This is a genomic window from Lysinibacillus sp. NPDC096382 (assembly GCF_044762845.1).
Classification (GTDB): domain Bacteria; phylum Bacillota; class Bacilli; order Bacillales_A; family Planococcaceae; genus Lysinibacillus.
The window spans coordinates 57,672-104,902 of the sequence record NZ_JBIWFC010000020.1; the positions used below are offsets into that span (position 1 = coordinate 57,672).

Genomic DNA, 47,231 nt, shown 5'->3' on the forward strand with positions numbered 1-47,231 from the left:
TAATCGCACTGAAGAACTCTCAGAAGAAGCATTGTGTCAAAAATTAGATGTGAAAACATTGAACCACATGAAGAAGTGGGAGAAATCTTCTGAGTATCTGATGTTGACTAATTTGTATCTTGAATCACGCATGGCGAATGATTTAGAGCAAATTTATCAAGTCACAGCAGAAAGAGCCACTGAAGGTGATGAAAAGGCTATTAAGCTTTTATTAGACCTTCAAAAGCAGGTCAGAGCATTTAATAAAGAGTTTAAGGCTACTCAGGTCTATGTGCCACAAGAAAGCAATGCTTATGATGAATTGGTGATGTAGCACATGGCAACTAAATCAAATAAACTTGAAAAAGTTCTTAGTGAGTTCCCACTTTTTGCTAAGAACTTTATTTTTATTACAGACAACGAAAATCAGGTCATTAAATTTGAAATCAATGAAGCACAGCAAGAAATTGAAAATCTTATGCTAGGGAATCGCTTTGTTGTGATTGGTAAAGCAAGGCAAGCAGGTATTTCAACATTTGTGCTAGCTAGGGCATTATGGAGAGCATTAACCAAGCCTAACGAAAATATCTTAATTGTGAGTTATAAGGGTGATTCAGCAAAAGCGCTTTTTGAAAAGTTGAAGCAAATGAATGACGCTGTTCCAAGAGAAAAATTCCCTAATGTATTCCCGAAGGTTCGCAGGGATAACAGAAGCGAGCTATTGTTCACTAATGGTTCAAGAATATCAAGTGTTACAGCGGGGAACAAAGATATTGGGCGTGGTTCAACATACACCTATGTTCATTTATCTGAGTTTGCTTTTTATGCGTCACAGGAAACTCAACTACTCTCGGTTGAACAATCCCTTGCAAAAGGGGCTGAGAGCCAATTAACAATTGAAACAACCTCCAATGGTACAAGCAACCATTTCTACCGCCTGTATATGCAAGCCCTCAAAGGTAAGTCTAAGTATGTTCCTTATTTCATTCCTTTTTACCACAAGCTATACAAAAAGCAATTTGCCCATGACTATGATGAAGCCGAGCGTTGGTATAAAGCGACCAATTGTGGCAAGCGTCTTGCTTCTGATGGCTTAGAAGAAGATGAAGTAGCCCTATATACAGCGGGGGCAACCTTAAGGCAATTAATGTGGAGAAGATGGAAGGTTCAGGACATGGAAAATGAACAGCAGTTTATGCAAGAGTACCCCTCAAATCCCTTTGATTCTTTTGTTTCTACAGGTAGAAGTGTATTTGATCAACATAAGGTATTAACTAGGCTTTCTTATGCAATTGAGCCGTTACCTAAAAATGAGGTGCTGTCAGAAATACCTGAGAGCGTTCGAAAATACATTGGTAAAGGCTTAGACCTTTTCAAATATCCTGAGCGCAATATGAAATATTATTTTGGAGTCGATACAGCGAGTGGCTCAGGAAATGACTACTCAACAATTACTGCATTTGATTCAGAAGGACATCAAGTCATAAGTTTCTACCATAATAAGATTGCAGTCTATGAATTTGCTCAGGTTATCTATGACTTGGGGATTTTTTATAACTATGCCTTTTTGACAGTGGAACGTAATTCATATGGTTTACCTGTTATTGAACGCCTACGCAAAGAGCGTGGCTATCTTAATATGTATAAGATGAAAACCTTTGATGAACGAGGAAAGAAGAAGTTGCAAATAGGCTTTATCACTTCTGAAAAAACAAAGGCGATAATGATAAGTGATATGAAAGAGCAATTTGAGCTTGGGCTTATCAATATCGAATGTAAGACAACCTTACAGCAAATGCAGATGTTCGTTGAAACAAATGGTCGCTTAGGAAATAAGCGAGGAAATAGTGAATTGCACCACGATGATAGCGTTATTTCAACAGCATTGGCTATTCAAGGCATGAAAATAAATAAATGGTATGTATAGGAGAATCGCAAAATGGAAGCATTTAAAAAGTATCGTGATAGTTTAAACAAGCATAATTGAGCAACGGTTGTCCAATGAAAAGAATAAGTTAGGTTTTGAGAATGAATCTCATAGAAGGCGATTAAAAGAGTGTTAGAAGGAGATTGCTTTTTCTTTAAGAGCAATGTACCTAAAAGGGATTCCTTTTGTTCCTGTTGAAACTATTGAATATAAGCGGAAGCAATTGGCTCAACTAGAGAAAGCTATTCGATAGTATTCAAATCCTTTTGATTTAAATTATTCTATACCATTTGCTATTAAGGTAAAGAGAAAATGATATATGAAACAAATTTTGGTTAGAAGGATTCACAATAAAAATATAATTGTATTAGGTACTGATAAGATGAACAACAATAAAGAATTAGTTTTAGATTGCATTAAGATATTTCTTTCAATAGTGAGGATATAATTAAGTACCAATTGGTAAATGTATAATTTAGATGAAGATGTTTGAGAAGTAATATTATACGCTAAGCATATAAGAGCGCAGACAGAACAGGGATTTTTATCAAACTTAAAGTGTATCAAGACAGAGATTGGTACGAGAGACAGTAGTTTCAGTCATACTCATTCAGGGTGTGGCATTTTATTTTTAATAAGAAAGGAAAAAGAAGATGGACTTATATAGATTTTTACAATTAAAGCACAAAGGTAATCCCACTTGGTTCTTAGAGGAAATAAACTCTTATGACAACCAAGTGCGTTTGCAGGATGTGTTTAGTAAGAAAAAATATTTAGATGGTCAGCACAAGATACTACAACGTGATTCATTTAAGTACAATGGTCAGTTAATTGAGCCACGCAAGATTGTGATTCAGTTGGCTAAGACTATTTTGAACTTCCAAACGCAATACCTGTTGAAGAACAGTGTTAATATCATTGGAGTTGAGAAAATGGTTGAGCAATTTTTGAAAGTAAATAAGCTAGGTCGCTTTGATGATAAGAATGTTATTATCCTAAACAAATTAATCAAGTTTGGTCAGGTAGCTGAATACCTTTTCATTAATGCTAAAGGGAGAATTGATTCAAAAATTATTGACGCAGAGGATGGTACACCTGTGTTCAATCATCATGGGGAAATGATTGCCTTTGTTGAGCATTATGTCTTTGATGGTATTGCTTATTATACAATTTATACTGATAAGTTAGTCCAAGAATGGTCAAATGAAGGTGGAGAATTAAAGCTAGTTGCTCAGTATGCTAATCTAAGTGGCTTACCTGTCCTATACAAGACTAACAATGAATTTAGTGATACAGAAGGTCGCTCAGAGTTAGATGATTATATGGGGATATTGGATAACATGGAGGATGTATTATCTAAGTATGTTGACAGCATGTATAAGTTTATGAATCCTATTCCTGTTGTGGTTGGTCAGCAACTTAAAGACTCGTTGCCTACTAATATTGTTGGTGGAGGCTTAAACCTTGATGATGGTGCTGACTTCAAAATGGTAACTAACCAATTAGATTCAAAGTCTTTTGAATTAGTCTACAAGACGCTACAACAGGCTTTATTAGATGTAAGTTCAACGCCTGCTGTTTCCATGAACAAAACTGATGTAAGCAATCTATCCGAGGTGAGTATTAAGTTGCTGTTCTCATTAGCAGATACGAAAGCAGGATTAAATGAAACATACTTAAAGCAGGGCTTTTATGAGCGTTGGGAAAAGGTTTGTAAGCTGTTGAGTTACAAAGGGGTTCATATTTCAGAAGATGATTTTATGACGCTTGAGTTTAACTTCCAATACAACACTCCATCTAACCATGCTGAGATTATTGATAATATGAGTAAGCAACATGCAATGGGCGCTTTAAGCGCTGAAACAGTTCTTGAGCAGTCACCTTACGTGAATGATGTTGCACTTGAGATGAATCGAATACAAGATGTGAAACCATTTGAACAGGTAGAACACAGTAATCATGATGGCTCAAGTCACCTTGCTGAAAAGGTATCATAAAGATGGATAAAACAGGTGTCTATATTTAAAGGAAATCATAAAGATTTTTATTGTATGTAGGCGTTTTTATTTTGGTGAAAAATAGTGTTTTTTCGGGTGTGGAGAGTTGGAGAGAGTATGTCCAAATTTTCACGCCTGTTACAACAATTGTATTGGAGGTGAATGAACAATGGAGAAAATGAGTTTATTCACTATCCTAGCATTGACAGTAACATCATTATCCTTCCTTATTGGTGGGTGGCATGTATCATTGACTGTTCTTGTTGCGTTTATGGTCATTGATATTGTTACAGGCGTAATGGTGTCATTTGTGCAAAAACGTCTATCCTCAAAGGTTGCTTTTGTCGGCTTCTTGAAGAAAGCCACTATTATGATTGTAATAGTCTTAGCGAACCTATTAGACGTACTTACAGCGTCAGGTGTGCCAGTCTTTAGAACAATGGCTATTTACTTCTATATCGGCATGGAAGGGTTGTCTATAACTGAGAATCTAGTTAGGATAGGTGTACCGTTGCCTAAAGGGATAAAGGAACGGCTGATGCAGTTAGCGAATGAGGAAAATGAACAAAAATATTAATATATTAAATCGTTGTTTTTTATGCAAGATTTTCAATAGCCTTACAGATATGTAGATGGAAGAAACCTTGATGTATCAATGTCGAATAAATAGCATTTCTGTAAAATTTAAAGAATGTTGTTGTATCAGTGTTTATTACTTATTCCAGTTTACATAACTAAGGTTATTGGAAGTTGAAATTGAATATAAAATGAATTAATTGGAGTGATTATCGAAAATGAACAATTTACAGCGCTTACAGTTGGAAACAAAAGGTATAGACCTTGAGCAGAATGAGTTGATGATGTATCTTGCTGAAAACGGTCTTGATGCTTATTCAGAGTACAATTCGCAGTCTATGACAGACAAGAAGGCAATCTATTCTACTGCTCTCGGTATGCTTGAATCAGTAGCTAACAATCCAACACTGATGAAAGCCGTAAAAATAGATGATATGACAGTCAGTGAGTTCCACGAGAACCTAATGAAGCGTATTGACCAATTAAATTATAAGGTTAGAACCATGAGAACTGAAAATAATAACTCAGATGTGTTCATGCTGTATGTGTAGGTGGTGGGTAAGATGAAACTATTTGATGCTGAGACACTCACAGAAACGTTTTCAAGGCTTGTTCAACCATACATGAAGAATGAGTTGACTGTTACTCCAAGCACAATAGAGGGCTTTATGTCAAATGCTACGCTGTCAACTAACAGCACGTTTTACTTTCATTCCTTGAACGAATTCAAGCGTGGCGATTACTTTACTATTAACGATAGTTACTATCTTGTGACAGGTGATGTAGTAGTTCAGAGAGGGTTCAAATATAAAGCCCTAGTGGAATATTGCAACTATGTCATTGAGCCAACTACTACTGTAAAAATCAAAGTAGGAACTGACGCTATGGGTAGACCAATCTACAAAACAGAAACAGTTATAGATCGCTCTGAGCCTGCTGTGATTAGCTATAAGGAAATGACAGTGGATGAAGATTCCATTGTAATGGCTACTAAAACGCTTGTTATCAATGTGCAAGATAACGCTAAGAACCGAGAGGGATTCCAAGTGAATAGTACACTAGCAATTCATGGGCGAATATATAAAGTAATTAACGCTGAGATTGTAAAGGTTGGGCTGATAGAGTTAAAGGTTCAGTCAGAAGATGTATTGCTTCCACTTTTAGATGGTAAATAACGATACCCTTATTTGAGTTTCTTCTATATATCCCTTACCAATTTTTACACGCATATAAAAAAATATGAAATATTATTCTGTAATTATGTATATTATGGTAATATATAGTTCTATAATATATTTAGGAGTGGTAGTTTTGGAAGAAAAAGAAATAGTTCAGAAGTCACTAGAGGAAAGATTCAATGAACAGAATAAGAATAAACAATCAAAAGCACCATATACGCTTTTTAGTGTTATAGGTTTTATTGGCGCTATCGTATCAATTAGCATGGGCTTTTATAAATTGTGTATTTATGAAAACAATGATAGTTTTAGAAGCTCTAGTAAAAATGTCTACGTTGGCGGTGATGCCTATAACTACATTATCAACGGTACATATGCAACAAGTTATTTTGTGTTAGCGGTAGTATGTATGGTATTTGCTTGTTCAATGTTAATCTTAAAGAGTATTAATCAGAATAAATAGGAGTTTAACTTTAATGAAGAAAATTACTGTAGGTTTTTTATTAGTGATTACAGCTATTTTTATTAGCGCCTGTGGAAATAAAAGCAATGCACCTGAAAATGTACGTGAGGATGTATGGAATAATGGAATACAATTTGCTATCTTTATGAAAGATACGATTAATGAAGAAAAAAATATCGAAGGATTCCATGAAGCTTTCGAAGATTACTTTACAACTTATAAAGAAGATGCAACAGAAGAAGAAAAAAAAATATTAGATGCTTTGAAAGCTACACAGCTTATTTATGGTGTGACTAAGGCGATTCAAAGTGGAGGTGGTTTTGCCACTGATGAAGGATTTAATGAAATGTATAAACATGTAGAAGAAGCGATAGGGGTTTCAAATTTAGAACATAAGAATTATGATAAAGAAGCAATGAAAAAGACGCTTTCAAAATACGAATAGATATTTAATTAAGAACATTAAAAAGGTAGGGCAATTGCTCTGCTTTTTTTTGGAGAATTTTATCTTAAGGGTAGTAATTAATTTGGTAGGAGTAGTGGTATTAAAATTTATATAGAAGATAGTATATAATGTGAAACTATTTAACTACCAATAAATAAATGAAACTTTAGTTAAATAAAGTGTTCGAAAACCTAGATATATCAACATTTCAATTTTAAATTTGTATTATCCCTTAAGACAAATAGTGAATTCATCGCCATGATTGCAGACAAGATTCGCATCGACATGATGGCGAGTTAAGGTTAGAGCTACAAGGGATTATAGGACTTATTTAGAGAGAATTCATTGGATTTATACCGACTAATTACTGAGATCATATAACTTAATGTTAATTAATTGAATTAAACTATGAAACACATTCATTTATGGGGAATTCCCATTCATGGAAGTGTTTTTTTGGAGTTCTATATTATTTTTGGGGGTATTCATACAATTACACGCATAAAAAAAGCACAGATTCACTGATTTATATATACTTGAATTGTCGAGAAACAAGAATAGGAAGGTGAACTGTGCAAATGAATTTTAACATGAATATCCCACGATTAAAAAGAATGTAGAGATTACCAAAAGTGACGAAACGGAATGCATATGGCTTTCGACGCTGCGATCACTTTTTAAATTTGAAGTATAAAAAAATCGGAGTTCATTTGGGTTAGTGTGCTAAAAGATGACACCCCGACATTTGACTAAGAACCAATTTAATTTGCGAAGAGGAGCGATAATTTATGGATTATTTTTTAGGAATAGTAAAGGAATTTGATATACCTACAATTACAAATGAAACTTTATTGACTAATGGAAAAACAGCTTCAACCTTTTTATTGCATACAAAAACTTCGGAAAAATATATTTTGAAATCCGTTGATACGAAAGAGCAGGCTTATTTTGAATATAAACTTATACAACATATTAGAACAAAAAATAAAAACATTGTGAGTGAGATTTTAACTTCAAAGTTTGATGAGCCATTTACTCAAATAGATAAAATTTTATTTCAAATACAGATTTACGTACCTTCAGTAAACGAAAAAGCTCCTTTGCAAAAGGTTTTAAATACTTATCAGATGTTACAAGAATATTTAAGGGATTTTCATTATGAACCAGCGCGTCATAATCGTTTTGCATTAGATAGGTTATGGATAGATACAAAAGAACTTTTACATGAAAACTTACCAAAAATTTATGATGAACTATGCCCATCAATTGAAAAATTAATGGTGTTGGATCATAATCAGACGAATTGGATTCATGGAGATTTAGGTACGTGGAATATTTTATTAACTGCTGAACGTAATGTTTGCTTCATCGATTTTAGTGAGGCACGGAAAGGACCTAGATATTTTGATTTAGTAGCAATTTTTGCGTCATATTTACCTCAGAATTTAGAGGAAATTGATACATACACTCAAGTATTTTTAGCAGAATATGAAGTTTCGGTTAATTTGAATGAGTTCTACCAAACGTTAGAACTTTGGTATGTTAAAGGAATTTTAAGTTTATTGAAAGTCGATACTCAATCAACTAAAGAGCACATCCTTTATTTTTATAAAATTATTAAATATATAAGAAGCTTATAGCAGTTCTGACTACAGCGGATTAGATTCTGTGTCATATACCGGTTACTCAGCGCTTTTCCGCAAAGGCGAACGCGTTTTAACTGCGCGTGAGAATCGGGAATACTCGGAGGGGAAAGGTGGAAACGGCTTTGGCAGAGGAATAGTTATCTCCGGCAATCAGTTCACCGTCCGTGAAGAAGTTGACATCGAAAAGATTGCGTATCAACTAGCGAAATTAATCGAAAGGCAGGCGACACAAGTTGGATAAAAACCGTATTGAGTTTTGGTTAAAGGATTGCAATGAGTTTTGGTAGATGAAACCATATTTTTTCGATTTCATGTATAATTAAACATAAGATATTTTAAGTAAATAAGGAAAGTAAAGGTGATTAGGGGTGATCTAGATGGTTAGTTTGTTTGCGTTTATTTGTATTGTTGTAATGCCGTTCTTAGGGATTGTTTTTTGTTTAAATCTTGTAAATATAATTAGAAAAATTAAGAATGATAAAGAAACTAAAGTAAACACTTTTTTTCTTACCCTCTCATTCGTTCTTATCATATGGTCTATATCAGTAATGATTATTGTGTAATATAACGGGCAGGTATTTGCTTTTATAGCGGTGCTTGCCCTCTTTTTAAAGAAGGTGATTAGGTGATACTCGGAAAATGATTCTAGAAACCGTATGTGGTATCAGTAACGTAGCGAAAATTTTAACGCCTTTTTTAGACAGTTTGCGCCGACTGTTTAAGAGGGCGTATTTTTAATGTCTAAAAATCAAAATTGAACGTATATGTGGGATTGTTCTGTAAAAATCTAAATGTACTTACTTTTTTAAGCTGCCTAACCTGACGTTTTATGCTAATACACGTAGGTAAAGGTTAACTGCAGCAGATTTACATTGAATTTATGGAAAAATAATCTCATATTTTAAATGAAGAATGGACATTTGGAGGAGGAATTAAAATGGGTTTATTTGATGGGATAATAGGTAATGCAAGTGAAGTAAATCTAGAAAAATTACGGGAAGAAGTTAAAGATTTATTAACACCTCACGAAACAATTAAACATGCCTATAAAATTATAAGAGACACTTTTATTTTTACGGATAAAAGACTTATCTTAATCGATAAACAAGGAGTAACTGGGAAGAAAACGCAATATCATTCAATTCCATATAAGAGTATTCTTCATTTTTCAGTCGAAACTGCGGGAACGTTTGATTTAGATGCAGAGTTGAAAATTTGGGTTTCAGGTAGTGAATTACCGATTCAGAAAAACTTTAATAAATCAACTAACATCTATAAAATTCAAAGTGTGTTAGCGGAATATGTATTAGGAAAGTGATAAATATAACTTCTTTCAGCAAAAGTCTCACATCTATTGGTGGTGAGATGAATGTTTAGTTACTTTTCAGCGGGTATCCACCTGTACCTGTCGCTACCAAAACACTTGCTGAAAGAAGTAAAGCCTCCGGCGGATGCCATGGAATCGGAAAGTAGTTCTTGGTGAAGCATCGATTCCAGACGCAATTATGCCGAAGCATAATTGATCGGTCAACAATACTGTGGATCGTTTATCTTTGCTTGAACGTATATAATTATATTGGGTGATAACATATGAAAAGTGTAAACTTACAGCTTGACGAAAATAACTCGTTAGAAATAACGCAGATAGAAGAAAATTTATTTGAGATGCGACTTGGAATTAATGGAAGCATTAGTGTGTACTATATGACACGTGAACAGCTCCTGAATTTCGATCAACTTGGCGCTCATATTCGCATTGAGGCTTTTCTAGAGAATGACTCGTAGCTATATTTTAACTCAATTCGAAGCCTATATGAGTAGTTGATAAATGGTTTTCAAGACATATTCATTTAGTATTGAAGGCCTAATGTAGGTTTATGAAAATTAAGACAGATACATTAGTATTATTTCAATTTATTAAAGATTTTGTGAATTTCCTGATTATTAACGGTGGGATTTATTCAATTTGTGAAAGGGAATTTTTGAATTTGAGTAAAAACATACCTTTTTATAGTATAAACCGACTAATTTTGATATAAAAATTAAAGGTATATATAAATACATTGCTTACAAAGTATGGGTAAAATCTTTCTTGGTAGTGACAATTGTCTCTAAACAAATGTAATTAGATTGTATATACTTACTGTTAGAGGGAAGGAGGAGGTAACTTGATACTAGTTCGAAATGATAAATTCGAAATATCCGAGGAAAATGGTAAGGTCTATATGATTACTTACAGTGCTGGCTATCCATTAAAAGAATTTGATAGTATTTTACGTAGTCATCCCCGACTTAAATTATCAAATTTTTCAATATTAAAAAATGTCTTAGCAACAGAAAACACTAGCCCTGTTGAAATTGGACGCTGGCTTCCTAATGTTGAAGCAGAAATTGCACGAGATAAAATGTCTGCCTCAATATTTGTATATGAAACACATGATTATATACAAGAGAATAAAGAGAAATTAACTCAACAAATTCTGGAAACAATTGAGAGCGAAGGAATTGTTTATGGAATATTAGATTTTGATATTTCTAAAATTGATCCAGGAAAAGCATTTTTAATTGCACAAGGCACACCACCTGTAGCAGGAACAGATGCACAAATTACATACTTACCTAAACCAGAGAGAAAGCCAGTAATTCGCGAAGATGGGAAAGCTGATTATTATGACATGAACTTTATTTCTGAAATTTCAGAAGGTTCTTGGCTAGGTGAAAAAATCCCTGCAACATTAGGTAAACCAGGGAAAAATGTACTAGGAGAAATTATGGCTGCTGTACCAGGTCGTGATTTTCCTATACGATACGATAAAAAATCGGCTTATGAAGTAGAAGAGGATGGGAAAACTGTCATCCGTTCTAAAATAGCTGGTGTATTAGATGATGTCAAAGGTATGATCGGCGTTAATAGACATTTGCCGATTAATGGAGACGTTGGCGTTGAAACAGGGAATATCGAATTTAATGGCTCTTTAAGTATAAAAGGAACAGTTACATCAGGCTATACAGTCATTGCTACTGGAGATATTTCCATCGAGGGTGCTGAAAGTGTAAGCGGTGCCAAAGTTATTAAATCCATTGAAGGAGACGTTTATATTCGTGGAGGGATTTTTGGTTTAGGCTCAACTATTGTAGAGGCAGGCGGAAATATTTTCGTTAAGCATGTCAATGAAGCAAATCTCGTTGCAGCTGACAGCATTCATATAGGATTTTACGCATTAGGATCACAACTCACTGCGCATTCAATTTTTGTGGACGAACGGAAAGGGAAAATTATTGGGGGCCGTGCGGTAGCTAAGAATACAATCGTCACTGCCATCTCAGGAAATCGTTTAGAGCGTCGGACGGACTTAATCATTGAAAGCGTTAATAAACAAGAAAGATACTCTATTATGCAAGAGAGGGCTACACAGCTTAAGTCGCTACAATCAGAAATCTCTGAGCGCGAGGGGAAAATTAAAAGCTTACTGCCTTTCCTTGATAAAATGTCTAAGGAACAAATAGCTACATTTGAAGAAACAAAACAAAGCTTAACAAAATTGAAAGCGGATGCAGTAACAATCGATCATGAGGTTAAGCTCATAATGGATGAGATGCGTCATGCTGGAAAAGAAGAAATTATTGTGACGAAGGAAGCTCATCCTGGTACCTATATTCAAATTGGCAAAAAATCATCCTTATTAAGTAAGGTGACAAATGGTAAATTTCTTCTTGAATATGGTGAGTTAAATGTCTAGGGAATCATTCATTCCTGTATTTGCACATCGAGGGGCTTCAGCGTATACACTTGAAAATACTTTGAAGGCTTTTGAAAAGGCTTTAGAGCTTGGTGCAGATGGAATTGAATTAGATATCCAGCTTTCAAAAGAAGGTATTCCAGTTGTGTATCATGATCCACAGCTGTCAAGATTGGTTGGCATCAATAAGCATGTGAACGAATGTACGATAGAAGAGCTAGTAAGCTTTAAACTTGGGAAGCCTTGGAGGCGGTTGTTTTCAACGTTTAAAATCCCGACGTTTGATGTAGTTTTAGCTTGGGCAAATTCACAACAGCTACCCCTTAATATCGAATTAAAATCTACAATTCTTAATAATAAAAGCGCACTTATTCAAATGCTTCATGGGCTTACTTTGCCAGTTGGCAGTCATTTTTCATCGTTTCACTATGAGCTACTGGAGATTGTGAAACAATATAAGCCAAACTATGAAACAGCACTTATAGCAACAAAAAAATTAAAGTGGGATTTGCTTAGTGATTACAAAGCTATTGACAGTGTTCATATGCATAAAAGGTACTATAAGCCAAGATATTTGGAGGCTTGTGTAGCGAGTAATAAAGCATGTCGTTATTATGCAATCGATGGGGATGAAACATTTTTATTGAATCCGCATCCTTCTGTGATTGGTTGGATTACTGATTTTCCTGATAAAGTAATTGCGAAACAGCAACGTTAATCATTCTGATGAATGAAGATAAAAATAGCTATCCAATAAGTCTTTTGAACTTAAAAGGATAGCTATTTTTATTTTTTTTGGAAGCGCGGAGCCACTTTTCCATTTTTTCGATCGCGGTGGAGTAAGAATCCTGCGAAAAAGCCAAAGCCTATAACAAAGAGAATAATGCCAACGACGAATTGTAGCCATAAAAATGGGAAAGGTGAAATGAGCTTACCAAATAATGTATCACGCATAAATTTAATGCCACCTGCAGCCATAAGACCTGGAATAAGCATTACAATAAATGCAGCTAAACGAGCCATGCATGTCCCCCCTTATTCCTAATTTTAATTGTACCTGTGGATATTGGAATGTCAAGGAAGCTATGTTACTGATATACCCAAAAACTAGTAAAGACATAATAGAATAGCTGTAACTGAATGTTTAGAAAATTCTTACTTAAACAAGAAAATGTAATAATAGTTGATAAATTGCGAAATTGTGAGTATTGTAAAAATAAATGGAGCATTATTATCCATTGTTAAACAATTTTAAATTCTTTCAGCTGGTGTTCAAATACTAGCTGAAAGAATTTAAAGCCTCCGGCGGATGTCATGGAATCGGAAAGAAATTCTTTGTACAGGCACAAAGCCGTTTCCGGACGCAATTATGCCGAGGCATAATTGATACACTTATTATACTGAATTGGAATGGGCATTTGGGGATGCACTTTCAAAAGCAAAGGGGCGAGTTTTCATGGAAATCTTCAAGTATATGGAAAAGTATGATTATGAACAATTGGTATTTTGCCAAGATGAAGCATCAGGGTTAAAAGCGATTATCGCTATCCATGACACAACACTTGGGCCAGCACTAGGCGGGGCACGTATGTGGACATATGCATCAGAAGAAAATGCGATCGAGGATGCATTACGTTTAGCACGAGGGATGACCTATAAAAATGCTGCAGCTGGTTTAAACCTTGGCGGAGGAAAAACGGTTATTATCGGTGACCCATTTAAAGATAAAAATGAAGAAATGTTCCGTGCACTAGGACGTTTCATCCAAGGGCTTAATGGTCGCTATATTACGGCAGAAGACGTTGGTACAACAGTGACAGATATGGATTTAATGCATGAGGAAACAAATTATGTAACGGGAATTTCCCCTGCTTTTGGTTCATCAGGAAACCCATCTCCAGTAACTGCTTACGGAGTATACCGTGGTATAAAAGCAGCGGCAAAAGAAGCATTTGGATCTGATTCACTAGAGGAGCGTACTATTTCTGTACAAGGTTTAGGCAATGTAGCCTACAAGCTTTGCGAATATTTACATAATGAAGGTGCAAAACTTGTTGTTACAGATATTAATCAAGCGGCAATTGATCGAGTTGTGAATGATTTTGGTGCGACTGCTGTGGCACCAGAGGAAATCTATTCACAGGAAGTTGATATTTTCTCACCTTGTGCATTAGGAGCGATTTTAAATGATGAAACGATTCCGCAACTAAAAGCAAAGGTTATCGCAGGTTCTGCCAATAATCAGCTACAAGATTCTCGCCATGGTGATTATTTACATGAATTAGGGATAGTGTACGCACCTGATTATGTGATTAATGCGGGTGGAGTAATAAATGTAGCTGATGAATTATATGGATATAACCGTGAGCGTGCGATGAAGCGTGTTGAAGGTATTTATGATAGTATCGAAAAAATCTTCGAGATTTCTAAACGTGATGGCATTCCGACATATGTTGCGGCTAATCGTTTAGCAGAAGAACGTATCGCTCGAGTATCGAAGTCTCGTAGCCAATTTTTAAAAAATGAAAAAAATATTTTACACGGTCGTTAAAAACCGTTTATTCGTTTAAAGAAGTCGCATTGTCGACTTCTTCTAACTTTATAGTAGCTTAGTAGATTTAATCGTTTAAATGAATTTAAACTGCAAGGTCAGATCATTTTTCTTAGTACCAAAGGAACAAGAGTTTTCTCAAAAGGGGGATTCCATATGGCTCAAAATTATGATGTTGTCATTTTAGGCGGAGGTACAGGTGGCTATGTTGCAGCAATTCGAGCTGCACAGCTGGGCTTAAAAACAGCTATTGTTGAACGTGAGCGCCTAGGCGGAACATGCTTGCACAAAGGCTGTATACCGAGTAAGGCCTTACTTCGAAGTGCAGAAGTGTATCGTATGGCAAATAAAACAGCTGCTGAATATGGTGTTGATATTGAAGGCGTTACATTGCAATTTGACAAAGTGCAGGTAAGAAAGCAAACGATTGTTGAGCAATTGAGCCAAGGTGTGAATACACTTATGAAAAAAGGCAAAATAGACGTTTATCAGGGAACAGGTCGAATTTTAGGACCTTCCATTTTTTCACCAATGCCTGGCACTATTTCAGTTGAAATGAATAATGGCGATGAAAATGAAATGCTAGTTCCAACAAATGTGGTCATTGCCACCGGATCAAAGCCAAGAGGAATGGCAGGACTAACAATTGACGGTCAATATGTGATGAACTCTGATCATGCACTGGAAATGGAAAATTTGCCAAAGTCATTATTAATTGTTGGCGGAGGCGTTATTGGAATTGAATGGGCCTCTATGCTTTGTGATTTTGGGGTTTACGTAACGGTCATTGAATATGGGCCATCCATTTTACCTGCAGAGGATACGGATATTGTAAAAGAGGTAACTAAGCAGCTTGAAAAAAGAGGCGTCCGAATTGTGACTAACGCTCGCCTAGATACAGGGACCTTTAAAATTGAAAATGATAACGTTTTCATTTCTGCGAAAGTCGATGATAAGGATGAATTATTTGAGGCAGATAAAGTATTGCTTTGTGTTGGGCGTGAAGCAAATACACAAGATATTGGATTAGAAAATACAGAAATAGAAGTTGAAAATGGGTTTATCAAAGTTAATAATTCGTATCAAACGCAGGAATCACATATGTATGCCATTGGGGATGTTATCGGTGGCTTACAATTAGCTCATGTTGCTTCGCATGAAGGGGTATCTGCGATTGAGCATATTGCAACGGGGGAAACAGAGGCGCTAAATGTTCTAAATGTACCAAAATGCGTTTATTCTTACCCTGAAGTTGCGAGTATTGGCTTAACTGAGAGGGCTGCTCGAGAGCAAGGTTATTCATTGAAAGTCGGTAAGTTTCCTTTCAAGGCGATTGGAAAAGCGCTAGTTAATGGAGAGACAGATGGCTTTGTGAAAATGATTGCCGATGAAGAAACGAATGATATTTTAGGTATTCATATGGTAGGACCACATGTGACAGATTTAATTGGAGAAGCATCACTTGCTAAATTATTGGACGCAACGCCTTGGGAAATTAGTCAGGCTATTCATCCACATCCGTCACTAAATGAGGTACTAGCGGAATCAGCATTAGCAGTGGATAATCGCGCCATTCATTTTTAATTTCTTTTTTTGTAGCGAAAGTGAAACGTCGGGAAGGGGTGTTCGTATGCAAAGTGTTCAAATTAAGCACGAGGATTTAGGTTTATCAAAAGAAGATGTACTTGCAATGTTCGAAACGATGTTAATGGCGAGAAGACTAGATGAACGCATGTGGTTATTAAACCGTTCTGGTAAAATTCCATTTGTTGTTTCTTGTCAGGGACAGGAGGCAGCACAAGTAGGGGCAGCCTTTGCTCTTGATAATAATAGAGATTATATTGCACCCTACTATCGAGATATGGGCGTTGTTTTACATTTTGGCATGACACCAAGAGATTTGATGTTATCCGCATTTGCTAAAGCAGAGGATCCAAACTCGGGTGGGCGTCAAATGCCAGGTCACTTCGGGCATAAGAAAAATCGTATTCTAACAGGCTCTTCTCCAGTTACTACACAAGTTCCGCACGCGGTGGGAGTTGCTCTAGCAGGCCGTCTACAAAAAGAAGATTTTATTGCTTTTGTTACGCTAGGTGAAGGCTCTTCAAACCAAGGTGATTTCCATGAAGGTGCGAATTTCGCAGGAGTCCATAAGCTGCCAGTAATTATAATGGTAGAAAATAATCAATACGCAATTTCTGTGCCTGTAGAACGTCAATTAGGCTGTGCAAAAGTATCAGATCGCGGTATTGGCTATGGTATGCCAGGTGTTACTGTTGACGGGAAAAATCCGTTACAAGTTTATAAGGTTGTGAAAGAAGCAGCTGATCGCGCGCGTAGTGGTGATGGACCGAGTTTAATAGAAACAGTGACTTATCGCTTAACGGCTCATTCTTCGGATGATGATGATCGTCAATATCGAACAGCCGAGGATATAGCAGAAGGAAAGGCAAATGATCCAATTCTGTTGTTTGAAAAGTACCTAACGGATGCAGGAGTTATGACAGAAACACTACGTGCTGAAATAGAAGAACGTGTCATGGCAGAGGTGAATGAAGCAACAGATTATGCAGAAGCTGCTCCGTATGCAACACCAGAGCATGCTTTGAAATATGTATATGCACCAGCGGACGGAGGTGATGTGTAATGGCAGTGATGTCTTATATTGATGCGATTACATTAGCGATGAAGGAAGAGATGGAACGTGATGAGCGTGTTTTTATTTTAGGAGAAGACGTTGGCCGCAAAGGCGGAGTTTTCAAAGCAACAGCAGGTCTTTACGAGCAATTTGGTGAACATCGTGTACTTGACACGCCTCTTGCCGAGAGTGCAATTGCAGGGGTTGGTATCGGTGCTGCGATGTATGGGATGCGCCCGATTGCCGAGATGCAATTCGCTGATTTCATCATGCCTGCCGTTAATCAAATTGTTTCTGAAGCAGCAAAAATCCGCTATCGTTCAAATAATGATTGGTCTTGCCCAATGGTTATACGTGCACCATTTGGCGGCGGGATTCATGGAGCGCTCTATCATTCGCAGTCTGTAGAGGCACTTTTTGCAGGAACACCAGGCTTGAAAATTGTTATACCATCAACACCGTATGATGCAAAAGGCTTGTTAAAAGCAGCAATCCGCGATGAGGATCCAGTACTGTTTTTTGAGCATAAGCGTGCATATCGACTCATTAAAGGTGAAGTACCTGTCGACGATTATACATTGCCCATTGGTAAGGCAGATGTTAAGCGGGAAGGGGAAGACGTTACTGTCATTACGTATGGTTTAGCTGTCCATTTTGCATTACAAGCGGCAGAGCGCCTAGCAGCAGATGGTATTTCAGCGCATATTCTTGACCTACGCACGGTATATCCACTTGATAAAGAAGCGATCATTGAGGCGGCAAGTAAAACAGGTAAAGTTTTACTTGTTACTGAAGATAATAAAGAAGGTAGCATTATGAGTGAGGTTGCAGCAATTATTGCAGAGCATTGTTTATTTGAGCTCGATGCACCAATTCAGCGCCTTGCAGGACCAGATGTTCCAGCTATGCCTTATGCACCAACGATGGAAAAATATTTTATGATCAATCCTGATAAAGTAGAGCGTGCGATGCGAGAACTTGCAGCATTCTAATATAAAAAGGTCTATTTCTGATATCCACTCATGTGGTAAATAGAAGCTTTAAAAAGCTAAAATAAATGTGATTGTTTATCTGTGCGGCCATAGATAATGTCACAGGTATTTTAAGGCACTTCATCAAAAGTTCGGGATGACATTTCTTAATTCGTTATGTCATGTATATAAGTTGATTGAAGCGGCTCATCGGACGCCCCCAGGAAGCTCTGCTCTGCGCGAAAGCGAAGCGTCAGCGGCAAAGCGCCCAGTCGGAACGGAAATCAACCCCCACTTTATGGTGATGAGTATTTTATAAATATGATAGTAATTTGATAGATTCAATTACACCTAGGCATAATATTGATGGGAGGAATAGATGATGGCTATTCAAAATATTACAATGCCACAGCTCGGCGAAAGTGTAACAGAAGGTACGATTGAAAAATGGCTTGTTAAGCCAGGTGATACGGTAAAAAAATATGATCCATTAGCAGAAGTTGTAACAGATAAAGTAAATGCAGAAATCCCGTCTTCTTTTGAAGGAGTCATTACAGAGCTACTTGTAGAGGAAGGGCAAACGTTACCAGTTGGTGCAGTCGTTTGTTCCATTGAAATAGCAGGTGACAGTGAGTTACCTCCTCCTCCTCCGAAAAAATCAGCGGTAAGTACGGCAATTTTAAATGCAGGTGTACAAAAGAAACAGGAGACACAGCAGCCAACTACAGCTACAAGAGCATCGCAAAAAACAGTTCGACAGGATAAAGTGCGTTATTCACCAGCTGTTCTTCGACTTGCACAAGAGTATGAAATTGCCCTTGATAAAATCACAGGTACTGGTGAAGGGGGACGTATAACAAGAAAAGACCTAATGCAACTGATTGAGGCAGGAAATGTGCCAACTTCTCTAGTGGAAACACCTCCTGCAATCGATTCGGCCGTACCACAGTCAGTACCTTTTGAAGCACCAGCATCACAGGAGAATAAGAAACCAGCCACATCTGTACAACCAATTCAAGTGGGCGATATTGAAATTCCGGTAACAAAGGTGCGCCGTGCGATCGCCAATAATATGGTACGGAGCGTTCATGAAGTGCCACATGCATGGATGATGATGGAAGTAGATGTTACGGATTTAGTAGCATATCGTGATAACATCAAGACAGAGTTTAAGCAAAAAGAAGGCTTTAATATTACGTATTTTGCTTTCTTCGTAAAAGCAGTTGCTCAAGCTCTAAAGGAATTCCCAATGATGAATTCCATGTGGGCAGAAGACAAAATCATCCAAAAACATGACATAAATATTTCCATTGCAGTCGCAACAGATGATGCATTATTTGTTCCTGTTATAAAACACGCTGATGAAAAATCAATTAAAGGTATTGCTAAAGAAATTAATGAGCTTGCAGTGAAAGTTCGTGCAGGAAAACTGACGATGGATGATATACAAGGTGGTACATTTACGGTCAATAATACGGGTGCATTCGGCTCTGTACAGTCGATGGGCATCATTAATTATCCACAAGCGGCTATTTTGCAAGTGGAAAGTATTGTAAAAAAACCGGTTGTTTTACCTGGTGGAATGTTCGCTGCACGAGATATTGTGAATTTATGTTTATCTTTAGATCATCGCGTTCTTGATGGACTTGTCTGTGGTAAATTCCTAAATAGAGTAAAAGAAATACTCGAAAATACAAATAAATCTTCAATATCAGTCTACTGATGACTTCTCGGAAACCTGTTATATAACGGTTTCCGATTTTTTTTTGCTTTCCGAGTCGCAATTTGTCATGTAGAATAACAAATAGAAACTACTAAGGGGGGAAGCTGATTAAGCGTCCGCATGTCAAACAACATGAAAAATATTGAATTTGAAAAGCCGTCCTATTCAGAATGGCAAGATGCAGCAATCAAGGCTTTAAAAGGGAAACCATTCGAGTCTCTTTTAACGAAAACGAGTGAAGGTATTACATTAGAACCTCTTTACACCCAAGAAAGTTTAGTAGCAAAACTTGGTGAAGAACTTGATAAACAAGTTGCTACAATCCGTTCCCTACAAAATAACGAAGCATTTCAAGTGGCACAACAAATATATGCTGATACTAGTGAAGCATTTTTTGCACAGCTTGATGATAGCTTAGCTCGAGGCAATGAAGTAGTAACAATTGATAGCCGTGTAAATTTCGAATGGACTGAAGAAGTATTGGTACAATTAGGGACTTATTTCTCAGAATATTCGTTTAAAATTGTGGTTGAAAATTCAAATGATCCATTATTAGCAGTGTTCGACAAAATAGCAGTTAATCAGCGAGAAACTGTCAAAGGTTTCATCGTATCTAAAAATCCTATCTCTTTAAATAATTTCCCGAGCGTGCGCTCAATCGGTGCGGATACGACGATTTATCATAATAAAGGAGCAAATGCTGTGCAAGAGTTAGCATATGCACTTGCATTAGCCGCAAAATACGCAAAACAAGAAGAAAGCTTTGAAGCGTTCGCGAAGAAATTTTATGTATCTTTTGCAGTGGATACACCGTTCTTTACAGAGATTGCAAAACTCCGTGCTTTTAAAGTACTTTGGAAAGCGTTCTCATCCGCTTATGGAGTATCTAATAGCGTAAAAGTTCCAACTATTGCTGAAACATCATTAAGAAGCTTCTCTAAGCTGGATGTTTATGTAAACTTATTACGTTCAGCGAATGAAGCTCTTTCTGGCTTAATTGGCGGTGCGGATGTCTTTACAGTTCACCCTCATGATGCATTAACGAAGCCAACCGATCAATCGGTTCGTATTGCACGGAATGTATCGTTAATCTTAAAAGAAGAAACAAATGTTTTAAAAGTTATAGACCCAGCTGGTGGCTCTTACTTTATTGAGTCATTAACAGCAGATTTTGTGAAAGAAGCTTGGGCATTATTCTTAGAAATTGAAGCAGCTGAAGGTATTGACGCTTACATTGCATCTGGAAAGCTTACGGAGGAACTAGAAAAATCCTATCAAGCTCGTATAAAAGCGGTACAAACGCGTAAGCAATCATTAATAGGTACAAATATTTATGCTAATCCAGCAGATGTACTTGAAAGCGCAACAAACCCAATGTTTGCAGAAATTAAGCGAATTGCTATACCTTTTGAGCAATTACGTGCGGTAATGACTACGTCAAATGTGAAAACTGGAATCTTATCATTAGGCACACTTAAAAGTTCAAAACCACGTGCTGATTTCGTGTCAGGTTTCTTAAACACTGTAGGTCTAGTACCAGAAAAAAGCGAACCAGTTGCTACAGCTGAAGAAGCATTAGCTTGGTTAAACGCTACAGAAGCAACATATGTGGTAATTGCAGGTAATGATGACGATACAAAAGAATTAGTACCAGCAATTTTAGCAGGCAAACCAGCTAACGTAATTGTTGACGTTACCGGCAAATTTAAAGACGAAGAAGAAGCTTGGTTAGCAAATGGCTTAAACGGCTTTATTTTCGCAGGACAGAACATCATCGAAAAATTAGACTCAGTGTTCGCTAGCATGAAGGAGGTCCAACGATGAGCAAGCCAAATTTTAGTGCAGTTGAAATCGAAAAAATTTTAGCAGTCGAAGCTCCTCAAGCGTCAGAAGAAAAATTTATGACTAATGAAGGTATCGAGATTAAAGATGTATACACAAAAGAAGATATTAAAGAGGCAAAACATTTAAACGATGTAGCGGGTATAGCGCCAAATACGCGCGGTCCATACCCTACTATGTATGTTGCTCGTCCTTGGACTGTTCGCCAATATGCTGGTTTCTCAACAGCTGAAGAATCAAATGCATTCTACAAACGTAATCTAGCAATGGGTCAAAAAGGTCTTTCTGTTGCCTTTGACTTAGCAACTCACCGTGGCTATGACTCAGATCATCCTCGTGTAACAGGGGATGTTGGTAAAGCTGGTGTTGCGATTGACTCTGTAGAAGATATGAAGATTTTATTTGATCAAATTCCTTTGGATCAAATGTCAGTTTCTATGACAATGAATGGTGCTGTATTACCAGTTCTTGCATTCTATATCGTTGCTGCTGAAGAGCAAGGCGTTACACCAGACCAATTAGCGGGTACAATCCAAAACGACATTTTAAAAGAATACATGGTTCGTAACACATATATTTATCCACCAGCGATGTCTATAAAAATTATTGCAGATATTTTTGAATATACAGCGAAATTTATGCCGAAATTTAACTCAATTTCAATCTCTGGTTACCATATTCAAGAAGCGGGGGCAACAAATGACATCGAACTTGCTTATACACTAGCAGATGGTCTTGAATATGTTCGTACAGGGCTAAAAGCTGGAATCGATATTGATGCCTTTGCTCCTCGTCTATCATTCTTCTGGGCAATTGGTATGAACTATTATATGGAGGTTGCAAAAATGCGTGCTGCACGTCGAATTTGGGCACAAATGATGTCAACGTTTAATCCGAAAAACCCTAAGACATTAGCACTTCGTACACACTCACAAACATCTGGTTGGTCTTTAACAGAGCAAGATCCATTTAATAATGTGGCACGTACACTAATTGAAGCGAATGCGTCTTCAATGGGGCATACGCAATCTCTTCACACAAATGCACTTGATGAAGCGATTGCTCTACCAACTGATTTCTCTGCACGTATTGCACGTAATACCCAGCTGTTCCTACAAGAAGAAACGGCAATGACAAAGGTTATTGATCCTTGGGGCGGTTCATACTATGTGGAAAAATTAACAGACGAAATTACAAAATCTGCGTGGACATTAATTGAAGAAATCGAAGAACTAGGCGGTATGGCGAAAGCGATTGAAACAGGTCTTCCAAAAATGAAAGTCGAAGAGGCTGCGGCAAAACGTCAAGCGAAAATCGACTCTAAAACAGAAACAATCGTAGGTGTAAATAAATATCGTCTAGAAAAAGAAGAACCTATCGAAATTCTTGACATTGATAATACATTAGTTCGTCAAAAGCAAATTGAACGTTTAGAAGCAATGAAGGCAGCTCGTGATGAAGCAGAAGTACAAAAGCATCTAGCTCGATTAACGAAAGCTGCGCAAGATGGTGAAGAAAACTTATTAGCGATAGCTGTAGATGCAGCGCGTGCTCGTGCTTCTTTAGGTGAAATTTCTGATGCAATCGAAGTTGTTTCAGGTCGCCATAAAGCAGTAATTCGTTCAATCTCTGGCGTTTACTCTGCAAACTTCTCAGATGAGGAGCAAATTGCTGAAATGAAGCAAATGACAGAGGAGTTCCTTGAAAACGAAGGTCGTCGCCCACGTATTTTAGTAGCGAAAATGGGACAAGATGGACATGACCGTGGTGCGAAGGTTGTGGCAACAGGGTATGCTGACTTAGGCTTTGATGTAGATATTTCACCACTATTTATGACACCTGCTGAAGCAGCTCAAATGGCTGTAGAAAACGATGTTCATGTCATTGGTGTATCTTCATTAGCAGCTGGTCATAAAACGCTTGTTCCTGAATTAGTAGCAGAGTTAGAAAAACTGGGCCGCGAAGATATCATTATTATTGTTGGAGGTGTTATTCCAGCACAAGATTATGAATTCCTTTATGAAGCTGGCGCGGTAGCGATATTTGGACCTGGTACAGTTATTCCTGTATCGGCACAAAAGATTATTGAAGAGATTTATAAACGTTTAGGCTATGAGGAAGTGTCTGAATAATGGACAAAAATAAAGGAATGCCTGAAAGTGCGCTATTTGTTATGGACGGAGTAGAGGCAACTCACGACGGAATGCAATATGGTACACCGAAAAAATTCCGAAAGAAAAAAGCAGACAATTTAAACATTCAGGAGCTTGCACAAGAAGTACGTGCAAGCTCTCGTACACACTTGTCAAAAGCTATTACTCTCATTGAAAGTTCAAATGCTACACATAAAGTGCAAGCACAAGAACTTCTTCAAGAGCTTCTACCACATACAGGAAACAGTGTCCGTATTGGGATCACAGGCGTTCCTGGTGCTGGAAAGAGTTCGTTTATTGAGGCTTTCGGAACGATGCTTTGTGAGATGGAGAAAAAAGTGGCAGTTCTTGCGATTGATCCAAGCTCTTCTTTATCGGGAGGAAGTATATTAGGCGATAAGACTCGAATGGAGGAGCTCGTGAAAAAGCCTAATGCATTTGTTCGTCCCTCTCCATCAGCTGGTACCCTAGGGGGTGTTCATAAGAAGACACGTGAAACGATGCTTGTTTGTGAAGCGGCTGGCTACGATGTCATTTTAATAGAAACAGTCGGTGTTGGACAAAGTGAAACATATGTCCGCGGTATGGTTGATTTCTTCTTGCTGTTAGTTTTAACAGGTGCCGGGGACGAGCTACAAGGCATGAAAAAGGGCATTATGGAGTTAGCGGATGCCATTGTTGTTCATAAGGCTGATGGTGATAATGTTCGTCTTGCTAAAAAAACGGTATCTGAGTATAAGCAAATTTTACATTTCTTACAGCCTGCAACCCCAGGGTGGATGTCCACAGCAATGCCGGTAAGCTCGTGGGAAAAACGTGGTCTCGACAAAGTCTGGAGTACAATAGGGGAGTTCAGACAAATTGTTGAGGCAAATAATTACTGGTCAATTAGACGCCAAAATCAGACGAGAGATTGGTTCCAATCGATGATTACCGACCATTTAATCGATATGTTTTATGGTAATCCAGAACGTAAAGCACAGGTACAACTTTTAGAACGTCAAATTTTAAATGGACAGTTGACAGTCACACAAGGTGTAGATCGTTTGTTTAGCGATGAACAATCACAGAAATAATATTACCTTTGTTATGAGCAACTAGGTGCACAAATTCGTCGCTAACTGCTATGATAGGAGATGAAATGTGCGTCCAATATCTAAAGCTATTAGTTTAAGATGGCGCGAACTTGAAAGGAGCTTATCGCTATATGAATATGGATTACGATTTATTTATGCAAGAAATTTTAAAAACAGCACGTGCAGAAATTGAGGGTGCTGGTTATGAGCAGCTTCGCACGCCAGAAGCTGTTGAAGAGGCATTTGCCCGTCCAGGTACAACTTTAGTCATGGTAAACTCTGTATGTGGCTGTGCAGGAGGTATCGCACGTCCAGCAGCAGCACAAAGCGTACATTACGATAAACGTCCAGACCATCTTGTAACAGTATTTGCTGGTCAAGATAAAGAAGCAACTGCAGCTGCTCGTTATCACTTCGGTGAAGATCATTTACCATCTTCCCCATCATTTGTGTTATTAAAGGATGGACAAGTAGTAGCAGAAGTTGGACGCTATGAAATTGAGGGACATGACCCAATGTCAGTAGTAACAAACTTACAAGCAAACTTTGAGGAATATTGCGACGAACTTTAATTTTATTCTTAGAAGTTAAAAGAGAAGCTATTCTATAAGTATGTTGCCCCGCAGCTACAAAATATCTGCGGTGGCTTACTACTTGGCCATGCTAATTGATCCTCGATTAGCATGGTGTTATAGCTTCCTTTTATTTTTCAATATACCTGGCCAATTGACGTTCGAAATATTTGTAATATTGGCTAAATGAATAATCTGAAATTCGAAATCAATAAAATTAACAGGTGTGTTGATAAGCAATATTGGGCATTATTTGTGGTGAAATCCTTTATTTTTCTTGGACTACTTCAATTGTCGCTCGTCGCCAAAAGTTATTGATGACATTTGTAAAACGTATTCAATGAATATTGTTGATTGTAGTGGAGGATGGGCGACTCCTTGGGGATCAGCGTCACAGATGAGACCCTGGAGCGAGCAACGCGAGTGAAGCGGCTCATCGGACGCCCCTAGGAAAGCGCCCAGCCGGAACGGAAATCAACCACACATTATGGTTTGAGCCTATGTTTGTGAAATAAGGCTAATCAACACGTATGTAAAATTAGAGTACTAAAAGATAGGAGGCAGTCGACTTGAAGAAGTTTTCAATCGGCTATCGTACATTAAAAACGGCCTTTGGTGCAGCAATCGCTATTGCCATTGCCCAATACTTTGAATTAGCTTCTTATGCATCTGCTGGTATTCTAACAATATTATGTGTACAGCCAACGAAGAAAAAATCTCTTCATGCTGCTTATACACGATTCGTCGCAAGTATTATCGGTATGCTTTATGCATTTTTGAGCTTTGAGCTATTTTCCTATCATCCGCTTACATTTGCAGGTATGCTGATCGTATTCATACCAACAATTGTATCTTTGAAGGTTGCAGATGGTTTTGTCTCTAGTGCAGTAATTATCATGCATATTTATGCAGCTAAAAGCTTTTCATTGGCACTAGTTTCTAATGAATTCGCATTAATGGCAATTGGATATGGTACGGGAATAGCTATAAATATGTATATGCCAGACATTCAAAAGGAATTAAATTACTATAGAGTTAAAATTGAGGAACTTTACAGTAAGATTTTTTTAGAAATCGCCAACTATTTAAGAGAAGGCGATACATTGTGGGATGGGCAGGAAATTATTGACGCCATTAAAACATTAAATAGTGCGAAATCCCTAGCATTTAAAGATGTTGAAAATCATTTTACGAGACGTGAAAATGACTACTACGTATATTTTGATATGCGTGAACAGCAACTAGAAATTATCGATAGGGTTCTTCCGAAAATAACGGCACTTCCTGTTATAGTACAAGAGGCGGTGATCGTCGCTGACTTTTTACAAGACCTCGGTGAGCATGTTCATTCAGGAAATACGGCTAGTCATTTTAGGGGGAAGTTAGAGCAGGTAAAGTTAGATTTCGCCCAATTACCTTTACCAAAAAATCATGAGCAATTTTTAGCACAAGCGGCTCTCTATCAATTTATTGAGGAAATGGATCGATATTTAGAAATTAAGCAGTCTTTTAAGGGCTTAAAGGTAAAGAAAAAGCGCCCGCAGTAATGCGGACGCCTAGCTTTCCATTACACTAGCATTGATAAGCCGAATGCTAGAGATGAAATTACCATGATTGCTATCATCGTATAAACGACAATTTTTTGAAATTTTTTATTACTCATATGCTCGTTCGCTCCTTCTTTTCATATAAATAGTTTAGCAAATCTGAAAAATTTCTCAAGTAGTAGAGTTTTGACGAAAAAGTCTGTAAAATAGATTATGTACCATAACAGAAGGAGATGTCACCATGGAGAGAGTAGATCATATTGGGATTGCAGTCCGCGATCTTAATGAACGCATTACATATTATACAGAAACTTTAGGCCTAAAGCTGCTGAAAGTGGAAGAAGTAGAATCTCAACAGGTTCGTGTTGCATTCATTGATGCGGGTAATGTAAAAATTGAGTTATTAGAACCGATGAGTGAAAAAAGTACTATTCACGGATACATCGAAAAACGTGGAGAAGGTATCCATCATGTAGCTTTCGGTGTAACAGGTATTCGTGAGCGTATGGCTGAGCTTCGTGAAAAAGGCGTCCGTCTTTTATCTGAAGAGCCAGGACCAGGTGCTGGTGGTGCAGAAGTTGCTTTTATGCATCCGAAATCATCTTTCGGTGTGTTATATGAATTATGCGATAAAAGTGGAAAAGGGGATAAGTGATCAGTATGGATATGTTCGATAAAATTAATGACTTGTATGACCGTAAGACAGTAATTGAACTTGGTGGCGGCTATGAGCGCATCGAGAAGCAGCATGATAAAGGCAAATTAACTGCTCGTGAGCGTATTGAATTATTACTAGACGAAGGTACATTTTTCGAGATCAACCCATTCATTACACACCGTACAGTAGACTTTGGCATGGACAAGATGGAAGGTCCTGGGGATGGTGTAGTAACTGGTTTCGGTAAAATTAATGGACGTTCAGTATACTTATTCTCTCAAGATTTCACAGTATTTGGGGGAGCACTTGGTGAAATGCACGCAAAAAAAATGGCAACAGTAATGGATTTAGCTGCAAAAAATGGTACACCATTTATCGGTATTAATGATTCAGGTGGCGCTCGTATTCAAGAGGGTGTACTTTCACTTGATGGTTATGGTCATATTTTCTATCGTAATGCAATCTACTCTGGGGTAATTCCTCAAATCTCAGTTATCATGGGACCATGTGCTGGTGGGGCGGTATATTCTCCAGCAATTACAGACTTCATTCTAATGGTTGATAAGACATCTCAAATGTTTATTACAGGACCGAAAGTTATTGAAACAGTAACAGGTGAAAAAATTTCTGCTGAAGATTTAGGTGGTTCAAAAGTAAACAACGCTGTAAGTGGTAATGCACACTTCCGCGCACCATCTGAAGAAGAAGCTATTGATCAAATTAAGAAGCTATTAAGCTACTTACCACAAAATAATAAAGAAAAAGCTCCTCGTCAGGCACGTCCAGAGGGTGATGACTATCGTCCGGAAATCGTGGATACTGTACCGATCGAAACAACTCGTCCTTATGATGTACGAAAAGTAGTCGAGCAAATAGTGGACGAAGGCTCGTTTATGGAAGTTCATGCAGAATTTGCGAAAAACGTTGTAGTTGGTTTTGCGCGTATTGCTGGTGAATCAGTTGGTCTTGTATGTAACCAACCTAAAGTATTAGCTGGTGGATTAGATATTGACTCTTCAGACAAGGCTGCTCGTTTTATTCGTACTTGTGATGCTTATAATATACCAATCATCACATTTGAAGACGTTTCTGGTTTCTTCCCAGGCGTTAAACAAGAGCATGGCGGTATCATTCGTCACGGAGCGAAAATCCTTTATGCATACTCAGAAGCAACTGTACCAAAAATTACAGTGATTCTGCGTAAAGCATATGGTGGTGCGTATGTTGCCCTTAACTCTAAATCAATTGGGGCAGACTTAGTATTTGCTTGGCCTAACGCAGAAATTGCGGTTATGGGTGCGGCAGGTGCAGCTAACATTATCTTCGCGCGTGAAATTGCAAAATCGGAAGATCCAGAAGCAACGCGTGCAGCGAAAATTGAAGAATATAAGGATAAATTTGCAAATCCATACGTGGCGGCATCTCGCGGTATGGTAGACGATGTTATCGACCCACGTGATACACGTATTAAGCTAATTCAAGGGCTAGATATGTTATCAAACAAACATGAAACACGTCCAGAGAAAAAGCACGGAAACATTCCTCTATAAAAATTGTACAAGCCTAGTATCCTTTGGGGTTACTAGGCTTTCTTTTTACGAACATTTGATAATAAAAGATCTATTGGAAATAACAGATAATTGAAACATTCCCTATTTTCATTCGTACATATATATGAGGAGTTGAGATGGATGGAATGGAAACAATTACAAAAAGAGCAAGAAATGATTCATGCACAATTAAGAACTGCTAGTAGGTTAAGTGAACAAAAGGATTTAATTGAAAGGCAAATCGAGCGTGCACAACAGGAAATTTACAAACATTCTAAAGCACTCAATCAAATTCGTTTGAAACTCGATAAGTTAGAAGGTTTTTCTTTTATGAATACGATTCGTACGTGGGCAGGGCAACAAGATGAGCTACGTGCAGAAAAAATTGATGAAGCAGCTATTCTTGAATTAAAAATAAATGAAGCAAAGAAGATGGAACTTGATTTGACAGATGATTTACGGCAAATAAACACTAAACTTACTCAAATTAACGAACATGAGTTGCATGAAGTTTTAAAGCAATTAAATGCTAAAAAGAAAGGCTATTTACAAATACATGAGCCTGAACAGGCAAAAAGGCTTGAACAATTAGCGCACGAAGAAATGTTAACGAAACAACTTATTATAGAGATAGGGGAAGCAGAAGAAGCTGGTGAAGCAGCACTTACTAAGCTTGGACAAGCTGCAGAGTCCTTGCATTCTGCAAGTGGTTACTCAGCATGGGATACGTTTTTTGGTGGGGGTCTCATTGCTACACATTTAAAGCATGATGCACTTGATGAGTCCGAAAATTATCTTCATAATGCTCAAATTGCATTACAGCGCTTCCAAAACGAACTACTGGATGTACAAGATATGTCAACGAAATCGTTAGCAGTTGAAACAGATGGATTTGTAAAATTTGCGGACTATTTCTTTGATGATATTTTTTCAGCTTGGTCTGTCCATTCTAAAATATCTACCGCAAGAGAGCAGGTTTCTCGTGTACAAGATGATGTACATAATACGATCTTACGTCTACAGGATAAACATAATAAGGCAGATGGCTATTTGCAGTCTCTACATAAAGAAAAAGAAGCGATCTTTCAAAAGTAATCTGTAAAAAGACTTTCCCTTTAACGGTAAATTAGTAATAACATAAAAAGCAGAAAAAAACGCTCAATAATCTGAGCGTTTTTTTGTGTAAAGCCCCTGTTTGACTGACGAAGGTTATTAAGTATCACCGTAGTATTCTGCAAAATGCAAAAATCCAAATTTCCTCACAAGAAAGTTTCTTAATTCGCCATGAGTAGCTTTTTCTATTGGAGGATTTGTTAGGGTGTATGCTTTGGCATTTAATTCAGCAAATTTATCTTTATCTACTGCATTATGTTCTTTATCTTCAATAATCCCTGAAGAAATTGCGGCTTTTGGATAACCCATTAAAAATATATGTGTTCTTAATGCCATACTTGGTGTTGAATGCAACAATATAATTACAACCAACAAAGAAACAATAATTATAACTTTTTTCTTCAAGTCACCGCACCCCCAAAATTGACGTGAATAATCTATAAAATATTAATTTTAACATAAATTTCCATTTATCTTCAAAAAAGTAGTCCGCTAAAAAAGCACTTTTACCCGTCTATAATTTGCGAATTAAATTGAAGAGGATAATTATAGCCATCAATTGAAAAACAATGTAATCGTTTTATTTTACCAAACGCAGCAGTATGCTAAAATATAGAAGATAACTATGACGTGGATAACACGTAAACTAAGGGAGTCCTACAACATGACAAGTCGTTTAGTAGAAGAGTTTTTTGAGCTCGTACAAATCGATTCAGAAACAAAACATGAAGAAGTGATTGCGCCGATTTTAATCGACAAATTAACAGCACTTGGTTTTACAGTAGAACAAGATGATGCACATACTCGTAACGGGCATGGAGCAGGTAATATACTTGCTACGCTAAAGGGTTCATTAGATATTGACCCAATTTATTTTACTTCTCATATGGATACAGTTGTCCCAGGTAAAGGGATTAAACCATCTCTTCGTGAAGATGGCTATATCGTTTCAGATGGTACAACTATTTTAGGTGCTGATGACAAAGCAGGTCTTGCCGCATTATTTGAAATGGCTAAACGCTTAAAAGAGCAAAATATTGAACATGGTGATATTGAATTTATTATTACAGCTGGCGAGGAAAGTGGGCTCGTTGGCGCTAAAGAGTTAGATCCATCTAAAATTAAAGCGAAATACGGCTTTGCTGTAGACAGTGATGGCAAAGTAGGAGGAATTGTAACAGCGGCTCCATTCCAAGCAAAAATTTCTGTTAAAATAATTGGGAAAACAGCACACGCTGGTGTCGCTCCAGAAAAAGGAGTGTCTGCGATTACGGTTGCTTCCAAATGTATTGCACAAATGAAGCTAGGTCGATTAGATGAAGAAACAACAGCTAATATTGGTCGCTTTGAGGGTGGGCAGGCAACAAATATTGTATGTGACGAAGTAACAATTCTCGCGGAGGCTCGTTCGATAGACAAAGCGAAGCTAGATGCCCAAACGAAGCATATGCAGGAGACGTTTGAGCAAGTAGCGGCTTCCTTAGGTGCGAAGGCTGAAGTTGAAGTGAAGCTAATGTATCCTGGATTCCGTGTAACAGAATCAGATAAAGTTGTGCAAGTGGCAATGGCAGCTGTACACAACATCGATCGTACACCAAAGCTTGGTATTTCAGGCGGAGGTTCCGATGCTAATGTTATTGCGGGCTTTGGCATCCCTACAGTAAATCTTTCTGTTGGATACGAGGATATTCATACAACAAATGAAAAAATCCCAGTCGAAGAATTAGAAAAATTAGCGGATTTACTTGTTGAAATCATCAAAGAGTCTGCGAAAAAATAACTACAAAAATCGAGGATGTGACCGCATGGAAAGTGTAAAGGCAGTAGTTTTTGCTTGTGGTACAGAGGAATATGCCGTACCTGTAGAACAAGCGATTTCGATTGAAAAGTTAGAGCAAGTAACACCGATTCCTCACTTGCCTAATTATCTTCTAGGCTTCACAAGAATTCGTGGCGAGCTTGTCCCTGTGCTTGATTTTGAGCGTATTCTTTATAATCGTTCTTCTAATGCTGTAACAGCACGGATTATAGTATTGAACACGGATGTTGTGAATTATGGATTACTTGTAACAGAAGCTCGTGAAATTCTTGATTTTGATGAGTCGGTATTAAAGCAGATGGGACTTGTTAATTATTCAAAAACACGCTATTTTACAGCTGTGGCTAATCTTGAAAATCGTATGATCACATACGTTGACCCGAAGATACTTGTGAATTCATTAGAAGGTATACGTGAAATAATAAATTATTTACACAAAATGCTTGAAAATGAAAAAGAAAACGCAGAGGCATAAGTTTTTGTATGATTAAATCATTCAATACAATATTTCATAGATAATATTTGAGACAGAATTACAAATGTGTGATTCTGTCTTTCTTTTTAAGTAGCTTTATTAAAAGGAAACTGAATACCTATGTCGAATATTAAGCTTATCACCAAAACGTGTCGTTGATTTTCGTTCCGACTAGTCGCTTTCATTGGGACGTCCGATGGGCTGCGAAACAAATAAGTAAATAATTCTTTTTTGAGGAGGTATTTGTCATATGGATACAGAGAAAAAGCAAACACCTGAAGAAAAAAGAGAACACTTAAGGCAAAGTGAAATAAAAAACAATCCTACTGGCTCTTTAAACGATGGAATAAATAGGGGAACTAGCGGAAATTTAAATGGTATGGGTTGGAAAGAGACGTTAATATTAGTTTTAGTGTTATTCATAGGCTACATTATATACAAATTATTTTTCAATTAAAGATATGAAAGGAATCGATATATCTCCATAATCTTCTATCCGCGATTTTTCAATCGCTACAAGTTATCAACATAATTACTTATTTCTAACATAGTAAAAATAACCTGTGTTCATATGCACATATTTGAAAGTTATCAATAAAATTATGCGATTTACCTACTGACATATCCATACTAACATCGTATTATGTATGGTAAGAAAACTACTGTAAAAGGCAAACTTCACCGAAAGGGAAGGACGCAAAGCCATGAGTCTAAACACTATTTTAGTGCATGATTGTCAGGTTGCCAGGTTCTATTCTATGAGCCTCGGCCAATAGAATGGAGATGTAATATATGGGAAGTCGTTCACTATCAAAAGCGATCATTGTTTTTATAGTAGCAATTGTAAGTACGCTAGGATTAACAATGGGAAAGGTAGACGCAATGGCCATGCAGGATAGGGCTACTTGGTTATGGGACACGACAAAGATTGTTGAAGATGAATCAGGAGTACTTTCATTTTTAGAAAGCAAACAAGTTAATAAATTATATTTACAAATTAATAGTGATATAGCAAGTAATTTTTACAAAAGTTTTATCGATAAAGCAACGGCAAAAGGGATAAAAGTATATGCGTTAGATGGTTCTACAAGTTGGGTTTCAACAGAAGGCTATAAAATGCAGGATCAGCTATTTGATTGGTTACAAACATATAATGGGAATGCAGCAGCAACAGAGCAATTTTCTGGCGTTCATCTTGATGTAGAGCCCTATTTAAATAGTGGCTGGAGCTCGAACCAAGCGAAAACGATTGAATCCTATCAAGCGCTTCTTACTAGAGCGAAAGGGGATACCGACCGATTACTATTGCCATTGGAAGTTGATATGCCATTTTGGTTTGACGAAATTACATACAAAAACCAATTCGGTAAAGGTTTATTAGCTGACTGGGTAATTGACCAAGTGGAAAGTGTTTCAATAATGGCTTATCGAGATGTTGCTAAAGACATTATTAATATCGTTGAACATGAAATAAATTATGCAAAAAAAGTAAAAAAGTCAATTGTTATTGGTGTGGAAACAGGAGCCACTGATGAAGGAAATACTATTACCTTCTATGATGATGGAGAAGCCTATATGAACAAACAGTTAGCACAAGTTCATCAATATTATGCCAATAAAAAAAGTTATAATGGTTTTGCCATTCATCATGTTGATAGTTGGATGAATATGCAGCCGTAAAAAATCCTCTCCAGCATTAAGTTGGAGAGGATTTTCTTTGCCTTATGAAAGTCGGCCGCTATAGTCTTCGAATTTAAATTCACGAATGACTTTAATGCCTTCTTCATCGTTATAAGAAACGATTGATGGAAGATTTACGCCATTAAACATATGATTTTTCACCATTGAGTAATGTGCCATATCTGTAAATACTAGACGATCGCCTGATTGTAAAGGTTGTTCAAATGAATAATCACCAATTACATCACCAGCCAGACAAGTAAGCCCGCCTAGACGATACGTGTAAGCTAGCTCATTTGGTTGACCAGAACCAATAATCATTGGGCGGTATGGCATTTCTAGAACATCTGGCATATGGCAAGTTGCCGATGTATCTAAAATTGCTAGGTCCATACCGTTTTTCTGTACATCGAGAACAGTTGCTACTAAATAACCTGTATTAAGTGCAACAGCTTCACCTGGCTCTAAATAGACGAGAAGGTTATACTTGTCTTGAATGTAATTAATGATATTCACAAGCTTTTCTACATCATAATCCTCACGAGTGATATGGTGACCTCCACCAAAGTTTAACCATTTCATTTGATGTAAGACATCACCAAATTTTTCTTCGACAACTTGTATAATACGCTCTAACGTATCGGAGTTTTGCTCACACATTGCATGGAAGTGTAAGCCATCGATACCGTCAAGCTGTGACTTGTCGAAGTTGGCTAATGTTGTGCCAAGACGAGAATTCGTGTAGCAAGGGTCGTAAAGTGCTGTTTCAATTTCAGAGTACTCAGGATTGATACGAATACCACATTCAATTGTTTTACCAGCGGATTTTACTTTGTCCTTATATTGATTCCATTGGTTAAATGAATTAAATACAATATGATCAACGTAGCCAAGAAGCTCGTCCATTTCATGTTCGACGTAAGCTGGTGCATAGACATGAACTTCTTTGCCCATTTTTTCATAGCCGAGTTGAGCTTCAAATAATGAGCTGGACGTAATTCCTGCTAAATATTCACCCACTAATGGGAACGTGGAATGCATTGAAAACCCTTTTAAGGCAAGTAAAATACGGCAGCCTGTGCGATCTTGAATCGATTTTAAAAGTTCTAGATTTTTTGTTAATAATCGTTTATCCACTACGTAAGAAGGGGATGGAACTTTTGAGAAATCAATTGGCTTCATCGACTTAATTCCTTCGCATCTAACTCAAGGTCAAGTAATTCTGGATTATGGCTTTCTTGCCATGGTAGACCCCATTTATTTAGTGCATCCATGAATGGATCTGGATTGAAATCTTCGACATTCCAAACGCCAGGTTTACGCCATTGACCGTTCATCACAAGCATTGCACCAATCATTGCTGGTACACCTGTTGTGTAGGAAATTGCCTGTGAACCAACTTCGTTATAGCATTCCTCGTGGTCACACACATTGTAGACATAATAAGTTTTTTCCTTACCATCTTTTAGACCGCGAATGATACAACCGATATTAGTTTTTCCTTTTGTACGTGGTCCAAGTGATGCTGGATCAGGCAGTACAGCTTTAAGGAAGTGAATTGGTTGAATCATTTGTCCTTCAAATTCAATCGGCTCAATAGAAGTCATACCAACATTCTCTAATACTTTTAAATGTGTTAAGTATTTTTCAGAGAATGTCATCCAGAAGCGGATTTGCTTTAAACCTTTAATGTTTTTAGCAAGTGATTCTAGTTCTTCATGGTATAAAAGGTAAATATCTTTTGGTCCGATTTCTGGTAAGTTATAAATCTCTTTTTTCTCAAGTGGTGCAGTTTCAACCCACTGACCTTCTTTCCAGTAACGACCATTCGCAGTAATTTCACGAATGTTGATTTCTGGGTTGAAGTTTGTAGCGAAATGGTAACCGTGATCACCAGCATTTGCATCCACAATATCTATGTAGTGGATTTCATCAAATTCATGTTTTTGTGCATGAGCTGTGAAAACGCCCGTTACACCTGGATCAAAACCACTACCAAGTAAAGCAGTTAAACCAGCTTTTTCGAACTTCTCTTTATAAGCCCATTGCCATTTATATTCAAATTTTGCCGTTTCAGGTGGCTCGTAGTTTGCAGTATCCACATAGTGTACACCTGTCGCTAAGCAAGCATCCATAATCGTTAAGTCTTGATAAGGTAGTGCTACATTAATAACAACTTGTGGTCCGAAGGCTTTAATTAGCTCAATAACCTCTTCCGTATTGTCTGCGTCTACCTGTGCGGTATGAATCTTTGTTTTTCCGCCATCTAGTTTTTCTTTTAGAGCGTCACATTTTGAAACAGTTCTACTTGCGATACAAATCTCCTCAAACACGTCCGAATTTTGAACACACTTGTGTACCACAACACTGGCTACTCCGCCAGCTCCTATAATCAATGCTTTACCCAATTGTCTACCCCCAAATTCATATAAGTATTGTCAAACAAGCTGATTATACAGAAAATTGAATTACTACTCAATCATTCTTTTTAAATTTTCTACAAAATTTTTTATTTTTCAACAATAATGTAGCGTATTCAGAGGGGAATGCCACGAAAAAAGAAGCATTTCGTGAAAAAAATTCCCTTAACTCTGATGTAGAAAAGAGAAAATCATTTTTTGTTCAATGGCAGCGTTTGGGGAAATCTGGGGTGACTTCAAAACTGTAGTCTGAAACCACCCGAGTTATTTAAAAAAACGATTCGATATTTGTTGTTTTTCATCCCCCCATAAATAAAAAAAGATCAGTAGTAATGTGCTTAAAAACCCCATCACAAGGGCATATGTGCTGAGGGCCACATCTACTTGACTTTGCATAGCGTAAATGAAAATAGCTCCTAGTGTTAACAAATTTCCAATAATAAGCGATACAAAATGAAATCGTCTATTCATAGCACAAGCCCTCCAATATACATGTTCTCAAAAAAAGAAAATTCACTTCAATTATCTCACAATTCAGAACTTTGTCCAATGTTTTTTATCTGGGGATTGACTTAGCGGCGGAAAGCATGTCCAAGCAGTGGAAGGTCATGACCAAGCGGCGAAACCCCGTGCCGAGTAACGCGAGTATCGGACACCCTCGAGAAAACGCCCAGTCGAAACGGAAATCAACCCTCGTTATGTGATGAACTATAATGTGGTCTACTGATTCAATATTAAATTAAAAGAATTGTAGAAAAATTATTTCTATTTAGTTTGTTTTAGATTTAAAGATGGTAAAATACCTATAATACTTTTCTTTTGGTGAAGGTGAGGATTTTAATAGTGATTAAACAGTTTGGTGAGCAAGTACAACAGATAAATGAATTATTTTTAAATGGTCATGTGAAAGAGAGCTATCAATTAGCCAAAGCATTGTTAGCTAATAGTGCGTTTACAGAACATGAATCTTTTCCAACAATTCAACAGCACGTCGCATTGTTGGAAGCGAACGGTTATGCAAATATGCCTATTCCTTCTGCTGAAAAAGTGAAGCAAAGTGTTGAACGAACAGATGGCTCCTACCCAGAGCGTGATGTACTCGCTGCATATATAGGAAGTGAGGATGAACAGCAATTCGGTAAAGTAGTAGATGAATTATTAGCTGGATCGGTCGAGGCACAAGCGAATGCTTACTATACAATGGCTGAATATTTTGCTCTTGCTAAGGAGCATGATAAAGCACTTGTACAATATGCAGAAGCGATAAAACTACAGCCAAATAAAGCTCTTTACTGGGGAGCATTCGCACAGTTTTTGAGTCGAAATGAAGGCAGTCCGTATTTGGCACTTCGTCTTATTGAAGAAGCTATTCAGTTAGATGGCATGAACCCTCGCTGGTATTACATTCAAGGAAATATTTTTTTACAGCTAGTCGCTACTACAAAAAATTTAAGCTATTTACCTGCTCTAGAAGAAGCATGGGAAAAGGCTAAAAAGCGTTGCTCTGCCAAGCAAGTGGGATTAAAGGTGGACATTGCGAAATCTAATGACGTGCTAGCGCAATGGAAAAAGCAAATGCTGTAATCACGTTTTTAGTAGAAAAAAGCTCAGATAAGAATATAAAAACTTGAATAACAAATAAGAATAGGTGCCCCAATAATAGCATACAAATAAATTAGTAAAGCATCAGCATACAAAAATGAATTTTTATTAGAAAAAATGACCTTTTGTGTATTTTTATGCTACTATACAATTATAAACGGACGTATGAAACCTATCTTATTGCATGAAAGAAGTGTTTAGTTGAGTCTATATGTAGCGTATGTATTGGTAGGACTTGCGATTGCCATGCCTGTTGGGGCTATTACAGTAGAAATGACAAAGCAAGGACTAAAAAATGGCTTTATGCATGGTTGGGCTGTCGGTCTTGGTGGTATGACAATTGATTTTGTATTAGTTTTTGCATTGTATATGGGACTAGCTTCCATTTTAGCAATGCCTATCATTCAAATTCCTATGTGGATTATAGGAGCGGGCTTTTTATTCCTTTTAGGGCTGGACTCTATAAAAAATGCTGATCATGGTATTACGCTTGCAGGAGAGAAAGTGACAAAATCATTTTTTACTTCTTATCGTAATGGTTTACTAGTTGCAATTTCACCTGGAAATTTAGTATTCTGGGTAAATGTTTTCGGTGTTGTACTAGCTAAATCATATGGGCAAGGACAGTCAGCAAACTTTTTAGTGATTGCGGCAGGGGTTCTAAGTGGCATATTGTTGCATGATATTGGCTTGATGACCATTGTTTCAGTTACCCGTAAAGCGATGAGTCGTAAGGTCATTAAGTCACTCACGATGGTTGCGGGCGTTTTATTAATAGGCTTTGCCGGGTATTTTATTTATGAATTTATACAAGCTATTAAGAGTTATATATGAAAAGTGCGATCCAATACGATCGCACTTTTTCAATGATCCTGTATTGCTGGTCAGTAAAGATGATAGTCTCACTATGCTGAAATCTCGGTATTTTCATGGATACAAACTAAAATTTCTTCTGCTACTTGATGTGCTAAAGAAAGCTCAGAAGTGAAGCCTACACATGAACAATTCATTTCCCCTAAAATATAGCAATCTTCGCCAGCTTCGTTTGTATCAAGCATGAAATCGGCAGTCCATATAAGTGGTAAAGCATAATTGCCCAGTAAACTAGTTACGCGTGGTAGCTGAGTTAAAAAGTTTTGGACAAGCTCTTCCCAATCCTCTGGTGCATCATAGCGATATTGCGCACCCGAGAACAGTGTCGCACTAAATGCGTCCTCGGAATTTGCCGGTATTTTATGAACTACGTTAATTGGTTTATTTCGTAACATAAATAAGCGGATTTCGCCCTCAGTAATACGAGGAAGGAAGCGCATATCAATTAGCATGCCATTTGGACCAGTAATATATTGCTCACAGAACGTCATGAAATCGCTTAGTTTCCAATATTCCACATGATTATCCCGTGCTTCTGTACATTTAATCTCCGCATCAAGTGGTACTTCTGTAATTCCCTCAGCAAGAAGTTCAACCAGTTTTACTCGCCATATACCTTCTCCCGTCGATCCACGATTTTGTTTTAGGACGCGTTCAGTAATAGCAAGAGAGGTAGGGAACTGCGCTTTAAATGCTTCAATTGTATAATATGCAAATGTATCATCAGGCACTAAATTCGTTGAGGACAGTTTTGATAATGCATCTTTAGAACCATAACTAATCATTGCATCAGGGTGTGGCATACCGATAACACCTGTATGACAAAGTTCACGCAACATATCGAAGTACTCTTGTTCATGCTGTAAGTTTCCTGGATTAATACGTGATACATAGGCAATACCATGCTCTTTGACGTAATTAAAAATTTCCTCTTTTTTTGATACATCAAAGAAAATGACTTCTGCATCCTGTCCACGTTGTTTTAGTGCATTCACCATTGGCATTGTATCTTGTCGGTAGCCGTCAGGGCCTTTATCTGTGCCACCACGGACCTCGAAAAAAATAACCTTTTTATCCATAAAAATACCCCCTTGAATGATGATATTTTCAGTATAATAAACAGCGAAGGAAAAAAGATATATATAATATGTAAATTTTATGTGGAAATTCATAGTTTATAAAATTTGCATAGGGATTTATGACTAATTATTTCGAAATTATCCTAAATTGGTTAAGGCTTCCGCACGATTCTTTTTCTGAAAAACTGTAAGATATAAGATCATGCAGAGAATCAGCATCGTCCCAATAAACTGAAAGCTCCCGAAGGCAATTTTAAGCCAGAAAACACTTGTAATAACGGCTGTTAGAGGTTCAAGACTACCAAGTAAACTAGTTTCTTTTGGCGATAAATAATGCAAACTTGCAATATAAAACCAAAATGCCAACATTGTCCCGAAAATTACGATAAACAGAAAGTAAGCGATTGTCGAAAATGCCCAGTTTGACAGATCAATTTGCCATGGCTGATGGAAAAGACTCATTACAATCCCGCCAATAAGCATTGACCAGCCTACAACTAACAATGAATGAAACTGCTGTAAAAGCGAAACGGCATATAGCGTATAAAAAGCAGCCGATAGACCAGATAATATCCCCCAAAATACGGCCATCGTTGGAACAGAAAGTGTAGACAACGAGCCATTTGTTAGTAATAAAAAAGTACCAATAAGTGTTACCGTCACAGCTATTCCATCCTGCCTTGTCAATTGACTGTGCTTCGTGATTAAATAATAGGCCATAATAAAGAGTGGTGCTAAGTATTGCAATAATGTTGCTACAGCAGAGTTGCCTATAGCTATGGACATCATATACGTATATTGAACGGCCAGCATTCCAAGTAAACTAAATAAAATTTGCTTAAAAGCATTGCTCTTTGTTCGCCACATCACAAAAATAGACTCTTTACGATGCGTAATTTTATAGGCAGTTATGAGTAAAAGGCCAGCTAAAAGAAGACGACTAGAAACAAGCCAGCCAACCTCTATATTTTCCTGCTGAAATAGCTTTTGTGCGACGGTACCCCCAATACCCCAAAAACTTGCCCCTAGAATGACAAGAATAAAACCAAGAGTACGATTTTTCTGTGCAGATTGATTCATCTTAAAACATCTCCTAAACTATCAATATAAAGAAATTATAAGGAATATTTAACACAAGAAATATCGATTTATTGAATTAAAAATATCAATATATTGAGGTGAACAAAGTAATGGTGTTAACACATATCAAAATTGCGAAAGATTTACAAGAACTAACGTTACATGGAACGAAGGAATTTCCAGTTGCCTTATACGAGACGGTTTTGCGATTAGATAGTCTGGATTTTTTACCGTTGCATTGGCATAAGGAAATTCAATTTGTCTATGTGAAAAGCGGTTGTGTGGAATACCGAGTAGGAGCAGATGTCTTTGTACTTGAGGAGGGTGAGGGACTATTTGTCAATGCATCAGGTTTACACGAAGCAAAGCCGTTTCAAATAGAGCGGGCTACAATTTTCTGTATTAATGTGGACCCATTGCTATTAGGCGGACACAAGAGCAGTATTTTTACTACTAAATATGTACTGCCGTATATAACGAGCAATAGACTGCCCTATGTAAAGCTATCAGACCAATTGGCGCAAAAAGTTGAAATTGTGGCGAAATTACTGCAAGAGCAAGCCGTATTTTATGAGCTAAAGGTATGGAGAGAGTTATTAGCCATTTGGGAAACTATTTTGTCACAATCAATGCTAACAGAAGAAATACTTGACCCAGCAATTATTGTCCAGCATGAACGAGCGAAGGATATGCTTGATTATATACATGCTCATTATCAGGAGAAAATATCTTTGGAAAATTTAGCTGCACATGTGTTTTTAAGTCGTGCAGAATGTAGCCGTTTTTTCAAAAAAATGGTCGGCATGACACCATTCACATATTTACTACACTATCGTCTTCGCAAAAGTATGGAGCTATTACGTGATAGTGAGGCATCTATCACCACAATTGCTACAACAACAGGCTTTAGTACAGTAAGTTACTATATTGATAAATTTAAGAAATATACAGGATACTCCCCACATGTTTATCGTAAACAATTTTTTGATTAAGGATAGCAGAGTATAAACGTGCGAAGCAAGAGGATATCCGCGGAAGAGAAGCGAATACCGCGAATGAGAAGTGAAGATGTGATAAATTCTTGAAAATTATCGGAATAGACCATGCTGTTTATAGCTGGATTTATTGACAATATTAACCATTTAAAATAAAGTAAAGTTAATAATAAAGTTACCTTTACTATTAACTTTACTTAAAGGTTCTATTAACCAGTTATCAATACATTTTTGTAATCATCACTCGTGGGAGGCTGGTGAGAGAAATTGTTGTTTTCGCCCGCCAAGGGAAATTGCATTGCGGATGGCATCCTCGAAATCCATACTTTCAAGAAAAGCGACAATCGCTTGGGGCAGTGTCTTGATAGCTTTTATTAAAAGTATTATCGCTTGTACATATCCATGTCCATTTGATTTCTTATTCGGGTTAACCTCTCTTGGAAATCTTTTTTGTAGTCATCTATAAGCGTATCAGTATCTAAATTTGAAGCCTGGGCCTTTTGATATAGTTCGTCGATAGGCCCTAATGTTATGTTTTCATATAAGTCATAGCACTCGATCATTTTTAAATCACTACCCGCAGCTTTCGATATAGTTATTTTAAGCACTTCTGAGGTGGTTGTTTTGTTTGTATTTTGTTCAACATATAATTCATTATCATAAAACCAGCTTCTCTCGACACGGAGATACATAAGGATTTCCGTTTCGCTTTCCACCCATTTTTCTGTCAAGGAAGGCGTTACAGAAATTTGATAATCTCTGTATGTGTATCCAAGTGTTTTGTTTTGCATTTGTCCAAGTTCAATTTTTGCATTAAGTAATTTTAGCGTATCATTCGATACTTCCTTTGAAAAATCGTTGTTTTCTCCAAGGTCTTTGTTCTTGTAATACTTCTCAACGATGTCTTTCGCAAAAGTCATATAACCATCGTTTGTAATTGGTGTTTGATTATTAGATGAACTCGTTAAAGCGGTATTTTTGATAATTTCATTATTCATTACATAAGTATCATCAATATAATCAAAATTTATCTCTTTATTGTATCCCGGATTGTCTGCAACAGAACTATTTTTTGTTAAAGGTTCTGCATTTGAAACGTCTATTCTAGCCAAAACTGCGATACTCGTTATAACAGTAATTATTGTAATTAAAATAACCCAAATTGTAGGTTTTTTAAAACTGAACAAATTTATTACTAGAGACTTAACGTTAATGTTAGAACCCATTTTATTGCCTCCTCAAACACTGTGTAGCATCCGATTTAAGGCTGCCTTGTATTTTAGCAGGACAGCTATTACTAAGTATTAGTAAGTTCCTTCTAAGTGCAGCAGCCTTTGCGTGTTATAGATTGTAGTTGCTGGTACATTGTTATTATTGGTATTTGGATTAGTTCTACCTGTGACTAATAAATCCGGATATTGGTAAGCAGTTATTACAGTAGAATGTCTCCATATACTACCGTTATGAGCTTGAACGATATCGCCTCTAAAACCATTCGCCCACGTGAGTGCCTTTTCTGTTACATATGGTCCGATATTACTGGTACCAGGATTACTCCTTGTTAAGAATGAATACAATTCGTTTACTCCAGCCCACGAAGAACTCCTGTTGGCTGTGCTTCGATAATACCATTGGTTTGTCCCTACGATACCGCTTTGACCATTGTCTTTCAATCTTGCACCTCCAGCTAGTAAAGCATGAGATACAAAATTAGTGCAATCCCAAGCACTAGGTATCTGAGAAAAATCATAGTAAGGGACACTGGCATTAGAGCTTGTAGGGCTAGTTTTATTATAATTTGCTCTTGCCCAATCTACGATACCGTCGATATTCAGTGAAGAATATGCTCTGTTTTCTGCTTGAATTTTATTAATGTTTTGAGCCTTTTGAGCATCCATGTTCATTTGATTTCTCTTTCGGGTTAAACCCTCTTGGAAATCTCTTTTGTAGTCATCAATCAGCGCATCAGAAATTAATTTTGAAGCCTTGGCCTTTTGATATAGTTCGTCGATAGGCCCTAATGTTATGCTTTCATCTAAGTCATAGCACTCGATCATTTTTAAATCATTGCCAGCAGTTTTCGATACAGTTATTTTAAGCACTTCCGAGGTGGTTGTTTTGTTTGTATTTCTTTCAATATATAATTCATTATCATAAAACCAGGTTCTCTCGACACGGAGATACATAAGGATTTCCGTCTCGCCTTTCACCCATTTTTCCGTCAAGGAAGGCGTTACAGAGATTTGATAATCTATATACGTGTATCCGAGTGTTTTGTTTTGCATTTGTCCAAGTTCAATTTTTGCATTAAGTAATTTTAGTGCATCATTTGAAACCTCCTTTGAAAAATCGTTGTTTTCTCCAAGGTCTTTGTTCTTGTAATACTTCTCAACGATGTCTTTTGCAAAAGCCACATAACCAACATCATCCGTGGTATCAAGCGGTACTTCCTCTGCAAAAGCCGTAATGCCCATAGATAGGGTTACCACTAATGCAAGCATTATGACAGATATTTTCCTTAACATAATTTCAACCTCCTTATTTTGATATAATTGCTATTTTTAGTTTCTTAAACTTTAAAATACCAGATTCATGTCGTTCATATTGTTAATAAACCCCTTGCACCGAAGTGCTAACCGTTTCCGTCACACCATTCCTCGTCACATCAGCAGTAACACTCAGGCGATATGTATATCCCGCTGCTACAGCATCTGTTCCAAAAAACGAAAGTGAATTGGTGCTTGAACTCTGACTCCATGACTTTTCATGTATCCATTTTGTCCCGCTTTTCCGCTCAAGCGTGAAGGTCGCAGCAATCTTTGTAGTACCGGATAATGCCCTTATTTTGCACATCCTTTCAAGATTTAGTAGGGCTTCACTTAACCGCCCTCACTATATAAACGCACGAAAGAACATTTTCCCTACAAGAAAAATATAAAAATAATAATATTGCTTTTGTTAATAATTACTAATCCACGGATTGCGCAATTTTTATAAGTTCATCTTTAGATAACTTGCTCCAGAGGCTTAAGGTATAACCCTCCATGCTCCATATAACTCCATTTTCAAATTCTTCGCTGGTTGCCTTTATGATATATGTCTTCTGCCCATTAATGGTTTTGCTTTCTATTTCATGGTTTTCGTTATCAACAGAAATATTTGTATCGTTTTCTTCCGGTCTGTATGAAAGATAAACTATATTACCTTGAGGATCTACATATTCAATATTCGTTGATTTTCCGAGCTTTTCAACAATATTTTCATGATATCCAGTTGGTAAATACTCCGGTCGCCATTCATTCTTTTTATTTGTGTCGGAAGCTTCACTCTGAAAAATAAACGAAGTGAATTTATCATACCACTCAACAACCGTGTTTTTAACAGCCGCCCTGACTTCAGGATTGAAGAGCAGCATACCAAATATTTTAGTAGTTGTTATGACAAAAACCGCAGCTACTCGTTTACTATAAAATAAGACTTTTTTATAGTAGCCCTTTCGCTTCTCGCGAGCGAATAATCTTTTCATCCTTAACTCAAATTCAGGAGAGAATGATATTGTTTTTATCAGTTCCTCTTTTGGCGGGATTGAATCAATTTCTTCATTAAACTCATCTATAATGGCTTGGCGAAACAACGCTTCAAATACGGAGTCATTGATCTTATTCATCTTTATTTGTTCTCATCCCTTTAATAATGTCGTTTTTAGAACTCTCGTTTTCCACAAGTCTTCTTACCTTTTCTTTGGCTCTAAAAATCCTTGTGTCAACATGTTTAGGCGTCATACTCAGCGTTTCACCGATTTCCTTATATGACATGCCAAGAACATATTTCATTAAGAGCACCTGTTTGCTGATTTCATCAATGCTTGACATATGCCTTCGAATAGCGGCATATTCCGATGAAATAATAACCTGCTTATCTATCGGTTTCTCTTTTGACTCAAGAAAAATTTCTAACGCGTCCATGGGAATATCCACATACCTCCTCTCTTTCCTCAGCAAATCAATACACTTATTCTTCACAATAATAACGGCTAAGTAACGAAAATCCCTACTGTCTAAATGAAAATATTTTTCTTTTTCATTTATTATGGAGATAAAAGCATTATGTACAGCATCTTCAGCCATCTCTTGATTATGACTTGTTATTTTCAAAGCATACTTAAGAAGAGAGTGTCTATGCTCTTCATATATCTCGGCCATTTTGTCTCGCTCTTGCTCGGTTTCAAGCAGGCTAATATAAAAAGCTAACAACCTATCCACTCCCTTTCAAATATCTTTAAATGTGGTCTAAAAAATCGGCTCCATGCGCGGAATACGATATGTAACGCCCGTCAAGTTGGATATAGTGCATTTGATGCGGCCACTCGGCGTTCTTGTTTGGATCAGGATACGGGAATCAAATCCCGTACTCCCAGCTTGGGAAGCTGGTATTCTGCCACTGAACCAATTCTACATACGCCTACAGAATAGAATAAAAAAACTTGATGTAATCTTTTATACAGTTACCGACCGTTTGTCAAGCATTTTTCCCTGCGTAATCCCGCGAAATCGCCGCGCCGATGTTGAAAGAGCCGGTGCGCAATAGCATCGAGGAGACGACCAAACCCCGACCAACGCTACGAAGTACGAGCGCACAGAAGGGAGGCAGGGTTACCGTTCTGGGCAAGGATAAGGCTACTTTCCCGAATCAATTTAGCTGATTATTTCATGTTTCCGCTAACTGGCAAGCAGGGCAAATGTCTAGACACTTGCACATTTTTTGTATTTTTTGAAAACCCCTTGCTATGCGAGGGGTTCTAAAGAGCTTCTAGCTATGGACAAGAAAAAAACCCCAGTCGTACAATGAATTCAGGTCTGGTCA

At 37.3% G+C, this 47,231-nt stretch carries 45 protein-coding genes, 1 tRNA gene and 1 riboswitch (1 of these 47 only partly in view); of the genes, 33 read left to right on the plus strand and 13 right to left on the minus strand.

Annotation, left to right across the window (positions count from 1 at the left end):
* From ACIQZA_RS21255 to ACIQZA_RS21315, 13 genes are all read left to right on the plus strand, one after another.
* Positions 1–313 carry the 3' portion of a hypothetical protein gene (locus ACIQZA_RS21255; protein ID WP_248716384.1) on the plus strand. Its footprint begins 77 nt before the window's first position, so 313 of the gene's 390 nt are visible here — the last part of the coding sequence; its start codon lies beyond the left edge, outside the window; the stop codon is at positions 311–313.
* Positions 314–316: 3 nt separating this feature from the next.
* Positions 317–1,906 (plus strand): terminase large subunit domain-containing protein, encoded by a 1,590-nt coding sequence (locus ACIQZA_RS21260; protein ID WP_402883738.1) that lies wholly within the window; start codon positions 317–319, stop codon positions 1,904–1,906.
* Between the two features lie 653 nt (positions 1,907–2,559).
* Entirely contained in the window at positions 2,560–3,903 is a 1,344-nt protein-coding gene (locus ACIQZA_RS21265; protein ID WP_400936588.1) for a phage portal protein, read from the plus strand.
* Positions 3,904–4,072: 169 nt separating this feature from the next.
* Positions 4,073–4,480, plus strand: a complete 408-nt coding sequence (locus tag ACIQZA_RS21270; RefSeq protein ID WP_132356647.1) for a phage holin family protein — start codon at positions 4,073–4,075, stop codon at positions 4,478–4,480.
* A 217-nt stretch (positions 4,481–4,697) separates the two neighbouring features.
* A complete protein-coding gene (locus ACIQZA_RS21275) occupies positions 4,698–5,030 on the plus strand; it encodes a hypothetical protein (protein WP_400936591.1) in 333 nt (110 codons plus the stop codon).
* A 12-nt stretch (positions 5,031–5,042) separates the two neighbouring features.
* The gene (locus tag ACIQZA_RS21280) at positions 5,043–5,654 is read left to right on the plus strand and encodes a hypothetical protein (protein WP_400936593.1); all 612 of its coding nucleotides are present in this window, start codon (positions 5,043–5,045) and stop codon (positions 5,652–5,654) included.
* Between the two features lie 136 nt (positions 5,655–5,790).
* Positions 5,791–6,120, plus strand: a complete 330-nt coding sequence (locus ACIQZA_RS21285; RefSeq protein WP_323655084.1) for a hypothetical protein — start codon at positions 5,791–5,793, stop codon at positions 6,118–6,120.
* Positions 6,121–6,133: 13 nt separating this feature from the next.
* Positions 6,134–6,565, plus strand: coding sequence for a hypothetical protein (locus tag ACIQZA_RS21290; RefSeq protein ID WP_400936595.1), 432 nt, complete (start codon positions 6,134–6,136; stop codon positions 6,563–6,565).
* Between the two features lie 788 nt (positions 6,566–7,353).
* Positions 7,354–8,205: an aminoglycoside phosphotransferase family protein gene (locus tag ACIQZA_RS21295; protein WP_400936597.1), complete on the plus strand. Its 852-nt coding sequence runs from the start codon at positions 7,354–7,356 to the stop codon at positions 8,203–8,205.
* 943 nt (positions 8,206–9,148) lie between these two features.
* Complete coding sequence (locus ACIQZA_RS21300) at positions 9,149–9,529, plus strand: PH domain-containing protein (protein ID WP_132356642.1); 381 nt, start codon at positions 9,149–9,151, stop codon at positions 9,527–9,529.
* Between the two features lie 272 nt (positions 9,530–9,801).
* Entirely contained in the window at positions 9,802–9,996 is a 195-nt protein-coding gene (locus ACIQZA_RS21305) for a hypothetical protein (RefSeq protein ID WP_400936599.1), read from the plus strand.
* A 383-nt stretch (positions 9,997–10,379) separates the two neighbouring features.
* On the plus strand, positions 10,380–11,951 hold the full coding sequence (locus ACIQZA_RS21310; protein WP_400936601.1) for a flagellar assembly protein A: 1,572 nt from the start codon (positions 10,380–10,382) through the stop codon (positions 11,949–11,951).
* Entirely contained in the window at positions 11,944–12,669 is a 726-nt protein-coding gene (locus ACIQZA_RS21315; protein ID WP_274068519.1) for a glycerophosphodiester phosphodiesterase, read from the plus strand. Before ACIQZA_RS21310 ends, ACIQZA_RS21315 begins: the two co-directional genes overlap by 8 nt.
* A gap of 68 nt (positions 12,670–12,737) precedes the next feature.
* On the opposite strand, the gene ACIQZA_RS21320 is transcribed toward ACIQZA_RS21315, so the two are convergent.
* The gene (locus ACIQZA_RS21320; RefSeq protein ID WP_132356638.1) at positions 12,738–12,974 is read right to left on the minus strand and encodes a DUF2627 domain-containing protein; all 237 of its coding nucleotides are present in this window, start codon (positions 12,972–12,974) and stop codon (positions 12,738–12,740) included.
* A gap of 433 nt (positions 12,975–13,407) precedes the next feature.
* On the opposite strand from ACIQZA_RS21320, the gene ACIQZA_RS21325 reads away from it, so the two are divergent.
* The 10 genes from ACIQZA_RS21325 to ACIQZA_RS21370 all read left to right on the plus strand — a co-directional run bounded on the left by ACIQZA_RS21325 (position 13,408) and on the right by ACIQZA_RS21370 (position 27,024).
* The gene (locus ACIQZA_RS21325; protein ID WP_132356637.1) at positions 13,408–14,502 is read left to right on the plus strand and encodes a Leu/Phe/Val dehydrogenase; all 1,095 of its coding nucleotides are present in this window, start codon (positions 13,408–13,410) and stop codon (positions 14,500–14,502) included.
* Positions 14,503–14,658: 156 nt separating this feature from the next.
* The gene (gene lpdA / locus ACIQZA_RS21330) at positions 14,659–16,086 is read left to right on the plus strand and encodes a dihydrolipoyl dehydrogenase (RefSeq protein WP_400936602.1); all 1,428 of its coding nucleotides are present in this window, start codon (positions 14,659–14,661) and stop codon (positions 16,084–16,086) included.
* Positions 16,087–16,132: 46 nt separating this feature from the next.
* On the plus strand, positions 16,133–17,149 hold the full coding sequence (locus tag ACIQZA_RS21335) for a thiamine pyrophosphate-dependent dehydrogenase E1 component subunit alpha (protein WP_402883740.1): 1,017 nt from the start codon (positions 16,133–16,135) through the stop codon (positions 17,147–17,149).
* The gene (locus tag ACIQZA_RS21340) at positions 17,149–18,132 is read left to right on the plus strand and encodes an alpha-ketoacid dehydrogenase subunit beta (RefSeq protein WP_142507157.1); all 984 of its coding nucleotides are present in this window, start codon (positions 17,149–17,151) and stop codon (positions 18,130–18,132) included. The genes ACIQZA_RS21335 and ACIQZA_RS21340 overlap by 1 nt, the downstream gene beginning before the upstream one ends.
* A gap of 361 nt (positions 18,133–18,493) precedes the next feature.
* Complete coding sequence (locus tag ACIQZA_RS21345) at positions 18,494–19,834, plus strand: dihydrolipoamide acetyltransferase family protein (RefSeq protein ID WP_402883772.1); 1,341 nt, start codon at positions 18,494–18,496, stop codon at positions 19,832–19,834.
* A gap of 132 nt (positions 19,835–19,966) precedes the next feature.
* Positions 19,967–21,658, plus strand: coding sequence for a methylmalonyl-CoA mutase family protein (locus tag ACIQZA_RS21350; protein WP_402883742.1), 1,692 nt, complete (start codon positions 19,967–19,969; stop codon positions 21,656–21,658).
* Positions 21,655–23,808: a methylmalonyl-CoA mutase gene (gene scpA, locus ACIQZA_RS21355; RefSeq protein ID WP_400936608.1), complete on the plus strand. Its 2,154-nt coding sequence runs from the start codon at positions 21,655–21,657 to the stop codon at positions 23,806–23,808. The genes ACIQZA_RS21350 and scpA overlap by 4 nt, the downstream gene beginning before the upstream one ends.
* Positions 23,808–24,905: a methylmalonyl Co-A mutase-associated GTPase MeaB gene (gene meaB, locus ACIQZA_RS21360; protein WP_400936610.1), complete on the plus strand. Its 1,098-nt coding sequence runs from the start codon at positions 23,808–23,810 to the stop codon at positions 24,903–24,905. Before scpA ends, meaB begins: the two co-directional genes overlap by 1 nt.
* A gap of 131 nt (positions 24,906–25,036) precedes the next feature.
* Positions 25,037–25,477 carry a BrxA/BrxB family bacilliredoxin gene (locus ACIQZA_RS21365; RefSeq protein WP_370081645.1) on the plus strand — a complete coding sequence of 147 codons (441 nt, stop codon included), beginning with the start codon at positions 25,037–25,039 and terminating at the stop codon, positions 25,475–25,477.
* 569 nt (positions 25,478–26,046) lie between these two features.
* Positions 26,047–27,024, plus strand: a complete 978-nt coding sequence (locus tag ACIQZA_RS21370; protein WP_402883744.1) for an aromatic acid exporter family protein — start codon at positions 26,047–26,049, stop codon at positions 27,022–27,024.
* A 20-nt stretch (positions 27,025–27,044) separates the two neighbouring features.
* Here the strand turns inward: ACIQZA_RS21370 and prli42 are convergent, their stop codons facing one another.
* Positions 27,045–27,140: a stressosome-associated protein Prli42 gene (gene prli42, locus ACIQZA_RS21375; protein WP_156304613.1), complete on the minus strand. Its 96-nt coding sequence runs from the start codon at positions 27,138–27,140 to the stop codon at positions 27,045–27,047.
* 125 nt (positions 27,141–27,265) lie between these two features.
* Here prli42 and mce point away from each other — a divergent pair, with 125 nt between their 5' ends.
* The 3 genes from mce (at position 27,266) to ACIQZA_RS21390 (ending at position 30,327) form a co-directional block, all read left to right on the plus strand.
* Positions 27,266–27,679 (plus strand): methylmalonyl-CoA epimerase, encoded by a 414-nt coding sequence (gene mce, locus ACIQZA_RS21380; RefSeq protein ID WP_132356629.1) that lies wholly within the window; start codon positions 27,266–27,268, stop codon positions 27,677–27,679.
* Between the two features lie 5 nt (positions 27,680–27,684).
* The gene (locus ACIQZA_RS21385) at positions 27,685–29,232 is read left to right on the plus strand and encodes an acyl-CoA carboxylase subunit beta (RefSeq protein ID WP_400936615.1); all 1,548 of its coding nucleotides are present in this window, start codon (positions 27,685–27,687) and stop codon (positions 29,230–29,232) included.
* Between the two features lie 141 nt (positions 29,233–29,373).
* Complete coding sequence (locus ACIQZA_RS21390; protein ID WP_402883746.1) at positions 29,374–30,327, plus strand: hypothetical protein; 954 nt, start codon at positions 29,374–29,376, stop codon at positions 30,325–30,327.
* A 117-nt stretch (positions 30,328–30,444) separates the two neighbouring features.
* Here the strand turns inward: ACIQZA_RS21390 and ACIQZA_RS21395 are convergent, their stop codons facing one another.
* A complete protein-coding gene (locus ACIQZA_RS21395) occupies positions 30,445–30,750 on the minus strand; it encodes a hypothetical protein (protein ID WP_400936619.1) in 306 nt (101 codons plus the stop codon).
* Between the two features lie 259 nt (positions 30,751–31,009).
* On the opposite strand from ACIQZA_RS21395, the gene ACIQZA_RS21400 reads away from it, so the two are divergent.
* From ACIQZA_RS21400 to ACIQZA_RS21415, 4 genes are all read left to right on the plus strand, one after another.
* Positions 31,010–32,125: a M20/M25/M40 family metallo-hydrolase gene (locus ACIQZA_RS21400; RefSeq protein ID WP_400936621.1), complete on the plus strand. Its 1,116-nt coding sequence runs from the start codon at positions 31,010–31,012 to the stop codon at positions 32,123–32,125.
* Between the two features lie 25 nt (positions 32,126–32,150).
* On the plus strand, positions 32,151–32,639 hold the full coding sequence (locus tag ACIQZA_RS21405; protein WP_402883748.1) for a chemotaxis protein CheW: 489 nt from the start codon (positions 32,151–32,153) through the stop codon (positions 32,637–32,639).
* A 250-nt stretch (positions 32,640–32,889) separates the two neighbouring features.
* A complete protein-coding gene (locus ACIQZA_RS21410; protein WP_402883750.1) occupies positions 32,890–33,096 on the plus strand; it encodes a DUF6366 family protein in 207 nt (68 codons plus the stop codon).
* 203 nt (positions 33,097–33,299) lie between these two features.
* A riboswitch (cyclic di-GMP riboswitch) is annotated at positions 33,300–33,388 on the plus strand.
* A gap of 43 nt (positions 33,389–33,431) precedes the next feature.
* The gene (locus tag ACIQZA_RS21415; protein WP_402883751.1) at positions 33,432–34,319 is read left to right on the plus strand and encodes an amidase; all 888 of its coding nucleotides are present in this window, start codon (positions 33,432–33,434) and stop codon (positions 34,317–34,319) included.
* 42 nt (positions 34,320–34,361) lie between these two features.
* Here the strand turns inward: ACIQZA_RS21415 and nspC are convergent, their stop codons facing one another.
* The 3 genes from nspC to ACIQZA_RS21430 form a co-directional block, all read right to left on the minus strand.
* Entirely contained in the window at positions 34,362–35,501 is a 1,140-nt protein-coding gene (gene nspC, locus ACIQZA_RS21420) for a carboxynorspermidine decarboxylase (protein WP_402883753.1), read from the minus strand.
* A complete protein-coding gene (locus tag ACIQZA_RS21425; RefSeq protein WP_402883755.1) occupies positions 35,498–36,727 on the minus strand; it encodes a saccharopine dehydrogenase family protein in 1,230 nt (409 codons plus the stop codon). The genes nspC and ACIQZA_RS21425 overlap by 4 nt, the downstream gene beginning before the upstream one ends.
* Positions 36,728–37,003: 276 nt before the next feature.
* A complete protein-coding gene (locus ACIQZA_RS21430) occupies positions 37,004–37,210 on the minus strand; it encodes a hypothetical protein (RefSeq protein WP_400936631.1) in 207 nt (68 codons plus the stop codon).
* A 372-nt stretch (positions 37,211–37,582) separates the two neighbouring features.
* On the opposite strand from ACIQZA_RS21430, the gene ACIQZA_RS21435 reads away from it, so the two are divergent.
* Together ACIQZA_RS21435 and ACIQZA_RS21440 are read left to right on the plus strand one after the other, a co-directional pair.
* Positions 37,583–38,323, plus strand: coding sequence for a tetratricopeptide repeat protein (locus ACIQZA_RS21435; RefSeq protein ID WP_400936633.1), 741 nt, complete (start codon positions 37,583–37,585; stop codon positions 38,321–38,323).
* A gap of 219 nt (positions 38,324–38,542) precedes the next feature.
* Positions 38,543–39,175, plus strand: coding sequence for a LysE family transporter (locus ACIQZA_RS21440; protein WP_402883757.1), 633 nt, complete (start codon positions 38,543–38,545; stop codon positions 39,173–39,175).
* 71 nt (positions 39,176–39,246) lie between these two features.
* Here ACIQZA_RS21440 and ACIQZA_RS21445 read toward each other — a convergent pair whose 3' ends face one another.
* Positions 39,247–40,293, minus strand: coding sequence for a Cj0069 family protein (locus ACIQZA_RS21445; RefSeq protein ID WP_402883759.1), 1,047 nt, complete (start codon positions 40,291–40,293; stop codon positions 39,247–39,249).
* A 138-nt stretch (positions 40,294–40,431) separates the two neighbouring features.
* Complete coding sequence (locus ACIQZA_RS21450) at positions 40,432–41,373, minus strand: DMT family transporter (RefSeq protein WP_402883761.1); 942 nt, start codon at positions 41,371–41,373, stop codon at positions 40,432–40,434.
* Between the two features lie 110 nt (positions 41,374–41,483).
* Between ACIQZA_RS21450 and ACIQZA_RS21455 the strand changes: the two genes are divergently transcribed.
* The gene (locus ACIQZA_RS21455) at positions 41,484–42,365 is read left to right on the plus strand and encodes an AraC family transcriptional regulator (RefSeq protein ID WP_402883763.1); all 882 of its coding nucleotides are present in this window, start codon (positions 41,484–41,486) and stop codon (positions 42,363–42,365) included.
* 386 nt (positions 42,366–42,751) lie between these two features.
* On the opposite strand, the gene ACIQZA_RS21460 is transcribed toward ACIQZA_RS21455, so the two are convergent.
* The 5 genes from ACIQZA_RS21460 to ACIQZA_RS21480 all read right to left on the minus strand — a co-directional run bounded on the left by ACIQZA_RS21460 (position 42,752) and on the right by ACIQZA_RS21480 (position 46,824).
* Positions 42,752–43,594: a hypothetical protein gene (locus ACIQZA_RS21460; RefSeq protein ID WP_402883765.1), complete on the minus strand. Its 843-nt coding sequence runs from the start codon at positions 43,592–43,594 to the stop codon at positions 42,752–42,754.
* 78 nt (positions 43,595–43,672) lie between these two features.
* Positions 43,673–44,893 carry an amidase domain-containing protein gene (locus tag ACIQZA_RS21465; protein ID WP_402883766.1) on the minus strand — a complete coding sequence of 407 codons (1,221 nt, stop codon included), beginning with the start codon at positions 44,891–44,893 and terminating at the stop codon, positions 43,673–43,675.
* 443 nt (positions 44,894–45,336) lie between these two features.
* Positions 45,337–46,035 (minus strand): DUF4367 domain-containing protein, encoded by a 699-nt coding sequence (locus ACIQZA_RS21470; RefSeq protein WP_402883768.1) that lies wholly within the window; start codon positions 46,033–46,035, stop codon positions 45,337–45,339.
* Positions 46,028–46,621: an RNA polymerase sigma factor gene (locus ACIQZA_RS21475; RefSeq protein WP_402883770.1), complete on the minus strand. Its 594-nt coding sequence runs from the start codon at positions 46,619–46,621 to the stop codon at positions 46,028–46,030. Before ACIQZA_RS21475 ends, ACIQZA_RS21470 begins: the two co-directional genes overlap by 8 nt.
* A 127-nt stretch (positions 46,622–46,748) precedes the next feature.
* A tRNA-Gly gene (locus tag ACIQZA_RS21480) sits at positions 46,749–46,824 on the minus strand.
* Positions 46,825–47,231: the final 407 nt, after the last annotated feature.

Excerpts from the sequence above, each read along its gene's own strand:
- ACIQZA_RS21365 (WP_370081645.1), top strand. The coding sequence starts at position 25,037 with ATGAATATGGATTACGATTTATTTATGCAAGAAATTTTAAAAACAGCA.
- ACIQZA_RS21305 (WP_400936599.1), top strand. The coding sequence starts at position 9,802 with ATGAAAAGTGTAAACTTACAGCTTGACGAAAATAACTCGTTAGAAATA.
- ACIQZA_RS21275 (WP_400936591.1), top strand. The coding sequence starts at position 4,698 with ATGAACAATTTACAGCGCTTACAGTTGGAAACAAAAGGTATAGACCTT.
- ACIQZA_RS21280 (WP_400936593.1), top strand. The coding sequence starts at position 5,043 with ATGAAACTATTTGATGCTGAGACACTCACAGAAACGTTTTCAAGGCTT.
- ACIQZA_RS21400 (WP_400936621.1), top strand. The coding sequence starts at position 31,010 with ATGACAAGTCGTTTAGTAGAAGAGTTTTTTGAGCTCGTACAAATCGAT.
- ACIQZA_RS21415 (WP_402883751.1), top strand. The coding sequence starts at position 33,432 with ATGGGAAGTCGTTCACTATCAAAAGCGATCATTGTTTTTATAGTAGCA.
- meaB (WP_400936610.1), top strand. The coding sequence starts at position 23,808 with ATGGACAAAAATAAAGGAATGCCTGAAAGTGCGCTATTTGTTATGGAC.
- ACIQZA_RS21300 (WP_132356642.1), top strand. The coding sequence starts at position 9,149 with ATGGGTTTATTTGATGGGATAATAGGTAATGCAAGTGAAGTAAATCTA.
- nspC (WP_402883753.1), bottom strand. The coding sequence starts at position 35,501 with ATGAAGCCAATTGATTTCTCAAAAGTTCCATCCCCTTCTTACGTAGTG.
- mce (WP_132356629.1), top strand. The coding sequence starts at position 27,266 with ATGGAGAGAGTAGATCATATTGGGATTGCAGTCCGCGATCTTAATGAA.
- ACIQZA_RS21320 (WP_132356638.1), bottom strand. The coding sequence starts at position 12,974 with ATGGCTCGTTTAGCTGCATTTATTGTAATGCTTATTCCAGGTCTTATG.
- lpdA (WP_400936602.1), top strand. The coding sequence starts at position 14,659 with ATGGCTCAAAATTATGATGTTGTCATTTTAGGCGGAGGTACAGGTGGC.
- ACIQZA_RS21430 (WP_400936631.1), bottom strand. The coding sequence starts at position 37,210 with ATGAATAGACGATTTCATTTTGTATCGCTTATTATTGGAAATTTGTTA.
- ACIQZA_RS21445 (WP_402883759.1), bottom strand. The coding sequence starts at position 40,293 with ATGGATAAAAAGGTTATTTTTTTCGAGGTCCGTGGTGGCACAGATAAA.
- ACIQZA_RS21265 (WP_400936588.1), top strand. The coding sequence starts at position 2,560 with ATGGACTTATATAGATTTTTACAATTAAAGCACAAAGGTAATCCCACT.
- prli42 (WP_156304613.1), bottom strand. The coding sequence starts at position 27,140 with ATGAGTAATAAAAAATTTCAAAAAATTGTCGTTTATACGATGATAGCA.
- ACIQZA_RS21290 (WP_400936595.1), top strand. The coding sequence starts at position 6,134 with ATGAAGAAAATTACTGTAGGTTTTTTATTAGTGATTACAGCTATTTTT.
- ACIQZA_RS21340 (WP_142507157.1), top strand. The coding sequence starts at position 17,149 with ATGGCAGTGATGTCTTATATTGATGCGATTACATTAGCGATGAAGGAA.
- ACIQZA_RS21260 (WP_402883738.1), top strand. The coding sequence starts at position 317 with ATGGCAACTAAATCAAATAAACTTGAAAAAGTTCTTAGTGAGTTCCCA.
- ACIQZA_RS21465 (WP_402883766.1), bottom strand. The coding sequence starts at position 44,893 with ATGTTAAGGAAAATATCTGTCATAATGCTTGCATTAGTGGTAACCCTA.
- ACIQZA_RS21460 (WP_402883765.1), bottom strand. The coding sequence starts at position 43,594 with ATGGGTTCTAACATTAACGTTAAGTCTCTAGTAATAAATTTGTTCAGT.
- ACIQZA_RS21335 (WP_402883740.1), top strand. The coding sequence starts at position 16,133 with ATGCAAAGTGTTCAAATTAAGCACGAGGATTTAGGTTTATCAAAAGAA.
- ACIQZA_RS21410 (WP_402883750.1), top strand. The coding sequence starts at position 32,890 with ATGGATACAGAGAAAAAGCAAACACCTGAAGAAAAAAGAGAACACTTA.
- ACIQZA_RS21450 (WP_402883761.1), bottom strand. The coding sequence starts at position 41,373 with ATGAATCAATCTGCACAGAAAAATCGTACTCTTGGTTTTATTCTTGTC.
- ACIQZA_RS21385 (WP_400936615.1), top strand. The coding sequence starts at position 27,685 with ATGGATATGTTCGATAAAATTAATGACTTGTATGACCGTAAGACAGTA.
- ACIQZA_RS21270 (WP_132356647.1), top strand. The coding sequence starts at position 4,073 with ATGGAGAAAATGAGTTTATTCACTATCCTAGCATTGACAGTAACATCA.
- ACIQZA_RS21315 (WP_274068519.1), top strand. The coding sequence starts at position 11,944 with ATGTCTAGGGAATCATTCATTCCTGTATTTGCACATCGAGGGGCTTCA.
- ACIQZA_RS21405 (WP_402883748.1), top strand. The coding sequence starts at position 32,151 with ATGGAAAGTGTAAAGGCAGTAGTTTTTGCTTGTGGTACAGAGGAATAT.
- scpA (WP_400936608.1), top strand. The coding sequence starts at position 21,655 with ATGAGCAAGCCAAATTTTAGTGCAGTTGAAATCGAAAAAATTTTAGCA.
- ACIQZA_RS21345 (WP_402883772.1), top strand. The coding sequence starts at position 18,494 with ATGGCTATTCAAAATATTACAATGCCACAGCTCGGCGAAAGTGTAACA.
- ACIQZA_RS21295 (WP_400936597.1), top strand. The coding sequence starts at position 7,354 with ATGGATTATTTTTTAGGAATAGTAAAGGAATTTGATATACCTACAATT.
- ACIQZA_RS21350 (WP_402883742.1), top strand. The coding sequence starts at position 19,967 with ATGAAAAATATTGAATTTGAAAAGCCGTCCTATTCAGAATGGCAAGAT.
- ACIQZA_RS21470 (WP_402883768.1), bottom strand. The coding sequence starts at position 46,035 with ATGAATAAGATCAATGACTCCGTATTTGAAGCGTTGTTTCGCCAAGCC.
- ACIQZA_RS21390 (WP_402883746.1), top strand. The coding sequence starts at position 29,374 with ATGGAATGGAAACAATTACAAAAAGAGCAAGAAATGATTCATGCACAA.
- ACIQZA_RS21455 (WP_402883763.1), top strand. The coding sequence starts at position 41,484 with ATGGTGTTAACACATATCAAAATTGCGAAAGATTTACAAGAACTAACG.
- ACIQZA_RS21325 (WP_132356637.1), top strand. The coding sequence starts at position 13,408 with ATGGAAATCTTCAAGTATATGGAAAAGTATGATTATGAACAATTGGTA.